This is a genomic window from Parabacteroides sp. AF17-3 (assembly GCF_003635445.1).
GTDB classification, from domain to species: domain Bacteria; phylum Bacteroidota; class Bacteroidia; order Bacteroidales; family Tannerellaceae; genus Parabacteroides; species Parabacteroides goldsteinii.
In genome coordinates this window covers 1-57,671 of the sequence record NZ_QTMM01000006.1, presented here as the reverse complement: position 1 = coordinate 57,671, position 57,671 = coordinate 1, and the positions used below count along the sequence as shown (strand labels likewise).

58 protein-coding genes (1 of these 58 running past the window's edge) are annotated in these 57,671 nt (G+C 46.5%); 37 read left to right on the top strand and 21 right to left on the bottom strand.

Going from position 1 to position 57,671, the window contains the following annotated elements; all coding sequences use genetic code 11:
* The 3 genes from DWW91_RS09365 to DWW91_RS09355 form a co-directional block, all read left to right on the top strand.
* Nucleotides 1-131 carry the 3' end of an RteC domain-containing protein gene (locus DWW91_RS09365; RefSeq protein WP_004304269.1) on the top strand. It extends 475 nt beyond the left edge of the window, so only the last 131 of its 606 coding nucleotides appear in the window; its start codon lies off the left edge, out of view; it ends in the stop codon at nt 129-131.
* Between the two features lie 300 nt (nt 132-431).
* Nucleotides 432-1,562 (top strand): ATP-binding protein, encoded by a 1,131-nt coding sequence (locus DWW91_RS09360; RefSeq protein ID WP_004291480.1) that lies wholly within the window; start codon nt 432-434, stop codon nt 1,560-1,562.
* A gap of 16 nt (nt 1,563-1,578) precedes the next feature.
* Entirely contained in the window at nt 1,579-4,833 is a 3,255-nt protein-coding gene (locus DWW91_RS09355) for a P-loop NTPase fold protein (RefSeq protein ID WP_004291481.1), read from the top strand.
* Between the two features lie 131 nt (nt 4,834-4,964).
* Here DWW91_RS09355 and mobC read toward each other — a convergent pair whose 3' ends face one another.
* From mobC to DWW91_RS28015, 4 genes are all read right to left on the bottom strand, one after another.
* Nucleotides 4,965-6,983 carry a conjugal transfer protein MobC gene (gene mobC / locus DWW91_RS09350; RefSeq protein ID WP_004291482.1) on the bottom strand — a complete coding sequence of 673 codons (2,019 nt, stop codon included), beginning with the start codon at nt 6,981-6,983 and terminating at the stop codon, nt 4,965-4,967.
* Nucleotides 6,984-7,013: 30 nt separating this feature from the next.
* On the bottom strand, nt 7,014-8,261 hold the full coding sequence (gene mobB, locus DWW91_RS09345; protein ID WP_004291483.1) for a conjugal transfer protein MobB: 1,248 nt from the start codon (nt 8,259-8,261) through the stop codon (nt 7,014-7,016).
* A complete protein-coding gene (mobA, locus tag DWW91_RS09340; RefSeq protein WP_004291488.1) occupies nt 8,240-8,668 on the bottom strand; it encodes a conjugal transfer protein MobA in 429 nt (142 codons plus the stop codon). Before mobA ends, mobB begins: the two co-directional genes overlap by 22 nt.
* 381 nt (nt 8,669-9,049) lie before the next feature.
* Nucleotides 9,050-9,214 (bottom strand): hypothetical protein, encoded by a 165-nt coding sequence (locus tag DWW91_RS28015; RefSeq protein ID WP_196029218.1) that lies wholly within the window; start codon nt 9,212-9,214, stop codon nt 9,050-9,052.
* On the opposite strand from DWW91_RS28015, the gene DWW91_RS09325 reads away from it, so the two are divergent.
* The 19 genes from DWW91_RS09325 to DWW91_RS28375 all read left to right on the top strand — a co-directional run bounded on the left by DWW91_RS09325 (nt 9,213) and on the right by DWW91_RS28375 (nt 23,418).
* Entirely contained in the window at nt 9,213-10,139 is a 927-nt protein-coding gene (locus tag DWW91_RS09325; RefSeq protein ID WP_005783105.1) for a ParA family protein, read from the top strand. The two genes, DWW91_RS28015 and DWW91_RS09325, sit on opposite strands and share 2 nt — an antisense overlap.
* Before the next feature lie 2 nt (nt 10,140-10,141).
* Nucleotides 10,142-10,582 (top strand): DUF3408 domain-containing protein, encoded by a 441-nt coding sequence (locus tag DWW91_RS09320; RefSeq protein WP_004291503.1) that lies wholly within the window; start codon nt 10,142-10,144, stop codon nt 10,580-10,582.
* A 2-nt stretch (nt 10,583-10,584) separates the two neighbouring features.
* The gene (locus DWW91_RS09315) at nt 10,585-10,938 is read left to right on the top strand and encodes a DUF3408 domain-containing protein (RefSeq protein ID WP_004291505.1); all 354 of its coding nucleotides are present in this window, start codon (nt 10,585-10,587) and stop codon (nt 10,936-10,938) included.
* 16 nt (nt 10,939-10,954) lie between these two features.
* Nucleotides 10,955-11,683: a hypothetical protein gene (locus DWW91_RS09310; protein ID WP_004304280.1), complete on the top strand. Its 729-nt coding sequence runs from the start codon at nt 10,955-10,957 to the stop codon at nt 11,681-11,683.
* Between the two features lie 201 nt (nt 11,684-11,884).
* Nucleotides 11,885-12,202, top strand: coding sequence for a DUF4134 domain-containing protein (locus tag DWW91_RS09305; RefSeq protein WP_002560983.1), 318 nt, complete (start codon nt 11,885-11,887; stop codon nt 12,200-12,202).
* Between the two features lie 10 nt (nt 12,203-12,212).
* Nucleotides 12,213-12,545: a DUF4133 domain-containing protein gene (locus DWW91_RS09300; protein ID WP_004291514.1), complete on the top strand. Its 333-nt coding sequence runs from the start codon at nt 12,213-12,215 to the stop codon at nt 12,543-12,545.
* Nucleotides 12,542-15,046 (top strand): TraG family conjugative transposon ATPase, encoded by a 2,505-nt coding sequence (locus DWW91_RS09295; RefSeq protein ID WP_004291515.1) that lies wholly within the window; start codon nt 12,542-12,544, stop codon nt 15,044-15,046. Before DWW91_RS09300 ends, DWW91_RS09295 begins: the two co-directional genes overlap by 4 nt.
* Nucleotides 15,047-15,086: 40 nt before the next feature.
* Nucleotides 15,087-15,467, top strand: coding sequence for a DUF3876 domain-containing protein (locus DWW91_RS09290; RefSeq protein ID WP_004291516.1), 381 nt, complete (start codon nt 15,087-15,089; stop codon nt 15,465-15,467).
* A 23-nt stretch (nt 15,468-15,490) separates the two neighbouring features.
* A complete protein-coding gene (locus DWW91_RS09285; RefSeq protein ID WP_004304283.1) occupies nt 15,491-16,120 on the top strand; it encodes a DUF4141 domain-containing protein in 630 nt (209 codons plus the stop codon).
* Between the two features lie 3 nt (nt 16,121-16,123).
* Nucleotides 16,124-17,128: a conjugative transposon protein TraJ gene (traJ, locus tag DWW91_RS09280; RefSeq protein ID WP_004291518.1), complete on the top strand. Its 1,005-nt coding sequence runs from the start codon at nt 16,124-16,126 to the stop codon at nt 17,126-17,128.
* Between the two features lie 31 nt (nt 17,129-17,159).
* Entirely contained in the window at nt 17,160-17,783 is a 624-nt protein-coding gene (gene traK / locus DWW91_RS09275; RefSeq protein ID WP_004291519.1) for a conjugative transposon protein TraK, read from the top strand.
* Between the two features lie 6 nt (nt 17,784-17,789).
* Nucleotides 17,790-18,098: a TraL conjugative transposon family protein gene (locus DWW91_RS27825; protein ID WP_004291520.1), complete on the top strand. Its 309-nt coding sequence runs from the start codon at nt 17,790-17,792 to the stop codon at nt 18,096-18,098.
* Nucleotides 18,079-19,431, top strand: coding sequence for a conjugative transposon protein TraM (traM, locus tag DWW91_RS09270; RefSeq protein ID WP_004291521.1), 1,353 nt, complete (start codon nt 18,079-18,081; stop codon nt 19,429-19,431). Before DWW91_RS27825 ends, traM begins: the two co-directional genes overlap by 20 nt.
* Nucleotides 19,432-19,465: 34 nt before the next feature.
* Nucleotides 19,466-20,452, top strand: coding sequence for a conjugative transposon protein TraN (gene traN, locus DWW91_RS09265; protein ID WP_004291522.1), 987 nt, complete (start codon nt 19,466-19,468; stop codon nt 20,450-20,452).
* Nucleotides 20,453-20,454: 2 nt separating this feature from the next.
* On the top strand, nt 20,455-21,030 hold the full coding sequence (locus DWW91_RS09260; RefSeq protein WP_004291523.1) for a conjugal transfer protein TraO: 576 nt from the start codon (nt 20,455-20,457) through the stop codon (nt 21,028-21,030).
* A gap of 7 nt (nt 21,031-21,037) precedes the next feature.
* Entirely contained in the window at nt 21,038-21,940 is a 903-nt protein-coding gene (locus DWW91_RS09255; protein ID WP_004291524.1) for a toprim domain-containing protein, read from the top strand.
* Nucleotides 21,937-22,440 (top strand): DUF3872 domain-containing protein, encoded by a 504-nt coding sequence (locus DWW91_RS09250; RefSeq protein WP_004291525.1) that lies wholly within the window; start codon nt 21,937-21,939, stop codon nt 22,438-22,440. Before DWW91_RS09255 ends, DWW91_RS09250 begins: the two co-directional genes overlap by 4 nt.
* Nucleotides 22,437-22,964 (top strand): hypothetical protein, encoded by a 528-nt coding sequence (locus DWW91_RS09245; RefSeq protein ID WP_004291526.1) that lies wholly within the window; start codon nt 22,437-22,439, stop codon nt 22,962-22,964. The genes DWW91_RS09250 and DWW91_RS09245 overlap by 4 nt, the downstream gene beginning before the upstream one ends.
* Before the next feature lie 64 nt (nt 22,965-23,028).
* Nucleotides 23,029-23,418, top strand: a complete 390-nt coding sequence (locus tag DWW91_RS28375; RefSeq protein WP_004291527.1) for a hypothetical protein — start codon at nt 23,029-23,031, stop codon at nt 23,416-23,418.
* A 33-nt stretch (nt 23,419-23,451) separates the two neighbouring features.
* Here DWW91_RS28375 and DWW91_RS09235 read toward each other — a convergent pair whose 3' ends face one another.
* From DWW91_RS09235 to DWW91_RS09190, 9 genes are all read right to left on the bottom strand, one after another.
* The gene (locus DWW91_RS09235; protein ID WP_004304290.1) at nt 23,452-23,760 is read right to left on the bottom strand and encodes a hypothetical protein; all 309 of its coding nucleotides are present in this window, start codon (nt 23,758-23,760) and stop codon (nt 23,452-23,454) included.
* Nucleotides 23,761-23,813: 53 nt separating this feature from the next.
* Nucleotides 23,814-24,116 carry a hypothetical protein gene (locus DWW91_RS09230; protein ID WP_005783104.1) on the bottom strand — a complete coding sequence of 101 codons (303 nt, stop codon included), beginning with the start codon at nt 24,114-24,116 and terminating at the stop codon, nt 23,814-23,816.
* Nucleotides 24,056-24,289 carry a DUF3873 domain-containing protein gene (locus DWW91_RS09225; protein ID WP_004304291.1) on the bottom strand — a complete coding sequence of 78 codons (234 nt, stop codon included), beginning with the start codon at nt 24,287-24,289 and terminating at the stop codon, nt 24,056-24,058. The genes DWW91_RS09230 and DWW91_RS09225 overlap by 61 nt, the downstream gene beginning before the upstream one ends.
* Nucleotides 24,290-24,308: 19 nt before the next feature.
* Nucleotides 24,309-24,566, bottom strand: coding sequence for a hypothetical protein (locus DWW91_RS09220; protein ID WP_004291531.1), 258 nt, complete (start codon nt 24,564-24,566; stop codon nt 24,309-24,311).
* A gap of 24 nt (nt 24,567-24,590) precedes the next feature.
* Nucleotides 24,591-25,922, bottom strand: coding sequence for a PcfJ domain-containing protein (locus DWW91_RS09215; protein WP_004291532.1), 1,332 nt, complete (start codon nt 25,920-25,922; stop codon nt 24,591-24,593).
* Entirely contained in the window at nt 25,919-26,335 is a 417-nt protein-coding gene (locus DWW91_RS09210; protein ID WP_004291533.1) for a PcfK-like family protein, read from the bottom strand. Before DWW91_RS09210 ends, DWW91_RS09215 begins: the two co-directional genes overlap by 4 nt.
* Nucleotides 26,336-26,348: 13 nt before the next feature.
* Nucleotides 26,349-26,570 (bottom strand): hypothetical protein, encoded by a 222-nt coding sequence (locus DWW91_RS09205; protein WP_004291534.1) that lies wholly within the window; start codon nt 26,568-26,570, stop codon nt 26,349-26,351.
* 11 nt (nt 26,571-26,581) lie between these two features.
* Nucleotides 26,582-26,797: a hypothetical protein gene (locus tag DWW91_RS09200; RefSeq protein ID WP_004291535.1), complete on the bottom strand. Its 216-nt coding sequence runs from the start codon at nt 26,795-26,797 to the stop codon at nt 26,582-26,584.
* 161 nt (nt 26,798-26,958) lie between these two features.
* Nucleotides 26,959-27,369: a hypothetical protein gene (locus tag DWW91_RS09190; protein ID WP_004291538.1), complete on the bottom strand. Its 411-nt coding sequence runs from the start codon at nt 27,367-27,369 to the stop codon at nt 26,959-26,961.
* 106 nt (nt 27,370-27,475) lie between these two features.
* On the opposite strand from DWW91_RS09190, the gene DWW91_RS28370 reads away from it, so the two are divergent.
* Together DWW91_RS28370 and nrfA are read left to right on the top strand one after the other, a co-directional pair.
* A complete protein-coding gene (locus DWW91_RS28370; RefSeq protein ID WP_007567577.1) occupies nt 27,476-27,688 on the top strand; it encodes a hypothetical protein in 213 nt (70 codons plus the stop codon).
* Nucleotides 27,689-27,961: 273 nt separating this feature from the next.
* Nucleotides 27,962-29,449, top strand: a complete 1,488-nt coding sequence (gene nrfA, locus DWW91_RS09180; RefSeq protein ID WP_122327547.1) for an ammonia-forming cytochrome c nitrite reductase — start codon at nt 27,962-27,964, stop codon at nt 29,447-29,449.
* Here the strand turns inward: nrfA and DWW91_RS09175 are convergent.
* Complete coding sequence (locus tag DWW91_RS09175; protein WP_122327546.1) at nt 29,421-31,703, bottom strand: sensor histidine kinase; 2,283 nt, start codon at nt 31,701-31,703, stop codon at nt 29,421-29,423. The genes nrfA and DWW91_RS09175 overlap by 29 nt on opposite strands.
* Before the next feature lie 280 nt (nt 31,704-31,983).
* Between DWW91_RS09175 and pheT the strand changes: the two genes are divergently transcribed.
* From pheT to DWW91_RS09160, 3 genes are all read left to right on the top strand, one after another.
* On the top strand, nt 31,984-34,446 hold the full coding sequence (pheT, locus tag DWW91_RS09170; protein ID WP_122327545.1) for a phenylalanine--tRNA ligase subunit beta: 2,463 nt from the start codon (nt 31,984-31,986) through the stop codon (nt 34,444-34,446).
* A 35-nt stretch (nt 34,447-34,481) separates the two neighbouring features.
* Entirely contained in the window at nt 34,482-35,213 is a 732-nt protein-coding gene (locus tag DWW91_RS09165; RefSeq protein WP_007652801.1) for a YebC/PmpR family DNA-binding transcriptional regulator, read from the top strand.
* A gap of 131 nt (nt 35,214-35,344) precedes the next feature.
* The gene (locus DWW91_RS09160) at nt 35,345-36,085 is read left to right on the top strand and encodes a hypothetical protein (protein ID WP_007652802.1); all 741 of its coding nucleotides are present in this window, start codon (nt 35,345-35,347) and stop codon (nt 36,083-36,085) included.
* Between the two features lie 299 nt (nt 36,086-36,384).
* Here the strand turns inward: DWW91_RS09160 and DWW91_RS09155 are convergent, their stop codons facing one another.
* Together DWW91_RS09155 and yaaA are read right to left on the bottom strand one after the other, a co-directional pair.
* Complete coding sequence (locus DWW91_RS09155; protein ID WP_007652808.1) at nt 36,385-37,431, bottom strand: 6-bladed beta-propeller; 1,047 nt, start codon at nt 37,429-37,431, stop codon at nt 36,385-36,387.
* Between the two features lie 80 nt (nt 37,432-37,511).
* On the bottom strand, nt 37,512-38,276 hold the full coding sequence (yaaA, locus tag DWW91_RS09150; protein WP_007652812.1) for a peroxide stress protein YaaA: 765 nt from the start codon (nt 38,274-38,276) through the stop codon (nt 37,512-37,514).
* A 156-nt stretch (nt 38,277-38,432) separates the two neighbouring features.
* Between yaaA and DWW91_RS09145 the strand changes: the two genes are divergently transcribed.
* The 10 genes from DWW91_RS09145 (at nt 38,433) to DWW91_RS09100 (ending at nt 49,455) form a co-directional block, all read left to right on the top strand.
* Nucleotides 38,433-39,791, top strand: coding sequence for a DUF4886 domain-containing protein (locus tag DWW91_RS09145; RefSeq protein WP_122327631.1), 1,359 nt, complete (start codon nt 38,433-38,435; stop codon nt 39,789-39,791).
* A gap of 30 nt (nt 39,792-39,821) precedes the next feature.
* Complete coding sequence (locus DWW91_RS09140; RefSeq protein ID WP_122327544.1) at nt 39,822-40,340, top strand: phospholipase D-like domain-containing protein; 519 nt, start codon at nt 39,822-39,824, stop codon at nt 40,338-40,340.
* A 30-nt stretch (nt 40,341-40,370) separates the two neighbouring features.
* Nucleotides 40,371-41,135: an ADP-ribosylglycohydrolase family protein gene (locus DWW91_RS09135; RefSeq protein WP_122327543.1), complete on the top strand. Its 765-nt coding sequence runs from the start codon at nt 40,371-40,373 to the stop codon at nt 41,133-41,135.
* 426 nt (nt 41,136-41,561) lie between these two features.
* Nucleotides 41,562-43,490 carry an endonuclease MutS2 gene (locus DWW91_RS09130; protein WP_370449571.1) on the top strand — a complete coding sequence of 643 codons (1,929 nt, stop codon included), beginning with the start codon at nt 41,562-41,564 and terminating at the stop codon, nt 43,488-43,490.
* A 263-nt stretch (nt 43,491-43,753) separates the two neighbouring features.
* Nucleotides 43,754-46,342, top strand: a complete 2,589-nt coding sequence (gene clpB, locus DWW91_RS09125) for an ATP-dependent chaperone ClpB (protein WP_122327541.1) — start codon at nt 43,754-43,756, stop codon at nt 46,340-46,342.
* 97 nt (nt 46,343-46,439) lie between these two features.
* Nucleotides 46,440-46,781, top strand: a complete 342-nt coding sequence (locus tag DWW91_RS09120; protein ID WP_007652827.1) for a DUF6565 domain-containing protein — start codon at nt 46,440-46,442, stop codon at nt 46,779-46,781.
* Nucleotides 46,782-46,855: 74 nt separating this feature from the next.
* A complete protein-coding gene (locus DWW91_RS09115; protein WP_007652830.1) occupies nt 46,856-47,182 on the top strand; it encodes a hypothetical protein in 327 nt (108 codons plus the stop codon).
* Between the two features lie 42 nt (nt 47,183-47,224).
* Nucleotides 47,225-47,905 carry an OmpA family protein gene (locus tag DWW91_RS09110; RefSeq protein ID WP_007652831.1) on the top strand — a complete coding sequence of 227 codons (681 nt, stop codon included), beginning with the start codon at nt 47,225-47,227 and terminating at the stop codon, nt 47,903-47,905.
* Nucleotides 47,906-48,129: 224 nt separating this feature from the next.
* On the top strand, nt 48,130-48,795 hold the full coding sequence (locus DWW91_RS09105; RefSeq protein ID WP_007652832.1) for a DUF4136 domain-containing protein: 666 nt from the start codon (nt 48,130-48,132) through the stop codon (nt 48,793-48,795).
* 30 nt (nt 48,796-48,825) lie between these two features.
* Entirely contained in the window at nt 48,826-49,455 is a 630-nt protein-coding gene (locus DWW91_RS09100; RefSeq protein WP_122327540.1) for an outer membrane beta-barrel protein, read from the top strand.
* A 76-nt stretch (nt 49,456-49,531) separates the two neighbouring features.
* Here DWW91_RS09100 and DWW91_RS09095 read toward each other — a convergent pair whose 3' ends face one another.
* The 5 genes from DWW91_RS09095 to DWW91_RS09075 are packed head-to-tail and all read right to left on the bottom strand — an operon-like array spanning nt 49,532 to nt 57,248.
* On the bottom strand, nt 49,532-51,793 hold the full coding sequence (locus DWW91_RS09095) for a Helicase associated domain protein (RefSeq protein WP_122327539.1): 2,262 nt from the start codon (nt 51,791-51,793) through the stop codon (nt 49,532-49,534).
* Nucleotides 51,794-51,818: 25 nt separating this feature from the next.
* On the bottom strand, nt 51,819-52,925 hold the full coding sequence (locus tag DWW91_RS09090) for a Wzz/FepE/Etk N-terminal domain-containing protein (protein ID WP_122327538.1): 1,107 nt from the start codon (nt 52,923-52,925) through the stop codon (nt 51,819-51,821).
* Between the two features lie 42 nt (nt 52,926-52,967).
* Nucleotides 52,968-55,364 carry an SLBB domain-containing protein gene (locus tag DWW91_RS09085; RefSeq protein WP_122327537.1) on the bottom strand — a complete coding sequence of 799 codons (2,397 nt, stop codon included), beginning with the start codon at nt 55,362-55,364 and terminating at the stop codon, nt 52,968-52,970.
* A 43-nt stretch (nt 55,365-55,407) separates the two neighbouring features.
* A complete protein-coding gene (locus tag DWW91_RS09080) occupies nt 55,408-55,797 on the bottom strand; it encodes a lipocalin-like domain-containing protein (RefSeq protein WP_122327536.1) in 390 nt (129 codons plus the stop codon).
* Entirely contained in the window at nt 55,785-57,248 is a 1,464-nt protein-coding gene (locus DWW91_RS09075; RefSeq protein ID WP_122327535.1) for a capsule assembly Wzi family protein, read from the bottom strand. Before DWW91_RS09075 ends, DWW91_RS09080 begins: the two co-directional genes overlap by 13 nt.
* Nucleotides 57,249-57,671 lie beyond the last annotated feature (423 nt).

The window sequence follows — 57,671 nt, the reverse complement described above, 5'->3', positions numbered from 1 at the left end:
ACTGCTACCGCTTCTACACTGATATCAAACGCCGGAAGAACGAAAGCCGCACCTATTTCATTGACAGGATGCAGGAAAAACTGAACGAGAGAATGTTGCGTGATGAGGAGTTGGAGCGGATGAGAAAATAAAAAAATATCCATTACATATGAGAAGACAGGAATACTCGTATCCTGTCTTTTTATTTTCATTTAATTATATATTAATTAGCACAATATATGTGAGTTTTTCATTCCTATAAGGACAAATTTCAGAAACGTATGTCTGGTAAATTATTGAGTCATCATAGTATGAACATATATCATTACTAAAAACAATGAAACAACTTCCATAAGATTGTGGTTGTAAAAATCGCCATTTAATAGCCCGTTTTTTTTGTAAAATTCGCCAATTAAAAAATATGATTATCTTTGCATTATATTTTATAAGGTATGGAAACAGTAAATAGAATACTTCAAGAGAAGATTACAGCACGAATCGCGCCCAATAAAGCAGTACTGATTTTTGGTGCTCGCCGTGTTGGTAAAACGGTAATGATGCGTAAAATTGTGGACAACTATTCAGGTAGGACGATGATGCTCAACGGCGAAGACTACGACACATTAGCACTATTGGAGAATCGCTCAATAGCCAATTATCGGCATTTATTGGATGGTATTGATTTGCTGGCTATTGATGAGGCACAGAACATACCACAAATCGGTAGTATTCTGAAGTTGATAGTTGATGAAATACCGGGAATAAGTGTCTTGGCAAGTGGTTCTTCGTCATTCGATTTGCTGAATAAGACTGGTGAACCGTTGGTCGGCCGCAGTACGCAATTTCTCCTTACACCATTCTCGCAACGGGAAATCGCACAGACGGAAACGGCACTTGAAACCCGCCAGAACCTCGAAGCGCGCTTGATTTACGGTTCCTATCCCGAAGTAGTAATGATGGAGAACTATGAACGTAAAACAGACTACCTACGTGATATTGTCGGTGCATACCTGCTTAAAGATATCTTAGCAATTGACGGCTTAAAAAATTCGAGCAAGATGCGCGATCTACTGCGATTGATAGCTTTTCAGTTGGGCAGCGAAGTTTCTTACGAAGAGTTAGGTAAACAACTCGGCATGAGCAAGACGACCGTTGAAAAATACCTCGACCTATTGGAAAAGGTCTTCGTTATCTATCGTCTGGGGGCTTATTCGCGTAACCTACGCAAGGAGGTTACAAAAGCTGGCAAGTGGTACTTCTACGACAACGGCATTCGCAATGCCATTATCGGGGCTTTCTCACCGCTGGCCATTCGGCAGGATGTCGGTGCGCTGTGGGAGAACTACATCATCGGAGAGCGGCGCAAAGCGAACTTCAATGAGGGACTGCACAGGGAGTTCTATTTCTGGCGCACCTACGACAAACAGGAAATCGACCTGATTGAGGAGAGTGCCGACAGTCTTACCGCCTTGGAGTTCAAGTGGGGAAATAAAATGCCGGCCGCACCGAAAGCCTTCCAAGAAGCCTATCCCTATGCCGAGTTTCATGTGGTAAATCGGGAGAATTATTTGGAGTTCGTATAATCAATAAATTACGTATATGGAAACAAAACTACAATCCAAACAGCAATATCCGCGGTTTATCCAAAATAAACCGTGTGGTATTGACAAATTCGATGGAGGTTCGCAAGAAAGGTTGGCAAAAACTATTGCTCGCCATTTTTGTCAGAATGATTCATTGGATGAGGAATGTACTTTACCTCGAATTATCGGCATCGAAGGTATTTGGGGATCTGGAAAATCCAACGTGGTTAAAATGTTGGAACGTGAATTATCAGACGACTATTACTTTTTTGAGTATGACGCATGGGGACATCAAGAGGACTTGCAACGCCGCTCTATATTGGAATTGCTTACAAGCAAACTTATTGATGATGGTATCCTATCTGGAAATGCAACAATAAAAGTCAAAGGTGGAGGTACGAAAACCGTATCATGGTCTGAAAAGCTGAAATATTTATTAGCCCGTAAAACGGAGACCGTAACCGAAAAATATCCCCTTATCAGTAATGGTATGGTTGCGGCATTTTTGGTTGCAGTTTTAACTCCGATATTTACATTTATTGCGTATGCAGTAAAACCTACACCCACAACATGGTGGTTTTCTTTATTGTCTATTATCATAGCTGCACTGCCAGTTCTTATTGCATTGTGCGTTTGGAAATGGGCATATAGCAAAGATCATAAATATGGATGGAGTTATATGTTAGCTATTTATCAAGATAAAGTCGAAAAGGACGTTTGCTATGAGACTTTGAGCGAAGACGAACCAACGGTTTACGAGTTCAAAACATGGATGCAAGACATTTCTGATTTTATCAAGGAAAAAGGACAACGTAAATTAGTCCTTGTTTTTGACAACATGGATCGTCTCCCCGCTGAAAAAGTAAAAGAATTATGGTCTTCTATCCATACGTTCTTCGCCGATAGCGGTTTTGAAAATGTTTGGGCTGTTATTCCTTTCGATGAAACACATTTAGCTTGTGCATTCGGAGATGAGACCGACGAACAAACGAAACAACTGACCAAGTATTTTATCAATAAAACTTTCCCTATTGTTTATCGTGTTGCTCCTCCTGTTATTACCGACTATCGAAGTATATTCAACAAACTGTTTGTTGAAGCATTTGGAGAAACAGAAAATGAAGCGAAAGAAACTATAAATCGGATATTCAGATTGGTAAATCCTAATGCCAATGTTAGGGAAATTATATCATATATCAATGAGATGGTCGCTCTTAAACAAGAGTGGTGTAACGAAATTTTGATGATAAACATAGCATTGTTCTGTTTGAAGAAGACGGATATTCTGGCAAATCCAGTAGAACAAATATTGTCCGGCGACTATCTGAATGGCATTCAAACAATAATTAACAATGATCTGCAAACACAACGCGAAATTGCAGCTTTGGTATATGGTGTCGATGTTGAAGATGCTCGACAAATTCCATTGAAAAAATATATTGAAGGCTGCATCAACGGAGAAGAAGACCACGACATAAATCAATATGCAGAGACTAATAAACAATTTGACACTGTATTAGAAGAAGTTATACAATGTATGGACAATGCGCTTATCGATAAGATTATACATTGTTTGCATAAATTAACTCGAAAGAGCGATGTTATTCTGCGTGTATGGCAAAGAATAGCACAATTGAAATTAAAAGAATCCATAGAGAAGCAGGTGTTCCCTGTCGAATACCAAGAACTGCTGTTGCATTTAGACACGGAAAGCCAAAACCATGTGATTGCTCAATTATATAAGAAGATAGTTCGGTTCAATGACTTCAATGGCGGCGACTATTTCAAAACGTTAGATGCAATAGACAGGTTTATTGCGCAAAATAAGTTGGCGTGCGATTTTACGTCATTGATTGAAGCAAAAACAGTCAAGCCAAATACATTTATCGATTATATTCAAGCTGCAAATGCAACAGATGCTGCCTATCGGGATAACGCGACAACTAAAGCATATAAATATTATCAAGTAGCAACAAATTCGGAGGCGCTCGATAATTATTTGGCAAACTTACTACCCGATAATTTCGACCATGCAGATATTGTAAAAACGTTAAAAGATAATTCTACCTATACGTTTCCAACGCTTTTGCAAGCGATCACGAATTGCATTGATGAACAGAATGTAAATAAAGATAATATAGGGGCTATATTTACAACCTATCGTTTATTGGCATCTGACGAAGAAAGACCTTTACCTGTAACGTTAGATTCAACCTACATAAATCAGTTGCATTCTGAATTAGAAACTGATGGCCGAAACATTAAAGAGTCTGGATATTACGATTTAGTCGCCATGCAATTGGCACATGGTCATTCCGTTTCCTTAATAGAGGGTGGAGATATAAAATATGTTGCAGAACTCATGGACTATTATGTGGATCATGGAGACTTATTAGTAAATAGTGTGGGATGGAATATACCGCTATTAAATGAAACACTACAATACATGGTAAATCATAAACTTGGCTATAAATTATTGCTCTCAGACATATTGCCCCAATTTGAAGATATTAAGAACAGAATAGGTGTAACGGATGAGGTATTTATCGAGCATTTAGCAGAGTGGAATACCGATTTGGATAAGTATATCACTAAGAACAATATTAAAGATGTAATTCCTGACGCATCTTTTTACGATTTGACCACTAAAATAAGCAATGTCCTGACCGATCATATCAATAAAATAGCGTTCGAAGCGTTGTCTGAAATAAGTGTTGATACATTATACGCCCAAAGAACAGCACATACATCATATTATTGGTTTGTCGCAATAAAACATTTACTGGCTAAAATCAAATCCTTGCCAGATAACTTGACTGAATTTGGCAAAAAGATTCTGATGGATATTGCTTCTGGAACTCAAAGTTTGAATCCTTTCCCTAATTGTTTCAAGAATATAGTTGAAAGATTGGATAAACGAAAAATTAAATCGACAGTTACCGATATAAGAAATGATTTCTGCATCGGTAAAAAGACTATCAATGCAATAAAGTTTCAATTTTTCGAAACATGGCTTAGATCGCATGGTAATTTGAAAAGTCAAGCTGGAGACGTTATTGATAAAATAGTGAAACCTGTAATTTCCGATGGGGCATGCCGTTCATTGATTCTGCAAAACAAAGATTTTTATATGGATTTAATAAATACAGCAGGGGATGATGCTTATGAATTGAAAAAGAGTCTCCGAAACCTCATACAAAAAGATTCAGATCCGCAATTGGTTAAATTTGTCAATTCGATAGATTCAGTACCTGAGGTTGAAACCGCGTAAGTATTTGTCTAACAAGTCCGAATTTTACGATTTTACCCGTCAGAACTGAAGTGCCCCCCAAAAAAATTGTATCCAACTTTTGGGGGTCACTTCAAACTTCGATAGGGATAATTTTCAATTTTGGGGACTTGTTAGACAGTCTCATTATCTGGTAGCAGTTTACACAGCACCGGATCGTTTTTGATACGCTCCAGTTCCTCCTGCACAATCTGCTTCACCTCTTCCTTGATGCGCCGGTAGTTCGCCTGCACCGTTTCCTTCATGCGGTCGTTGCCGTCCTCGTCCGTGAAGTTTGTAATGACGGGAATTTTCTTGTAGGCACTTTCTTCCCGTTTCACCTTTTCGGCATCCACCACAATCTCGCAATGAAAAATCTTCTGCTCGATACGCTCGTTGAAGTTGTCGGATACAGAACCGACAAACATTCCCTGCGTAAGCCCGGAAATCTTACTCGGTGGAATGAGCGCGTCCATCTGCGTGTTGATGGAGGTGGAAACATCCTGCCGGTTGATGGAGATGGACTGCCGTTTCTGCAACACCTTACCGAACCGCTCGGAGAGCGTCTTGGCTGTTTCCCCCACCACCTGACCGGAGAAAATATTGCCGACAGTGTTCATCACCACTTTCGCCTCTTTGTCCCCGTAGTCACGCACTAACTGGCTGAAATCCTGAAAGCCCAGACACACGGCAACCTTGTTGCTTCGGGCGGTAGCTATAAGATTGTCCAACCCTTTGAAGTATATTGTGGGCAACTCGTCGATGATGACCGATGACTTCAGCATCCCCTTCTTGTTGATGAGCTTCACGATACGGGAATTATACAGACCGAGTGCCGCACCGTAGATATTCTGACGGTCGGGATTGTTACCCACGCAGAGGATTTTCGGCTCTTCGGGATTGTTGATGTCCAGCGTAAACTCGCTGTCTGACATCACCCAGTAGAGCTGCGGTGAAATCATCCTCGAAAGCGGGATTTTTGCCGACGCTATCTGACCCATGAGCTGCTCCGCAGCCCCTCCAAGCCACGCATCCATGAACGGCGAAAGGTAGTTCTCCAGCTCCGGATAAGAGGTCAGTATCGGAAATATATCCTCGTAACGGCGGTTCAGAAACTCGATAGCATGGGGAAACGTGCAAAACTTCCCGTTCTGATAGATTTTGAGATACCAGATAATACTGGCAAACAGAATGATAGGTGACTCCACGAAGAAGTCGCCCTGCTTTTGCACCCACGTTTTATTGAGGTTGAGCATTATTGTGTAGGCACTCTCATAGGCATCCGTAATATCTTCCATAAAATCCGGGTGAATGGGATTGCACCGATGAGAGCGTCGCGGGTCGTCGAAGTTGATCACATAGAACTTCGGCTTTACCTTGTAGCCGTCCGGGTGGTTCAGCAAATGGTTGTAGGCAATAGTAGATAGGTCGGGATACTTGAAATCGTAGATGTATTGACTAAAGCCCTTTTCAATCTGTTGCTTGATAAAATTGTTTACCACGGCATAGGACTTGCCGCTGCCCGGCGTACCCAACACGATGGACGCACGGAAGGGATTAACTACATTGATCCAACCGTTGTTCCAGCGTTTCCTGTAATAGAAACGTGTCGGCAGATTGACCGAATACTCGCTTTCGATAAGCCTCGTTTCCTGCATGAAACTCTCGTTCTCGTTGTTGAAAACATCCTCCATCAAATTGTGTTTCAACAGGCGGCTCATCCACAGACCACCCATCAACAGGCAGACATAGCCCGTTCCAATGGTAAGGACATACAGTCCCGTCACCGCTTCAAGCGGCAGCGGCAGGGGCAGCAACCACCAGTTCAGGAAAAACAGCACGAACCCGACGGCAAATGCTGTCCAGATTCTCCCCCAAGTGATTTTCTCACCCTTGACACCCTTCGTACCCAGACAGGACAAGGCAAGCAAAAGGACGGAAAACAGCTTCGTGTAGAGAATGGAATGGAACAGCCCCGCCGTGCGGTCGAAGTTCAGAAGGATTTTGTCCACCACGCCGATGTTCACGCCCCACAGCCGGATGGCTTCGTAGCAGAACCAGTACACGTTCATGACCACTAAAATGATACTCACGGCACGCAGAAAATCCATGATTTTCGCCAATGCCCTCAAATCGTCTTCTTGTTGTGACATACATTGATTTTTTAATTGTTGATACTCTGATTACATACCCAAGCCCTTGCGTTTTTTCTTCTTTTTGCGCTTCATCGCCCGGATGAAAGCCTCTTCCTCGGCATCTACCGCCGGACCTTCGGGAGTGAGCAAGCCCATACCGCCCGATATATCTTCACTGTCGTAGGCGGTCTGCCCGTGTGCCTTGTCCGCAGCATCCACAGGGATGGATAGCGGTATCGGCGGTTGTCCGGCGTATGGCAGGGTGAAGTGTTCCTGCAAGGCATTCGCCGAAAGCTCCTTACCCATGCGCGAACCGTTCAGCACGCATCCCGTGCGGTGGTCGATGAAGGTAGCCCCATAGATGCGCCCTTCCTCTGTGTAGCGCAGTACGGTGTCGATGCCCTTCTCTTTGAGTTGGGATACAAATTTGTCCTTGTCATAAGTGCCTTGCAGCACGGAAAGGACGGTGCGTTTCGTCATGTCTGCCAGTTTCCTATCCTTGATTTCCGATTTGGAACGGACAAACTTCTTCTGTACGGCTTCATAGCCTGCGGACTTCCCGAAAAGCGAGGATTTGAACGGGTTGCCCACCTTGTTACCCTTGTCGTCCGTGACGGAATAGACCAGCCCGTGATACTCCCGTCCGCGCACGTTGCCCCTCGCTTCCTCCACCGTCATATTATATAAGGAAAGGAGCGCACGGTATTCGCCCATCGTCTGGAAACGGTACTGCCCATTCAGAGCCTTCACGGTGTTGCCTACCTGCTTCTTCACATCACCTGCCGATGCGGCCACCTTGCGCAACGGATTATCCAATCTCTGATTTTTACGTTCTGCCGGATGCAATCCGTACTTCTGTTCCAGTTCCCTGCGGATACGGTCGCTGCGGCGGTAGAGAAAATCCCGGTTGAGCCTTTTCCCGTTCTCGTCCACGTTGACCGTCACGATGTGCAGGTGGTGGCGGTCGATGTCCTCGTGCTTGAATACAAGATAAGGCTGGTTTCCGAAACCGAGTTTTTCCAGATACTCGCGGGCGATATTCTGCAACTCAATATCGGTCAGCACATCCTCCGGGTGCGGGTTGAGAGAGATATGCACCACCGGCTTCTCGATCTTCATCTGCGGTGGCAGGAAGGTGAGAAAACCCTCCATCGCCTTGCCTATGTCCACCGTTCCCGAACCGTCATTGTAGATGCGGTTGGTGGTGAGAAGCCGCCCCTGCGCCTCGTTAATCTTCTCCCCGTTGTAGGCAATCGCGCCGTACAACGAACTTCCTACACTGATTTTTGCGACCATTTTGCCTCCATTTCCCTTGAAAGTTCCACAATCCGGCGGCTCAGTTTCACGAGTTCGACGGTGTGTTGCTCTAATTTGTAGAGCAACGCCATCGCCTTTTTCTCTGAAAAATGCAGCCTCAGTTCCTTCACGACTTGGTTGTAATTCGTACCCACGGCACGGAATTGTGCATGAAAATCCGACAGTTTGGTGTAATAGTCCACCAACGTCTTGTCCACCTTCAGCACCTTGAACGGTTGCCCGAAGAAGTGCGCTTTGAGGAAAACAGACCGTGCATAGACACCCGATTTTCCGAACATGGCGAGGAAACGGTTGTGTTCCTCCTCGTTGAAACGGACGGTGTACCGGTACACCGCCGGATCAAGTTTGGGATTTCTCCCTGATTTGCTTTTCCTTTTCTCTTTCATATTACTTTGGATTTAGCGGATTGACGGCATAAGCCGCCGCTTCGGATTACAGCACCGCAGTTCTGAAAGGCTTCCCGACTTCGGAGGGAAAGCCCGCCCCCTGCAAGGGCAAGTGCTTTTCGTGGCTGCTCAAAATATTTTGAGCGGCTGAAAAGACATCTTGCTATGTTCAGGTGAACATAAAAATCCGTCAGGGGACGGATTGGGAAAATACCTTTCAGGACTCCGGGCCGCGCGTCATCGGCGAACCCTGCTGTCCGGGTGCAAAGTTACGCCCTTAAAGCGGTATCGGACAGATGCTTGACCCGGTCAATGACTGCTAACCGGCGCAACGTGCCGCCACTTGCCGGAGAAGTGATACAGGTTCCAAAATATACTTGTTTATTTGCAGCATGATTCAAGAAACGAACGATTTGAAGATATGATAAACGGAACATTCAAATACCCGGAAATCCGCTTCTTCGGATACTTGCCGAAACGGATACCCGAACCGTCGGAAACCCGGTTCTCCGACAATTCGGTGACGTATGGATTCAATGACTTCATGACGCAATGTCGTCAATCACCATTTGTCCGACGCACCGCTTCACCACAGAACCGGATACGCGACGACCCGCCTGCGTGTGTAGTCACGGAAGCGGATGGTGCGACAGCCAAATCCGTATGGAAACAGAAAAACAAATCATCAACAATTAAAATAAATGGAACTATGAGTAAGGAAATCTTCGTTGCATTCGCAACACAGAAAGGTGGCATCGGCAAATCCACTGTCACGGCACTTGCCGCCAGCTACCTGCACAACGTGAAAGGCTACAATGTCGCCGTCGTGGACTGCGACGACCCGCAGCACAGCATCCACGGGCTGCGCGAACACGAAATGGGGCTTATCGACAGCAGCACCTACTTCAAGGCTCTCGCTTGCGACCATTTCCGCCGGATCAAAAAGAACGCCTACACCATCGTCAAAAGCAATGCGGTGAACGCCCTCGACGATGCCGAGAGGATGATTGCCACTGAGGACGTGAAACCCGACGTGGTGTTCTTCGACATGCCCGGCACACTCCGAAGCAACGGCGTGATAAAGACGCTCTCGCAGATGGACTACATTTTCACTCCGCTGAGTGCCGACCGCTTTGTCGTGGAGAGTACCCTGAAATTCGTCACGATGTTCCGCGACAGGCTGATGACTACCGGACAGGCGAAAACAAAGGGGCTGCATCTGTTCTGGACGATGGTGGACGGCAGGGAGAGGAACGACTTGTACGGCATCTACGAGGAAGTGATAGCCGAAATGGGCTTTCCGGTACTTTCCACCCGCTTGCCCGACAGCAAGAAGTTCCGCCGTGACCTTTCGGAAGAGCGCAAGAGCGTTTTCCGCTCCACCATCTTCCCGATGGACACGGCACTGCTGAAAGGGAGTGGCATCCGGGAGTTTTCCGAAGAGATAAGCGACATCATCAGACCGCAGTGAGCATGGGCAGCAGGAAAGTGAACACGGAAGGCATCGACGAGGAACTGCTGTTAGCCTCCATCGGGCGGCGCACACAGGACGGGACACTGCGCCCCGCACAGGAAGTACCCGCAGCTGCACCGACCGAAGAGGACACCGCCGCACCGGAACCATCTCCTGTGCAACCCGTAACACGGGAAAAAGCGCAGAGGGAAAGTGGACGCCGGAAAAGGCAGGACGAGGACTACAACGAGCTATTCCTGCGCCGCAACGAGATAAAGACCCGCCAATGTGTCTATATCAGCCGTGACGTCCACGGCAAGATCCTCAGAATCGTGAACGACATCGCCGGAGGGGAAATCTCAGTAGGCGGATATGTGGATACCGTGCTGCGCCAGCATCTGGAACAGCACAAGGAGAGAATCAACGAACTGTACAAGAAACAACGTGAAGATCTGATTTGAAAATGGAAAAAGAAATGACACCGAATGAAAAAAGACCACAGCAAGACTGCGGAGGTATGTTTACCCAAGTGCAGGCGAGTGTGGAAATACTGTCGCCTGTCCCGGTAAGCGGCAAATGCAGTGAGAAGGACTATGAACGCCTGTTCATCCGCGACCCGGAAGTAAAGGCACGTGAGGGGAAGATGGCGTATGTGCGCCCGGAGTACCACGAGCGTATCATGCGTATCACCCGTGTAATCGGGCATGACCGGCTTACGCTGTCCGCTTACATCGACCATGTGCTGACGCACCACTTCAACCAGTGCGAAGATGCGATAAAGAGCCTTTATGCCCGAAATTACAATTCAGTATTCTAACCAAAAACGGAAGGATATGAATTACACAATCAGCATGACAGACATTCTGCTGGCGGTATCGGTCGGCTGCAACCTCTGGTTCCTGTTCCTGCTCCTTTACGAGCGCATCATGGACACGCGGATTGTCCGCTTCTTCAAGGGCATTGTCGGATTATGGCGGTCACTGGACGGGAATGAGGCTAAACGCATAGCGGCACACGAGGAAGTCCCTGCGGAAAAGGCGGACATCATCGGCAAGAGCCGTTTCAGGATGGCATCCACCCGGACAACCGCTGCCATACCGACGCAAGAAGCCGCCACTATTGAAAAAGGCATTGAGCTGTCGGAGGAAGAGGCTACTTTTGACGACGGAAAAACGGGAAACGCATCCCGCCCGGCACAAGTCCCGGAGGAAAAACTCGATGAGACCTTCACGAGCATACCGCCGGAGGAACTGGGATACGGGGACGACGAACCGGAAGAGGACGCCTCGGACACGCCACGGGCTTCGGGCAGCAGCTTTGACGAGATTGACGACGCCTGCAAGACCGCCAAAAACCCGGACGCGACACAGGCGGAACGTGAAAAGGCGGCTAAGGTGTTCACCGACATGGAGGGCACGGAGTTGTACGAGAAAATGATGGAAGGCTCTTCGGAGATAGGCATCCGCATCAAGGGGCTTATCGAGATTCGGCTGAAGAAATCTGAAAAGGAGTTCGTCGTGCCGGACAACATCGAGGAGTTCGACATTCGCAACTATGTATGACAACAATAAAAGAAATGAACATGAAAGAATGACATCAACCCACGCGGCGAGGAAACGCAAGGCGCATCCCCATCCGCAACGGACACGCCCACGTCCGTGGAAACAAACGGGCATCCACTAAAACCAAAGTAAAGAAACAAAGTATCAACCGCCCGACAAAGGACCATCCACCCTTTTGACGGCAAAAAACAAGAACAGTTTATGAACAAGAACATCTTGAAAAACAGAAAAGCAATCCTCTCCGCGGCACTTGTCATCGCCGCAACCGCCTCCGCTTTCGCGCAGGGAAACGGCATCGCGGGCATCAACGAAGCCACCTCTATGGTGAGTTCTTATTTCGACCCCGGAACTAAACTGATATACGCCATCGGTGCAGTCGTCGGGCTTATCGGGGGCGTAAAAGTGTACGGCAAGTTTTCATCGGGCGACCCCGACACCAGCAAGACAGCCGCCTCGTGGTTCGGCGCGTGCATCTTCCTGATTGTTGCCGCCACCATCCTGCGCTCATTCTTCCTTTAATAAATAATGTATGGCTGAATACCCAATCAACAAGGGTATCGGCCGTCCGGTAGAGTTCAAGGGCTTGAAGGCACAGTACCTCTTCATCTTCTGCGGAGGTCTGCTGGCTCTCTTCGTCCTGTTCGTCATCCTCTACATGGTCGGTATCGACCAGTGGATATGTATCGGCTTCGGCGCGGCATCGTCCTCCCTCCTTGTATGGCAGACCTTCGCGCTGAACGCCCGGTACGGTGAACACGGGCTGATGAAATTAGGAGCGGCACGGAGCCATCCCCGATACCTTATCAACCGGCGGCGGATAACCCGTCTGTTCAAACGACAACGAAAGGAAGAAAGACAATGAGGAATACATCGAAAATGACAACACTGGAAAACAGGTTCCCACTTTTAGCGGTGGAGCATGGCTGCATCATCTCAAAGGACGCCGACATCACGGTGGCTTTCGAGGTGGAACTACCGGAACTTTACACCGTGACGGGTGCGGAGTACGAGGCGATACACAGTTGCTGGTGCAAGGCTATCAAGGTGCTGCCGGACTACTCCGTCGTCCACAAACAGGACTGGTTCATCAAGGAACGCTACAAACCGGAGCTTCAGAAGGACGACATGAGCTTTTTAAGCCGCTCTTTCGAGCGTCACTTCAACGAGCGTCCGTACCTGAAACACACCTGCTACCTCTACCTGACCAAGACAACAAAGGAGCGTAACCGGATGCAGAGCAATTTCAGCACGCTGTGCCGGGGACATATCATCCCGAAGGAGCTGGACAGGGAAACCACGACCAAGTTCTTGGAAGCCTGCGAACAGTTCGAGCGCATCATGAACGACAGCGGGCTTGTCAGGCTGCGCCGCCTCTCCACCGATGAGATTGTGGGTACTGAGGGAAAGACGGGACTTATTGAACGCTACTTCTCGCTCATGCCGGAAGGTGACACCACCTTGCAGGACATCGAGCTTTCGGCAAGGGAGATGCGCATCGGCGACAACCGCCTGTGTCTGCACACCCTCTCCGACGCGGAAGACCTGCCGGGCAAGGTGGCTACCGACACCCGTTACGAGAAGCTCTCCACCGACCGGAGTGACTGCCGACTGTCATTCGCCTCCCCGGTGGGGCTTCTGCTCTCCTGCAACCATATCTACAACCAGTATGTGCTGATAGACAACAGTGAGGAAACCTTGCAGAAGTTCGAGAAGTCCGCCCGTAACATGCAGTCGCTATCTCGCTATTCAAGGAGCAACAGCATCAACCGCGAGTGGATAGACCAATACCTGAACGAAGCCCATTCCTACGGACTGACCTCGGTACGGGCACACTTCAACGTCATGGCGTGGAGCGACGATGCGGAGGAACTGAAGCATATCAAGAACGACGTGGGCAGCCAGTTGGCAAGCATGGAATGCGTGCCGCGCCACAACACCATCGACTGCCCGACACTCTACTGGGCGGCGATACCCGGCAATGCGGCGGACTTCCCGGCGGAAGAGAGTTTCCACACCTTCATCGAACAGGCGGTGTGCCTGTTCACAGAGGAAACCAACTACCGCAGCTCGCTCTCGCCCTTCGGCATCAAGATGGTGGACAGGCTCACGGGAAAACCGCTGCACCTTGACATCTCCGACCTGCCCATGAAGCGAGGTATCACGACCAACCGCAACAAGTTCGTGCTGGGTCCTTCGGGCAGCGGCAAGTCTTTCTTCATGAACCACCTCGTGCGCCAATATTATGAGCAAGGCGCACATGTGGTATTGGTGGACACGGGAAACTCCTATCAGGGCTTGTGCGGCATGATCCGACGCAAGACAGGCGGAGCGGACGGTGTGTATTTCACCTACACGGAAGATAAGCCCATCAGCTTCAACCCGTTCTACACCGACGATTACATCTTCGACGTGGAGAAGAAGGACAGCATCAAGACCCTGTTGCTGACGCTCTGGAAGTCGGAGGACGACAAGGTGACAAAGACGGAGAGCGGCGAGCTGGGCAGTGCCGTGAGTGCCTATATTGAGCGCATCCAATCCGACCGTAGCATCGTGCCGTCGTTCAACACCTTCTACGAGTATATGCGTGACGACTACCGCAAGGAACTGGCACAGCGTGACATCAAGGTGGAGAAGTCCGACTTCAACATCGACAACATGCTCACCACCATGCGGCAGTATTACCGGGGCGGGCGTTACGATTTCCTGCTCAACTCCACGGAGAACATCGACCTGCTCGGCAAGCGGTTCATCGTCTTCGAGATAGATTCGATTAAAGAAAACCGCGAACTGTTCCCCGTCGTGACCATCATCATCATGGAAGCCTTCATCAACAAGATGCGGCGGCTGAAAGGCGTGCGGAAACAGCTTATCGTGGAAGAGGCTTGGAAGGCCCTCTCATCGGCGAACATGGCTGAATATCTGCGCTATATGTATAAGACGGTCAGAAAATATTACGGCGAGGCAATCGTGGTGACGCAGGAGGTGGACGACATTATCAGTTCTCCGGTGGTCAAAGAGAGCATTATCAACAACTCGGATTGTAAAATCCTGCTTGACCAAAGGAAATATATGAACAAGTTCGACCAGATACAGGCGTTGCTCGGACTGACGGAAAAGGAGAAGTCGCAGATACTCTCCATCAACATGGCGAACAACCCTTCACGGCTCTACAAGGAGGTGTGGATAGGCTTGGGCGGCACGCAGTCGGCGGTCTATGCCACGGAGGTCAGCGCGGAAGAGTATCTGGCGTACACCACCGAGGAAACGGAAAAAGTGGAGGTTTACCGTCTGGCGGAGAAGCTGGGCGACGACATCGAAGCCGCCATCCGGCAGCTTGCCGAAAGGCGGAGAAACAAGGAATAACTAAAAAACAGAATGTATCAACCAAAAAAGAAAAACGCGTATGAATTTACCAAAAGTGAAAATGCTGCAAGTCAGCAAGTGCCTTATCGGATTGGCGGTCATGATGCTGCAATCCTGCGACGTGGCCGACAACCGCCGCGACATGCTGTGCGGGAACTGGGAGAGCGTGGAGGGAAAACCTGACGTGCTTATCTACAAGGAGGGCGAAGCCTACAAAGTGACGGTGTTCCGTCGTAGCGGTCTGCGCCGCAAGCTCAAGCCGGAAACCTATCTCTTGCAGGAGGAGAACGGCAACCTGTTCATGAACACCGGCTTCCGCATCGACGTGTCCTACAACGAGGCCACGGATGTGCTGACTTTCTCGCCAAACGGGGACTATGTGCGGGTGAAGCCGCAGCCGGGACATCCGACCGAAGAATAACAACCACTAAAATCCAAAGTAACATGAGAACAAGAATAACAATGATTATCTGCCTGTGCCTGCTTTTCGCGGGCAGGGCAAGCGCACAGTGGGTCGTAAGCGATCCGGGCAATCTAGCGCAGGGCATCATCAATGCCTCCAAAAACATCATCCATACCTCCAAGACCGCCACGAACATGGTGAGCAACTTTCAGGAGACGGTGAAAATCTATCAGCAGGGCAAGAAGTATTACGATGCCCTCAAATCGGTGAACAATCTGGTCAAGGACGCCCGCAAGGTGCAGCAGACCATCCTGATGGTGGGCGACATCACAGACATCTATGTGAACAGTTTCCAACGGATGCTCCGTGACGGGAATTTCAGACCCGAAGAGCTTTCCGCAATCGCTTTCGGCTACACGAAACTGCTGGAGGAAAGCAACGAAGTGTTGACGGAACTCAGGAACGTGGTGAACATCACCACGCTCTCCATGACCGACAAGGAGCGCATGGACGTGGTGGAACGCTGCCACTCGAAGATGAAGCGTTACCGCAACCTCGTGAGCTACTACACGAACAAGAACATCTCCGTGAGTTACCTGCGTGCGAAAAAGAAGAACGACCTCGACCGCATCATGGGGCTGTACGGGAACATGAACGAAAGATACTGGTAGCCTATGAAGTTCGACAACCTTCATCAGATTTTACGTTCACTTTATGAGCAGATGATGCCGCTGTGTGGGGACATGGCTGGTGTGGCGAAAGGCATCGCCGGGCTGGGTGCGCTGTTCTACGTCGCCTACCGGGTATGGCAGTCGCTGGCGAGAGCTGAACCGATAGACGTATTCCCGATGCTCCGTCCTTTTGCCATCGGTCTGTGCATCATGTTCTTCCCGACTGTGGTGCTGGGCACGATAAACAGCATCCTCTCACCCGTCGTACAGGGCACGGCAAAGATGCTGGAGGCGGAAACGCTGGACATGAACCGATACCGGGAGCAGAAGGACAAACTGGAATACGAGGCGATGGTACGCAACCCCGAAACCGCCTACCTCGTGTCCAACGAGGAATTTGACAAGCAACTGGAGGAACTCGGCTGGTCGCCCTCCGACATGGTGACGATGGCGGGAATGTATATCGACCGGGGAATGTACAACATGAAGAAGAGCATCCGCGACTTCTTCCGCGAGATACTCGAACTGCTGTTCCAAGCCGCCGCCCTCGTGATAGACACCGTCCGCACCTTCTTTCTCGTGGTGCTGGCGATTCTCGGTCCGATAGCCTTCGCCCTGTCGGTATGGGACGGTTTCCAAAACACGCTCACGCAGTGGATATGCCGCTATATACAGGTCTATCTGTGGCTACCGGTATCGGACATGTTCAGCACCATACTGGCGAAGATACAGGTTCTGATGCTGCAAAACGACATCGAGCGGATGCAGGCAGACCCGAACTTCTCGCTGGATTCGAGCGACGGGGTGTATATCGTATTCCTCTGCATCGGCATCATCGGCTACTTTACCATTCCCACCGTTGCGGGCTGGATTATCCAAGCCGGAGGCATGGGCGGTTACGGTCGCAACGTGAACCAGATGGCGGGACGAGCCGGAAGCATGGCGGGCAGCGTGGCGGGTGCAGCCGCAGGAAACGCAGTCGGACGTGTCGGCAAATTGCTGAAATAATCAATGTGCAATCATAAATTGGAAAATATAAATGGAATTCAAATCACTTAGAAACATCGAATCGTCGTTCAGGCAGATACGCCTGTTCGGTATCGTCTTCCTCTCGCTGTGCGCCGTGGTGACGGTGTGGAGCGTGTGGAACTCCTACCGTTTCGCAGAGAAGCAACGGGAGAAAATCTATGTGCTGGACAACGGCAAGAGCCTGATGCTCGCCTTGTCTCAGGATTTGTCGCAGAACCGCCCGGCGGAGGCACGGGAACATGTGCGCCGTTTCCACGAGATGTTCTTCACGCTATCACCTGAAAAAAGCGCGATTGAACACAACGTGAAACGTGCCTTGCTGCTGGCGGACAAGAGCGTGTACCACTATTATTCGGACTTCGCGGAGAAGGGGTACTACAACCGCATCATCGCCGGGAACATCAACCAAGTGCTGAAGGTGGACAGCGTGGTGTGCGACTTCAACGCCTATCCCTACCGTGCCGTGACCTACGCCACACAGAAAATCATCCGGCAGAGCAACGTCACCGAGCGCAGCCTCGTGACCACCTGCCGCCTGCTGAACGCATCGCGGTCGGATGACAACCCGAACGGTTTTACCATCGAGGGTTTCACCATCATTGAGAACAAGGATTTACAGACTATCAAACGGTAACAGGACATGAAAAGTATCAGAAAATCAATGTGGGGCATGTATTGGAAACTCCACGACAAACGGAAACGCTTGGCGGCAAGTCTCAAAGGGTATCTGGACGGCTTGCCGCCGGAAACACGCCGCCGCATCGTGCTGGGGATGTTCGCCGCCTTCGCGGTGCTTGCCCTTTACACCTTCGGCAGAGCCGTCTATGACATCGGCAGGAACGACGGCTCACATATGGAAACGGGACACGCCGGACGGGTGGAACTGCCGACCCCGGCGGAAACAGGCAATCACTTAACACCTTATTTATATGGAACAGACAAAGAATGAACCGACGAAAGAGAACAAAGCTGCTCCCGAAACGGGGAAACCGAAAAAGGAGCGCGAACCGCTGACAGAGGCGCAACGGCTGAAACGGCAGAAGATGATCGTGCTGCCCGCTATGGTGTTGGTGTTCATCGGGGCGATGTGGCTGATATTCGCCCCGTCCTCCGGCAAGGAGCAACCGCCGGGAACGGACGGATACAACACCGAGATGCCCGACGCTGACAAGGCGAACCGGCAGATTATCGGCGACAAGCTGAAAGCCTACGAGCATGGGGAGATGGAAGAGCGTCAGGAGAGCCGCAACCGTGCCATCGGGCAGCTGGGCGACATGTTCGACCGCGAGATAGCGGGAACGGAGAACGGAGTGGACTTCGACCTCGCCAATCCGGGCGGCAAGGAAGAAAGGGCAAAGCCAGCCACGCCGCAGACCATCCAGTCCTCCGCAGCCGCCTACCGTGACCTGAACGCCACGCTCGGAAACTTCTACGACCAGCCGAAAAACGACAATGCGGAGATGGACGAATTGTTGGAGCGCATCGCATCGCTGGAGTCGGAACTGGAAAGCGAGAGGGGCAAGGCTTCCTCTATGGACGAGCAGGTGGCTCTTATGGAGAAGTCCTACGAGCTGGCGGCAAAGTACATGGGCGGTCAGAACGGAGGACAGCCATCGGCGGAACAGAGGGCAGAGCCAACTACCGTGCAGAAAGGGAAGAAGAACAAGGCAATGCCTATCAGACAGGTGGAGCATCAAGTAGTTTCTTCACTCTCACAGCCTATGAGTAACGCGGAGTTTGTCGCCGCCTTATCGCAGGAACGCAACCGGGGTTTCAACACGGCTGTCGGCACGGCGGAGGTATTGGACAGGAACACCATACCGGCGTGCGTGCATGGGGCGCAGAGCGTGACGGACGGGCAGACGGTAAGGCTGCGCCTGCTGGAGCCTATGGCGGTGGCAGGCAGGACAATACCCCGGGGTGCGGTGGTGGTCGGCACGGGCAAGATACAGGGTGAGCGGCTCGACATCGAGATTACCTCGCTGGAATACGACGGCACGATTATCCCCGTGGAGCTTGCGGTCTATGACACGGACGGACAGCCCGGCATCTTCATCCCGAACTCGATGGAGATGAACGCCGTCCGGGAGGTCGCCGCCAACATGGGCGGCTCGCTGGGAAGCAGCATCAACATCTCCACCAATGCCGGGGCGCAGCTCGCCTCCGACTTGGGCAAGGGGCTGATACAAGGCACGAGCCAGTACATCGCCAAAAAGATGCGAACCGTCAAGGTGCATCTGAAAGCCGGGTACAGGGTCATGCTTTACCAAGAAAAATATTGAAAACAATAAAAATTACCACTAAAATCCAAAAGTAATGAGAAAAGTAATCATCATGTTTGCCCTCGCTATGGGCATCATAACTGCCAACGCGCAGGAGAATGTAACCGTTGAAACGACCAACGGAAGTGAACAACCGACCTTGACGAAGGAGGTCTATCCGCAGAAGGAGGCGGACGGCGACCTATATCACGGGCTGTCACGCAAGCTGACCTTCGACCGCATGATACCGCCGCACGGTCTGGAAGTGACCTACGACAAGACCGTCCACGTCATTTTTCCGGCGGAGGTGCGCTATGTCGATTTAGGCTCGCCCGACCTGATTGCCGGGAAAGCCGACGGAGCGGAGAACATCATCCGTGTGAAGGCTACCGTAAGGAATTTTCCCAACGAAACGAATATGTCCGTCATCACGGAGGACGGCAGTTTCTACACCTTCAACGTGAAGTACGCCGCCGAACCGCTGTTGCTCAACGTGGAGATGTGCGACTTCATCCATGACGGCAGCACGGTGAACCGCCCGAACAACGCGCAGGAAATCTATCTGAAAGAGCTGGGCAGCGAAAGCCCGATGCTGGTGCGCCTTATCATGAAGTCCATCCACAAACAGAACAAGCGCGAGGTGAAGCATATCGGCTGCAAGCGTTTCGGCATCCAATACCTGTTGAAAGGCATCTACACGCACAACGGCTTGCTTTATTTCCACACGGAGATAAAGAACCAGAGCAACGTGCCTTTCGATGTGGACTACATCACTTGGAAAATCGTGGACAAGAAGGTTGCGAAGCGTACTGCCGTGCAGGAGCAGATTATTCTGCCGCTCCGCGCGCAGAACTACGCCACCCTCGTGCCGGGCAAAAAGAGCGAGCGCACGGTCTTCACGATGGCGAAGTTCACCATCCCCGATGACAAGTGCCTCGTGGTGGAATTGAACGAGAAGAACGGCGGCCGTCACCAGTCCTTCGTGATTGAGAACGAGGATTTGGTACGCGCGGGTACCATCAACGAACTTCAAGTACGCTGACCATGAGAAAGTACATCGCAATAATCATCGCGTCGCTTGCCCTTTTTACAGGGCAGGCGCACGCCCAGCGGTGTCTGCCGAAGATGCAGGGCATCGAGGTGAGGGCGGACATGGCGGACGGCTTCAATCTCGGCGGCAAGGACGGCGGGTACAGCTTCGGGGCGGCTCTCTCCACCTACACGAAGAAGGGGAACAAGTGGGTGTTCGGTGGCGAATACCTGTTGAAGAACAATCCCTACAAGGACACCAAGATACCCGTGGCGCAGTTCACGGCGGAGGGCGGCTATTACTTCAAGATACTGTCGGACGCCCGAAAGATTGTTTTCGTCTATGCCGGGGCTTCGGCTCTCGCCGGATATGAGGCGGTAAATTGGGGGAAGAAGGTGCTGCATGACGGCTCCACGCTGCACGACCGGGACGCCTTCATCTACGGCGGTGCGCTGACGCTCGATGTGGAGTGTTACGTGGCAGACCGTATCGCCCTGCTTGCCAACCTGCGGGAGCGTTGCCTTTGGGGTGGCGACACACGGAAGTTCCACACGCAGTTCGGGGTCGGTATCAAGTTCATCATCAACTGACACGGGCATGGAAAGGACGGAAATAGATGCTGTCAGAAGGATGCCGCTTGCGGATTTTCTCGCACGGCTGGGGCATGAGCCTGTCAGAAGGAGCGGTAACGAGCTGTGGTATCTTGCCCCGTACAGGGGCGAGCGCACATCCTCTTTCCGTGTGAACGTGGCGAAACAGCTCTGGTACGACTTCGGTTTGGGCAAGGGCGGCGACATCTTCACGCTTGCCGGGGAGTTTCTGCAAAGCGATGACTTCATGAAGCAAGCGAAGTTCATAGCGGAAGCCGCCAATATGACGGTTGCCGGATGGGAAAAGCCCGTCTATCTCTCGAAGCCGACCGAATCCGTTTTTGAGGATGTGGAGGTCGCTCCGCTGCTCCGCTCACTGCTGACGGAGTATTTAGAGGAACGGGGCATCCCTTACGCCATCGCATCCCGTCACTGCTGCCGCTTGAACTACGGTGTGCGTGGGAAACGGTATTTTGCCGTTGGCTTTCCGAACATGGCAGGTGGCTATGAAGTCAGAAGCCGATATTTCAAGGGTTGCATACCTCCGAAGTCTGTATCACTGGTAAAGGCGAATGACATCCCGGCTGACGAGTGCCTCGTGTTCGAGGGCTTCATGGACTTTCTCTCTGCCGTGACGCTTGGTGTAACCGGTAACGCTGACTGTCTTGTGCTGAACTCAGTCGCCAACGTGGAGAAGGCGGCGGGATTGCTGGACGGATACGGGCGCATCGGCTGCTTCCTCGACCGTGACGAAGCCGGACGGCGGACGCTTGCCGCACTTACCATGCGATACGGGGAACGTGTCACCGACCGTTCCTCCCTCTATGACGGTTGCAAGGACTTGAACGAGTACCTGCAACTGACAACGAAAAAACAGAAAAACAACCATCTAAAAATCGAAGAACAATGAACATACTGAACAACAGAAACAAGAGAACATCAATATTCAAGGCAGTGGCGTTATGCCTGATAGCCGCCATGTCATTCACCCTCGTGTCATGTGACGATGACATGGACATCCAGCAGTCCTATCCCTTCACGGTGGAGGTCATGCCCGTGCCGAACAAGGTAGTAAAGGGGCAGACAGTGGAAATCCGCTGTGAACTGAAAAAGGAGGGCGACTTTTCGGGTACGCTCTATACCATCCGCTATTTCCAGTTCGAGGGGGAAGGCTCGCTCAAAATGGATAACGGCATCACCTTCCTGCCTAACGACCGCTACCTGCTGGAGAACGAAAAATTCCGCCTGTACTACACGGCGGCGGGTGATGAGGCGCATAATTTCATCGTGGTGGTGGAGGATAACTTTAGCAACTCCTACGAACTGGAATTTGACTTCAACAACAGGAATGTAAAGGACGACGATCTTACCATCGTTCCCATCGGCAACTTCAGCCCCTTGTTGAAATGATGCGTGTATTCATGACAATGCTCTGTTCACTTCTGACGGTCTGTTCTGTGTCCGCGCAGATCAGCCGCCAAGAGGGAACGGACGGGCAGGCGGCAATCTACCGACTGCCGCTTATGGAACGTGCTTTTTTATGCTGCCGCTACTTTGAAGGCTGGCACTCAGAAAAACACTACCCATACGTCGGTTGGGGTCACAAACTTTTGCCAAACGAGAAGTATTCGGCACGAACCATGACAAAACGGGATGCGGATGAACTTTTGCGGAAAGACCTGCGCAAATTTGTCGCCATGTTCCGTAAATTCGGGGTTGATTCGATTTTGCTTGGCACGTTAGCTTACAATGTGGGACCGGCGAAGCTGTTAGGCAGCAAAACAATCCCCAAAAGCACCTTAATCAAGAAGCTGGAAGCTGGTGACAGGAACATCTACCGTGAGTATATAGCCTTCTGCAACTACAAAGGAAAACGCCACGCCATGCTGCTCAAACGGAGAAAGGCGGAGTTTGCGCTGTTGTATATCCCATAAAAGGACTGACAAAACTGGCAAAAGACGTGCCATATTTAACTTGGCACGTCTTTTGCTCTATCACTTGATAGATTATCGTAGGATTTTCTCGTTAATTGACATCGTTGAGCCATTTTTGCCTATCGGTTTCCAAATAACACTTCAAGTTGTAAGTGTTGTGAGAGCAATACAAAACATAGTTATTAACCATAAAAAGTATAGCGAAATTATGAAGAAAGTATTTAGGAAAATTCAGAAAGGAACAACAAAAATGATTGAACGTATCAAATCGTTGGGGGAAATGGAGACGAAGCAGAAATGTGTAGTTCAACGGTTCGAGATTATCATTCCCCTCCACCAAAAAATAACGACCCAATATATAGCCTCCGCAAGTTTTACTTGCGGATTTTTTAGTTATCGCAGATTGGACAAAGGTTTCTTTGCTACTTTCTTTGTCCGCCATCATGCTCACTGAAAGAAAGTAGGGCGGCTCTCGCCGCCCCGCCACTCAAAAGCGTGTGTAAAGTCCCGTCACCATCGTGAACATTTCCTCCAGCATATCAAAATAGATACCCTCGTGTACGGCAATGTCCTTTGTCTTGCACTCAAAGGTCTTTTTGCTGAACGTCCTGCGGTAGAAGCGCATATTGTAGAGGTCTGCCCCTTCGTCATAGATGATGTCAAGGCGGTTGGCACTTGTTTTGTTCCTTGCAAGGCTCATCCGTAAGCCGTTGCCCATATCTATGAAATCACGGCTACCTGTCATGGCGGTGAAGCGTTTTCCGCCTATCTGCTGTAATATCGTCTTGGCTATCATATCTTTTGTTTTTAGGGTTTTAAGTATTGGCGGTGCGGACACCGCCATCCCGTTCAAAATTCTCGCATTTCGGAAATGGGGGTCTGCCGTTGTAGCCACTCTTTCACACATTCCATATTGTACTCGCTCGTGATGACTGCCGTATGGCTGTCGGTGGCGGTGAAACGTGTGCTTTCGTAATCATCTATCCACCCCTTGAGGGTGTCCGTTCCCCACGCTCCGGTATCGTCAAAGATACCGTCCAATGCCGTGATAGGTTCGCTGAACTTGACTATCAGCGTTTGATAGGTCGTGTTCATAGTCTGTCCTCCTTTCCCTTCTTTGCGTTCAGCCACTTGTCCCGTGCGGCTCGGCACTCGTCCAACGTGGGTTTGACACAAGAGAACAATTCTCTGTCTATGGGGTGGCGGTAGTCGTACTGCACAAGTGTCCGCCTGCGTCTTCCGATACCCGATTGGAAACGCTCGTATTTCTCCGTACCTGCTTCCGCGCAGGTGCTTACTCCGTTGATGGTCATTCGTGTTGTCATAATGTTGCTTTTTAGATGGTTAAAAATGTACTGACAGAACTCTGTTCTTCATCACCATTTCGGGGTTGCTTGTGTAGCGTTGGTGCAGGTAGAAATGGTGTGAGCCGAAGCCGTAAAGGAAAAACTTGTCAAGTTCGTGCTTCTCGGCAAACTCCTTTACGCTCTTTCTCAATTCCCCCTCACTCGTTGTGAGAGTGAGGAGGTTCACAAATTCAAGGAACATCGTGGGGATTGCATCATCCCACACACAAATCATACTTTCAATTCTTACTTCCATATCAATGTTGTTTTAGGGGTTATGCTATGCCGCTTTCATCCGCTCACGGATAAGGTTGGCGTTCTTGTTCACAAGGTCTATGATGCGCTCGTGATATTCGGTGTCCTGGTTGTGCTTGCCGTGGCACTGCACCACTTCGAGGGTTCGCAAGTCCACCTCTACGGTTTCAATAATCTCATCGCCAATCCTTGCCGATAGTATGAGGGTGTCGGCTTTCTTGTAGTATCCACTGCCAAACACGCAGATGCCCTGCGTCTTGCCCTCGTTGTAATACTCGTCTATGCTTTCAAGCACCTTGACGATTATTTCCTCGTCCGTGATTACCAAGCCGAAGAATTTGGATTTGTTGGCGATGAAATCCTCCGCATCTTTCTTTCGTTGGAGTTGTCGCTGTTGCTCACGCTCACGCCTTTCAATCTCCCAACGGCGTTGCTCTGCGGCTCTTTCCTTCTCGTGTATGGCTTCAATTTTTCGGGTTGCGTTGTCGTGTGCCGCCATGAAATCTTCGGGACAGATGTTCTTCGGGTTACGGAGGTCTTGACCGAGTTTTTTGAGCATACGCAGATAGTCGCACCACATTGAGAGGTTGTCTATCTGATACTTGTGACGCTTGGCAATCAGATATGATGCCCAACATTCATCGGCAGTACGGGTATTGAAAAGAAAGTGTTTCATGACCTCAATCTCACCGCCTTTCATAAGGGTTTCAATTCTTGGGTCTGAAAGCAAGGCTTTGAAAAGACGCACGGGGGAGATGCCGTGGAAATCGCCCTTGAAGCCGTTACGTCTGAGTTGGGGCAATATCCTCATCTTTGGATATGCACAGCTTCTTGCCACCACATCATCGTATAGGCTGTTGTGCGGTCTTACCTCCATATCGCTGCCTAATGCCCACACATCGCAATAGCAGAAAAGGAAGCCACGGAGCAACGCCATGTCCGTAACCTTGCCGTCGGGTGAAATCCAACGCTGCACGACCTCGTGGCAGTAGAAACGCATCGGTTCGCCTTTCCTGCTCTCGCATCTGACCTGCGCCACGCGGATTACCTGATACCCTTTGCAGGTGGTTATCACGCTGAAATTCTGCGTTTCCTTGTAGATGCGTCTGCGTGTGTCCTGCACTTTGAGTTCGGCATGGCATTTGGGGCAGGTGCAGCCTTCAAGGGTGTCGCATAGTCCGCTGTCGCTGTGCCACTCGTGACCGCAGTCGGAACAGGTGATGTTCCCTTTCTTGGTGCGGTAGCCGATATGCTCAACGCAGTGGCGGTATGCCCAATCTATTTGTGTCGCTGATATGGGGCGAAGGTTGGCGGAAAGTCTTGCCACCTCTTTCTGTATCTTGGTCTTCGGTTTCATAAGCCTAAATCAAATAATGAGGGTTGGGGTTGGTTTTCTTTTCTCGCTGACGGTCTGTGGCGGTTCTGCAACTTGCGGAGTTCCTCCTCTTGGTATTTGCGGACAGCGTTCTGACGTGCCTCCGCCTTTTCCTCTGCCGTGAGTTTCACAACGTGGTTCACAACCACTTGGCAGTCCATCGGTTTGCCCACCTCTATCTCGTTTTCCTCATAGTAGTGGATGGCTTGCCCGAATATCTCTCCGTCCGTGAAACCGTTGCAACCGCTTTTCTGCACATAGTTCAGAATGTGGGTCACGCACTCGTCCATGTTCTTGGCAGGGTTGCGGTACTTCTTTGCAAATAGCGCATCTTCCTCCGCACGCTGTTCCAAGTACATATATATCGTTCTCTTGAAATGGTCTGTTCCTTTCATATCGCTGTCATTTTTAGATTATCTGTTTCAGTATCTCTCTCCAATAGGTCGGCTCTACCTCGCTGAGAAGGAAGTCCATGAAATCCCTCCGTGCGTCCTTGTTCAGTTCGTGGTACAATCTTCGGAAAGTTTCAAAATTGCCGTTGATGTACGTTTCCACCATATACACGAAGATGTTGTCCACCTCGTAATATCTGCACTGCTGCGCTGCCGTCTTGCTGTTTCTTTTTGCCATGTCGGTAAGGGTTAAAGGGTGAATAACCAAAGGATGAAGCCAAAGAAGGCAATGGTGGAAAGGATAGCCACGATTACACCTATCGCCACTCGGAACACTCCGTTTACAATCTCTCTGATGATGCCCCAAAGGATGCCGAACACCCCGAAGGCGGTGCGCATCATCAAGCCGCATATCGCCAACCCGATGTGTTGCGCCATTTGTCTGAAATTTGCCGTTGCCGTCATATCTTCGCTGTTTTTGATTTTTTTGTTTTTAATGCGGATTCAAGAGCTGAGGGAGTTGAGTTTCAAACTATCTTATCTGCCTCTCGTTTATCCGACATTTTTTTTATGCGTCTTTCTGTCGCATCGGTCGTTTTCGTTTCGGGTGCTTGAAAAGGTAGGGATTAGGGAATGCAAGGTTTTTCGGTCAAAATACTACCCGCAGGGCTGGAGATTTTTACCGAAAACAGGAGGCTTGACCTTGCTTTCCCGTCCAATCCCGGAATTACCTTTGCGCCCAGAACGAAAATGACTGACTGATGCGGCTTACTGAAAGGCGCAAAATGGAGGTAAACGAAAACAGAGGCAGATTGTGTAGAAAAAAACTTCAGGGGAAAATCCGTAAAAAAAAGAATCACCAAAAGGAAAAAGACATCACCGGAAGCGTGAAAAGGGCAAACCACAACAAAGGAAGTATGATTGTTTCCGATCCGACGGAACTTGTTCAGCCGGGTGGCAACAATCATTCTTCCCGGTTTGTCCGGCTGTGTGTGGGCGCCTGTTTCATTCATGGGGCAGGCTGACACACTCTGCATTCACTTTCCGCTTCCGGCAAAAGAGACAGCGAAAAAAGAAAAATCATTTGAAAACCCGTAAAAGCACCTCTTGGCATAGGCGCAAAAGAAAGGGGCATTGCTTCATCTGTCTAAACATCGTTTAGGCGTGAGGCAATGCCCTTTTCTCCAGCTATGCGGTAGTCGGCACACGTTTGTTCCAAACTCGTTTTGGGCAATGGTGTGCCGACGGACAATACCGCTTTTACGGAAAATTCTTATGAATGAGGGGATAAAAAACGGGAGTTTATATCAAAATCTCGAATTAAATAGCTACTTTTGCATACGAAGAGTTCTTTGAAGGTTACGCAACGCGCAGAAGGATAATGCAGTAGATAACTAACTAAATCGTAACCTATTACTATCAAGAGCAATTAACCTACGCTCATTTCCAATAAATTACACTCTTTTCGTAACTTCATTTTGCAAAAATACAGCTTTATTTTATAGTTATCAAAATTCTCTTGGTCCATAATATCTTTTTACTACATTTGTAATCTAAATCAAACAGCTCAAAAATCAAAGCTTATTAAAGCTATTTGCATATGGATTTTATATAAGCAAATTATATCTGATGAAAAAAACACTAGGTGTAGGGTATTTAAAAGTGTTGCTGCTCGCAACTGTTATAGCCATTTTAATCGTGACTACAGGATATTCTTATGTAAATAGGGGAGAAATCATATTTATCGATGAAGTGGAAAACGGAGGAACGGAAGATCTTCTTCAAACCAATGAACTGGATTTATCGAATTCCTACGAATATAAGAGCTGGAAAAATACGGCGGATACGACTTTCAAAAGTTTGTATAACGGCAATCAGGCCGAAGACATTCTGGCTATGCGGCCCGAAATGGTAATCTTGTGGGCGGGTTATGGTTTTTCAAAAAGTTATTTGTCTCCGAGAGGACATATGTATGCTATTGAAGATCTTTATCATAGTTTGCGTACCGGAGCTCCGCGAAAAGCGAATGAGGGTCCTCAGCCCGCTTCCTGTTGGGCCTGTAAAAGCCTGGATGTTCCACGGCTGATAGACGAAGTGGGTTCGGATGGGTTCTATAAAAAGAAATGGTACGACTGGGGATCGGAAGTGGTCAATCCTGTCGGTTGCGGCGATTGTCATGATCCGGAGAGTATGGATTTGCGTGTTCCGCGTCAGTTCCTGATCGACGCTCTGAAACGGGAAGGCGATCCCATTGAAGATGCTTCTGACCGGAGGATGCGTTCGCTTGTTTGTGCTCAGTGCCATGCGGAGTATTATTTAAAAGGGGAGAATAAAGAGGTTGTTCTTCCCTGGGATTCCGGGTATACTGTCGAAGCTATTGAGAACTACTACGATAAAATAGGTTTTTCCGATTATGTCAATAAACTGAGTAGAACTCCCATGTTGAAAGCCCAGCATCCGGATTTTGAACTGGCTCAGATGGGGATCCATGCCCGCCGGGGCGTTTCCTGCGGTGAGTGCCATATGCCGTATGTCGAGGAAGAGCTCCGGTCATATAATAATCATCATATCCAAAGTCCGTTGGCGATGATCGAAAAAACATGCCAGACCTGTCATCATGAAAGTGCGGAAGTGCTTCGTCAGGACGTATATACCCGGCAGAACAAAGCCATGGAACTGCGTAATAAATTGGAAAAAGAGTTGGTAAAAGCACATATCGAAGCTAAGTTTGCCTGGGATAGAGGTGCGTCGGATAACCAGATGGAGCCCGTGCTCAAACTGCTTCGCCAGGCCCAGTGGCGTTGGGATTTTGCTATCGCTTCCCATGGCGCTGCCTTCCATGCTCCCCAGGAAGTACAACGTATTTTAGGCGATGGCCTGTATAAAACGATGCAAGCACGCTTGGTCATAAAAGACGTACTGAATAAACACGGTTATAATCAAGAAGTACCCATGCCCGATATCTCAACCAAGGAGAAGGCGCAGAAATATATAGGTCTGGATATGAAATCAGAACTGGCTGCCAAAGATGAATTTCTGAAAACCGTTATACCGGAATGGACTAAAGAGGCAAAAGCCAATAAGCGTTTTATTGAGGAGTATAGGGTAGCGAGATAGTAAACTTGCTGCCTTTCCCTTCTTCCGAATCCAACAGGATGGTTCCTTTAAACGTTTTTATAATGCTCAGGCTGATTGCCAGTCCGAGACCGGTTCCTTTGGCAAACTCATCCAGTTTCTGGAAACGTTCGAATACCTGCTTTATCTTATCTTTGGGAATACCTTTTCCCGTATCTTCGACCGACAGAAGGATATGTTCGGTGTCGTATTCGTATTTGACTTTGATATATCCGTGAGTGGTAAATTTTGTCGCATTGTTAATGAAATTAGTAACTACCTGGGTCAGTCTGAAACGGTCTGTGTTGATAATGGCCGGAATCTCCGGAACTTCTTTGAGCAATTCTACTCCCTGAGGCATCAGTACGCGATGTGTATTGAAGATATCTTCCACCAATTGATTCAGATCGCAGTCTGCATAGGTAAAGGATATTTGTCCGGACTCGATGCGCGACAGGTCCAGAATGTCGCTGATCAGTTTGAGAAGCAAGTCGTTATTCGTGTTTATCAGGCCGATAAACTCATTTTTTTCATCCTGCTCCAGTTCCATATCCGAACTCAGCAGTTGGGAGAAGCCGACGATGGCGTTGAGCGGTGTACGTATCTCATGGCTCATATTGGCCAGGAAGGCCGATTTCATCTTATCGGATTCTTCCGCCTTTTTCAGGGCCTTGGTCAGATTGATTTCTGTTTCCTTGATTTGCTGAATATTAAGGCAGAGGCCGTTTACTTCGACGGAATAATCATTGCCGGCAGTCTTTATGTTGGTGTTCTGGGCATACCGGAATTCCCACCACTGATGACCTTGTCCGTTAAAATCATATCTTCTTCTGGTTATCTGACGGGAGGGGAAACCATGATCCAGCTTATATCTGTTTAATTGAAAATCAGCCTGTTCGTCCTGGTGGATAGCCTTGCTGAAACGTTCCGCACTGATGGGTTCTTCTGGCATATTCAGATAATGATAAAACTCTTTGTCAAAATAGAAGGTTCCGTTTTTATACCGGAATGTGAAAATGTTACCGCTCTCCAAAGCGAAAGAGAGAAATTCCTTCTCATGTTTCAGATTTTCCTGCACCTCTTTTTTATGGGCAGCCTCTCTCTTATACAACATTCGCTGGTAAATGATAATAATTATCAATATAATTCCCAGCAAAACTGCTATACATATAATATAGAACTGGTAACGGATATAAAAGGGGATATTTACGATCTCGCTGTCTATCGGCAGTTTGTTGAGACTGATCCCCCATTGGTCGAGTATTTTATAATCGAATATGTACTTTTTGCCTGCCTCCGTAATTTGTGGAAAGTTACTTACCGGAGCCCCGTTCAGTATATCGGCAATACGGTTGGCGGCCAGGGTTGTTTGTTCTTGCTGTGTCGTGACATATCCTCCGATTACACCATAATTATAACCGACCATTTCGTTGAGGACCGAAAAACCGGGGAAAGAACTGAAACGTCCCAAAGAGAGGGTCAGATAATCTCTTTTGATTGCCAGATAGGCCTTGTTATAATAGTTCTCGCCTAACCCTTTGATCAACGAACGGGTCGATTTTCCGTTGATCGTGCTTATGTACATGGCGTCCGGTATTATTTTTTTGTTTTTGGAGATGGAGGTACCGCGTTTTCCGGATAAGCGTATTTTGTCCGGGGAGAAAATATTGTTTGTTTTGCAGATATCTTTGATCTGTTCATCCATGTCTGCCAGGATGATTTTGTCTGCATAGATATCGTCGGTAACCCGCACAACAATACATTTTCCTATGAGTTGTTCTATCAGTTCTATATTGGTTCTGTAATCCGGTTTGTCACGGAAGCCTGTTATGTTGGACTGTTTTTGAATGAATGGCATGTTCGGGTAGTTCGCTCCGGTAAAGACGATCGGAGTCGTTTTAACGGAAGGATGGTCGCAGGTCAGTAAGGCATTCAGGGCCGGATCGTCACAGGTCAGGATGATATCCGGATTCCAGGATGATAACCTGTTCAGTTCCTCATATATAGTCAGTTTTTGTTTTTTCTCCGTTTTCTTGGTTCCGTCCAGATAAAGGGTATGGACCTCTGCATGTATGTCTCTTTTCCGTAATTGTTCGGCAAAGATATTTTTCATGTTCTTATATGCAGGGAGGCCGGCTTCGTAAGACTGGATGATTAATATGTGTTTATGAGGCGTTGTCTGGTTGCATGAGCTATTTAGAATAAAAAATAGGACAAGTATGAGTATATATTGCACTGATAGAATCCTGTTAGACATTACATTATGAATGATTAAGTAAATATTTTATCCCTAGTGTGTTTGTATTTTTTGATATTCAGTAAGAATTACGCCTCTAAATTAGGCTGAATTTTTATATTGGACAAAGATTTGGAAATGAAATAACCGTTGATTAATAAGATTTTTTGGCTTGTGGTAAGAATAAAGTCCGTACACTCGTTGAATAATTATTCTATTATTTGTACTTTTGCCAGTCAAATTGCCGCAAGCGGGGAATCTCGCAGACGCATAGAAACTTGATTGAATAAATTTTAGAACAATGAATATATCTTACAACTGGCTGAAAGAGTATCTTGATTTCGACTTGCAGCCCGAAGAAGTATCAGCAGCACTAACCTCTATCGGTTTGGAAACCGGGGGAGTAGAAGAAGTTCAAACGATCAAAGGTGGACTGGAAGGACTGGTTATCGGCGAAGTTTTGACTTGTGTGGAACACCCGAATTCTGACCACTTGCATATCACGACGGTGAATGTCGGTGGGGAAGAACCTTTGCAAATCGTTTGCGGTGCGCCCAATGTCGCAGCAGGCCAGAAAGTGGTTGTCGCTGTGAACGGTACGAAACTCTATGACGGTGACGAAGTCTTTACCATTAAAAGATCAAAAATCCGTGGCGTTGAGTCGAACGGTATGATCTGTGCGGAAGATGAGATCGGTATCGGAACAGACCATGCCGGCATTATCGTGCTTCCGGCTGATGCGGTTGTAGGAACTCCTGCCAAGGAATATTATAATGTAAAGAGCGACTATGTGCTGGAAGTGGATATCACTCCGAACCGTGTGGACGGAACTTCCCATTTCGGTGTTGCCCGCGACCTGGCTGCTTACCTGAAACAGAACGGTAAGCCGACGGAACTGAAACGTCCGTCTGTCGACGCTTTCAAGATCGACGATGAAACTCCGGCTATCGAAGTGATCGTTGAAAATACGGAAGCATGTCCCCGTTACTCCGGTGTTACTATCAAGGGCGTAACAGTGAAAGAAAGTCCGGAATGGTTGAAAAACCGTCTGAATATAATCGGTTTGCGTCCTATCAATAACGTAGTGGACGTAACCAACTATGTATTGCATGAAATGGGACAGCCTCTGCATTCGTTCGATGCAGGCAAGGTGACAGGCGATAAAGTGATCGTGAAGACGATGCCGGAAGGTACCAGGTTCGTCACCCTGGATGGTGTTGAACGTACGTTGACCGATCGTGACCTGATGATCTGCAATACGGAAGAAGCCATGTGTATCGGTGGTGTGTTCGGCGGCCTGGATTCAGGTGTGACGGAGCAGACTACAGATGTATTCCTTGAATCGGCTTGTTTCCATCCGACATGGATCCGTAAGACAGCCCGTCGTTTCGGTTTGAATACTGATGCTTCTTTCCGCTTCGAACGCGGTCTGGATGCGAACAATACAATCTATGTATTGAAACGTGCCGCTCTGTTGATCCAGGAAGTAGCCGGTGGTAAGATTACCGGATCTATTCAGGATGTTTATCCGAATCCGGTACAGCCTTATACCGTGGAACTGACTTACAACAAGATCAACAGTCTGATCGGTAAGGACATTCCGGTAGAGACGGTTAAGAGTATTTTGGCTAGCCTGGAGATGGAAATCGTTTCGGAAACAACCGAAGGTCTGACCATCCATGTGCCGGTTTACCGTATCGACGTACAGCGTGATGTCGATGTAATTGAAGATATCCTCCGTATCTACGGATATAATAATATAGAGTTCAGCGACAGCGTAAAATCAAACCTGAGCTACAAGACAGCTACCGATCGTAGTTATGATCTGCAGAACCTGATCTCTGAACAGCTTTGCGGTTCAGGTTTCAATGAGATCATGAACAATTCGCTGACACGTTCCGCTTATTACGATGAACTGACTACTTATCCGGTTTCTCATTGCGTTATGCTGATGAACCCGCTGAGTGCAGACCTGAACGGTATGCGTCAGACATTGTTGTTCGGCGGTCTGGAAAGCATCGAACATAATGTGAAACGTAAAAACGGCAATATCCGTTTCTTTGAATTCGGCAACTGCTACGATTATAATGTAGAGAAGAAGCGTGAAGACGCTACACTGGCCGAATTCTCGGAAGACTATCGCCTGGGATTATGGGTTTGCGGCGACCGTGTGGAAAACAGTTGGGCGCATGCAGATGAAAAGGCTACCGTGTATGAACTGAAAGCCTATGTGGAAAATATCCTTATCCGTCTGGGCGTGAATCTGAAGAAGGTTGTCTTCGGAAACCTGAGCAATGATATGTATTCAACAGGCGTAAGTATTACAACAACTTCGGGCCGCGAACTGGGTACGTTCGGTATCGTAAACCGTAAGATCTGCAAGGCTATGGATATTGATTTCGAGGTATATTATGCTGAGTTGTCCTGGACATTGCTGATGAAGGAGACAAAGAAGAATAAGGTGACATTCTCCGAGATCTCTAAATTCCCGGCAGTAAAACGTGACCTGGCTTTGTTGCTGGACAAGTCCGTTCAGTTTGCTGAGATCGAAAAGATCGCCGAAGAAAGCGAACGCAAACTGTTGAAGGAGGTTTCCCTGTTCGACGTTTACGAAGGCAAGAACCTGCCGGCCGGAAAGAAATCGTATGCTGTAAGTTTCTACCTGCAAGATGAAACGAAGACATTGAACGACAAACAGATCGACGCGATCATGCAGAAGATTCGCAAGAATCTGGAAAGCAAACTGGGTGCATCATTGAGATAAGACAAAAGTTTATAATAATATAATACAGATATAATATGGGAAGAGCGTTTGAGTTCCGTAAAGCAAGAAAATTTAAACGTTGGGGTAATATGGCCCGCGTATTCACAAAACTGGGTAAGGAAATCACTATTGCTGCGAAAGCAGGCGGTCCTGATCCGGAGAATAACCCCCATTTGCGTGCTTTGATGCAGAATGCAAAGAAGGAGAATATGCCGAAAGAAAATGTGGAACGTGCCATTAAGCGTGCTGTAGAAAAAGATTTCTCCGGCTATAAGGAGATGACTTATGAAGGTTACGGTCCGTTCGGTATTGCTATCTTCGTGGAAACAGCGACCGATAATACAACCCGTACGGTTGCCAATGTGCGCAGTTATTTCAATAAACATGGCGGCTCACTGGGTACAAGCGGCAGCCTTGAATTCCTGTTCGATCATAAATGTGTATTCCATATCAACAAGAAAGATGGTATTTCGTTGGAAGACCTGGAACTGGAACTGATCGATTATGGAGTGGATGAAGTAGACGAAGACGAAGAAGAAGTTGTTATCTACGGTGAATTTGCTCAGAACTCCGCTATCCAGAAATATTTGGAAGAGAACGGTTACGAAATCACAAGCAGCGAGTTTGTTCGTATCCCGAACGATCTGAAAGAAGTGACAGCCGAACAGCGTGAAACATTGGATAAGCTGATTGAAAAGCTGGAAGAAGATGACGATGTACAGAATGTATTCCATAATATGAAGGAAGACGAAAGCGGAGAAGAATAACATTCGCTTTGACCTTATAAGAAAAAAGAAGTGGTATCGGATTAATTTCGGTACCACTTCTTTTTTTATGTAAGTTATATTTATTTCATTACTTTTGCAGCCGCTAGTATTAATAATAACTCTATTGGATTATGAAAAGGGTAATTTTTATGTGTGCACTCATAGCTATGAGTGTAATTTCTTCTTATGTCTCCGCTCAGAAAGAGCTGGGGATTTTTAATTCTCTCTCAGTTGGTGTAAGTGCCGGAACAACAGGTATTGGCGTTGATGTAGCGACTCCGGTCACTCCCCATTTTGTCATCCGTGGAGGTGTTTCGTTTATGCCGGGTATTAAAATCAGCACAGATGTGGATGTGGAACTGAATGATCCCGATCTGGGAAGCTATCCGAGTACGCTTGACCTTAAAGGTAGTATGAGCCGTGCTTCCGGAGAATTATTGGTGAACTACTATCCGTTCCTGAGTTCTTCTTTCTTTGTGACGGCCGGTGCTTATTTCGGCGGTTCCAAGTTAGTGAAGATCACTGGCCACAGCGATGAGTTGAAGGAATATGTGAACGAAGGTGGAAAGGCTGGTATTGTTATCGGTGATCAGACAATTCCGGTAGACAAGGATGGTAATATCGCCGGCGGTCTTAAAGCAGCCGGATTCCGTCCTTATTTGGGAGTAGGTTTCGGACGTGCAGTTCCTAAAAAGCGTATCGGCGTACAGTTTGAATTAGGTGTTCAGTTCCACGGAACTCCCAAAGTGTATACGGACGCCGGAATCCTGGGTAGTACTTCAACCGACGGAGACGACAGTTTCACAAAAATCATAGATAAACTGACTGTTTATCCGGTTATGAAACTGCGCTTTTGCGGCAGATTGTTCTGATAAAGAGGGGGGTAATTGTAGTAGAATAATTTCATTCTTAGGAAATAATGAGCCAATGTGGTAATATGCCAATGTGCCAATTTAGGAAAAATTGAACTATCTGTTTATAGTGACGGGAGTAACTAATTCCCCTCTTGAGAGGGGATAAGGGGTGTGTTAAAGCTAGTTATAGGGCTAAACAATAACACACCCCCTTCCCCCTCTCAAGAGGGGAGCCAGGTACAACCGATCAATAATCGGATAGCTCAAACCTGACAATATTTGAAATATCTATTTTGCTATAATTACCTTATCCTTCATTATGCCTTCATCCTAACAATGAACAGCACCGGATTATCTTCTTCCGTGCGATCCGGGAATGCTTTCTTTACTTCTTCTCCTGAACGGCAATAACAGAAAGAATTGTTATAAATATCCAGTGATTTCAGGTCGGGAACCCTTCCCGTATGGTAGAAATTATCTTCGAAGCCTCCTGTTACATTATAGGCATAGTCTTCCCGGCGATCGTAACAGAACGTATAATTCTTATCCGTATCAGTTGCGTCCGAGTAAGTGGAAACCAAATAACGTCCGGCTATGCAGAGGGGTAGGATTGAAGAATATTCCTCATGTATATTCAGTTTGTTCCGTCTGATCAGGTAAAGCGTATCTGCCAGCAACTCGTCCGGCTGGGTGGAAGGCGAATAGGCGTAGACATTCCCGTTGGTAACGGACAGTTCGGTAGAAAAGCAGGCACCCAGATAGAACCGTCCCAGGTCGGCAGCCGTCAGTTTGCGGGCATCCTGCAGGTTGAATGTCGTATCGAACTTATAAAGCCACTGGTTGACACATTGTTTGCCGGTCCCCTCTTCGGAGGGCGACAACGATTGTGCCGTCATCCATATATGGCGGTTATGGTACATCAGGCGGGTAGGGGTATTCAACGGATTGATTCCGGCAAGGCTTTTCCTTTCCAGCAACGTCCCGTCGTAATCATAATAATAAACGTTTTCCCGGTCGTCCATGACGATTAGTTGCTTTTCGAGCGGATCGATGACGTAATCGGTAACCAGGAAATGCTTATTACTGGTGATCCGGCTAAGGAATTTGCCGGAGCAGTCGAAATGAAAAAGCTGGCCGTTGCTTACCAGGAACAATTCATTCCTGTCGCGCTTGATCTGTGTGGCATGTTTCAGCCGGCAGTCGGATGTTGTTTCCAGCGGAATGGCGATCACTTCGTCGGCAACGTCTGAGAGGGAGCCTTCGGTGGTGCTTTTCACCGGCATATCTTCGCTTATAATCTTGTAACCTTCGTTTATGTAGATTATTCCAACGAGCAAAAGTAATAGCAAACAGGTCTTTTTCATTTCATCATTCATTTAAAAAGGAACATACATATAACGCTTTTATCTCCGGATTATTGAACGAAGCGGCAATTTCTTTTCATTTAGCTTTGCAGGAAAACCCAGTTGTCCCCGTTCGACAGACTCTCGTCGTAGGTAAATCCTTCCCAAGAGAAGTTTTTGAGAGCTTCCGGATCAGTGATCCTGTTTTTCAGTATATACCGTGTCATCTGTCCGCGGGCCATCTTCATGTAGATCACGATAGTCTGCGCTTTTCCGTCTTTCCATACCTTGAACTCCGGTGTGATGATGCGGACGGTGCTCCCGACTTTCTTCCAGTCGTATGCCCCCTGTATTTCCTGGCTGGCAAGGTTTATCAGGATGTTATCGCTCTTTTTTACTTCGTCGATCAGCAGTTCTGTCTGACGCGGACGCCAATAGTTATACATATTTCCTTCTCCCAACTCCGGCAGCTTCACCTCATATTCCATTCGGTAAGGCTTGATCAGGTCGAGCGGACGAAGCAGCCCGTAGCAGATGGAGGCAATCCTCAGATGGTCGTTTGCATACAGGAAATCATCTTCCGTGAAATCTTTGGGGTTGATATTCTTGAAAACCACTCCGGTATAAGCCAGTAATGCCTGTAAGGAGTGTACCTCTGCGGTATGGAATTCCTGAAACCGGTTGTAATTCTCCAATGCCAGTTTGGGATTCAGTTTCAGAATCTTTTTCAGGTCGTCGGTAGAGAACTGTGCCATATTCAGGGCTATCTCATTCGCTTCCTGTGCGAAACGGGGCATCGTCCCGGCAGGAGCTTTTATTTTGGATGTACCGGTCATTGTTTTGGCCGAGGTCAATATAATCAGCATACTAATTTATTTATCTGTTTCAGCAGGTAAAAGTAACAATAACAAATACAACTTGGTGCTGTTGTTAAATCTTTATGCGTTTAATTTTTTTATTTATTCAGAAATCCGTTAAATCAAGTTATATTATATATTTGCCTGCATAAAATGAATGTTGGTATGAGGATACATGTTTTGTTCGTTTGCTTGTTTTTCCTTTTGAATATTTCATGTGCGGAAAAAGAGGAAGGCGATGATTGGGTTGGAGTCTCCCAGGAGCTGTTATTTCAGGCTTTGCAAAATGATTTGTCCATTCGGGAAATTAAGCAAACGTCCGGTTCCTTCGAGATTGTGTTCAGCGATAATAGTGTCATCTCTTTTCCCGGCGGAAAGAAAGTCTTTTATACAACTATCGGAAACAATAATAATTGGTTGATCAATGGAGTCAATACCGATATAAAGGCCCTATCGAACATACCAAATTCCGAATCAAACCTTCAGTCTATAGATGTCGATGGCAGAGGAAATTGGTCGATAAACGAAAAAAGTACGACTATACAGGCCGGTATGCCTTTGGATATGCCTGACATCCCTGTCCTTAAAAATATAATAGAGTCAAGGCATTTCTTCTATTTTTATTATTCTGACAGAACGATCCTCCGGTTTATGAGGCAGAATAGTAATAATCATTTGTCTGATAAGAAGCAACATCTTCCTGCCCGTCCTGCCTCGTTGAAAATATTATGTATTGGAAATAGTTTTACGGAAGATGCGACAAGTGGGCTGCCCAGGATTATTAAATCAGTCGGTTTGAGTCATATTTGTATCGGTCACCTCATTGCGGGAGGAGCTTCTCTAAGAAAGTTTTATGAAGGTTATATGGAGAATTCTCCCATCGGTATATATCAAGTTACAAATGATCAAATGGAGTGGACGACTATATCGGATAATTTTACATTGAAGCAAGCATTACAATATGCTGATTGGAATATCATAACCTTTCAACAAGTTTCTTATGATGCGGGAAGGTATCAGACTTATCAGCCTGTTTTTTCCAGTTTGATCGATATTGCAAAAAATGAATGCCGTAAATCCAAACCTGTTATTGCCTGGCAAATGCCCTGGGCATATGGAACCGGATGTCAGGAAGAATATTTTGGCAAGTACGGATATAATCAACAGAAGATGTACAAAGCCATCACCAATGCGACGAAAGTAATGATGAACCAATCTGAGGTGGACATACTGGTACCCGTCGGTACCGCAATCCAGAACTTAAGAAATACGAGCCTGAACAATTCTCCGTTGGATATAACGAGAGATTATCGTCATCTTGATTATGGTATAGGCCGGTATACTGCCTCTTGCACGCTGTTTCAAGCATTAATAGCTTCTGTTTACAAGGTCGAACTTTCTGATACTCCTTTCCTTGATGCGTATGGAGATGTCCCTGTTACGGAAAAGAATTTTAGAATATGCCAACAGGCAGCTATAAATGCCTGTAATACACCTTTTACCGTAACGCCACCAACCGATTAAGTGCGGCCAATATCAGAGAAGTTACTATTTATGCTACAGTACATCAAAAACGAACAACATTATACCTTCTTTATCGAAGCTATCCGGCAAGCCAGGCGGACGATCTGGATCGGGACGGCCGATATTAAGGACCTTTATATTAAGGAAGGAAAGAATGCCGTTCCTCTGTTGAAACTACTGGAACAAAAGGTAAAGGAAGGTGTGGAGGTCCGTCTGATCCATGCCAAAGAACCGGGACAGAACTTTCGGGACGACTTCGATAAATATCCTTTGCTTTGGAGCCGGATGGAACGTGTATTGTGTCCGCGTGTCCATTTCAAGCTGTTGATATTCGATTTGAAGCAGGCCTATATTGGGTCGGCAAACTTAACGGGAGCCGCTTTGGGCATGAAAGGGAAAGATAACCGTAACTTTGAAGCAGGAATATTTACTTCGGTGGAAGAACTGGTGAAAGAAGCTGTCGGCCAATTTGACTGTTTGTGGATGGGGATTCCCTGTAAGACCTGTAAACGGAAAAAGTTTTGTTCGGATAGGATTGTTAGTGAATAATAAATTGAAACTTTGTAAAAGTATAGAATTATGACAGGTGCAATAGCTGGAGACATCATTGGCTCCGTTTATGAGTTTGATAATATAAAGACAACGGACTTCCCGCTGTTTACGGACGAAAGCGATTATACCGACGATACAATCATGACAGTGGCCGTTGCGGACTGGTTGCTGAATGGGGGAGACCTGGTGAAGGTTATGCAGCGGTATTCAGCTGAATATCCTTGTCCGATGGGCGGTTATGGTGGCCGTTTCAGTTACTGGCTTATGGAAGAGAATCCGTTACCTTATAATAGTTGGGGAAATGGTTCGGCGATGCGGGTAAGTGCTGTCGGATGGAAATTCGATTCATTGGAAAAGACATTGGAAGTGGCTAAGGAAACGGCTATTGTCTCTCATAATCACCCCGAAGGGATAAAAGGAGCACAAGCCACTGCTGCCGCTATTTACCTGGCACGAAGCGGAAAGAGCAAACAGGAGATCAAGCAATATATAGAAACCGCCTTTTCTTACGACCTGGACCGTACCTGCAATGACATTCGTCCGGACTATTCTTTTGATGTTAGTTGCCAGGGAACCGTTCCCGAAGCGATCATAGCCTTTCTGGATAGTTCGGATTTCGAGCATGCCATCCGCCTGGCTGTTTCGCTGGGTGGCGATAGCGATACGCTGGCTTGCATAACAGGAGGGATTGCAGAGGCTTATTATGGAATGCCGGAAGATATAAAACAACAGGTTTACAATAAATTACCGAATGAATTCCTAAAAGTGGTAAGTGAATTTAGAAATAAATAATCATTAGATATTAAAGAAAGGTAGAAACTTTACTCCATTTTTCATCATAATAGCATAATAGATAATGCGTTCAAACTGGAAATGTCTGAGCGCAAAGGTCTTAAAAAAATGACTCAAAGACAGAAAGCCTCTTGTAAATCTAAAAAAACAAACTATCTTTGCGGTACGAACAGAGTAAATAAAACAATATAATAACCTTTTTATGTTTAGTGCATCGGTATAAATCCGTATTTCGAGTTCACATCTCCGGTCTTTGAGATGTCATTATACTAACGGTCAGCTTCGCATATTTGCGAGAGGCGGATCAATCGTTTTGTTGGTATTCTGTCGGAATATGGATAATCTCATTTTCTAAATAAACTATTTTATAAACAGATATTGGTCTATAAATTTGATGGACGGCCAATGTTATATAGTAATGAGAACATGATTTACCCGAATAATTTTGAACAAAGAATAGGTATAGATACAATTCGCCAGTTTGTTACAGAAAAATGTTTAAGTACTCTGGGAGAAGAAAAGGTCGCAGCGATGGACTTTTCGACAGACTATGCCACCATTGCCAGATGGTTGGAGCAGACAGGGGAGTTTTTACAAATCTTGCGTAATAAAGAAGATTTCCCGGTCGATTTCTTTTTGGATGTCCGCGATACCCTGCAACGGATAGGAGAGGATATAACAGCATGGCTTTCGGAAGAAGAAATAGCCGGGCTGATGAATTCTCTTCAGACTATCAGCAATATAGTAGCCTTTCTGCATAATGCCAGGACGGATACCGGAAGAATGAAGTATCCCTCATTGACATTTATGGCCGGTCAGATAACCGTTTTCCCCTTGTTGATTGATAAAGCCAATTCCATATTGGATAAATCCTGCCAGGTGAAAGATAATGCTTCGCGCCGGCTTGCGGATATACGCAGGGACAAGGTCGAAGCGGCAAAAGCCATTACCCGTCATATGCAGATAGCGATACGGGAGGCGCAGGCGGCAGGACTTATCGGCAGGGATGCACAACCCAGTCTGCGTGAAGGCCATATGTTGATTCCGGTCAATGCAGCCAATAAACGAAAGATCAAAGGTGTGGTACATGCCGATTCAGGCAGTGGTAAAACGGTATTTATCGAACCGGAAGCAGTGGCAGCAGCCAGTAGCCGTCTTCGTGAATTGGAGAACGATGAACGCCGTGAGGTTGCAAGGATACTGATCGAATTTACAAATCTGGTACGTCCGCATCTTGCTGATCTGATGCGCTCTTATCTCTTTATGGGCGAAATGGACTTTATCCGTGCCAAGGCTTCATTTGCCCTGCGTATCAATGGCATTAAGCCGGTCTTTGAAAATGAACAACAGGTGGAATGGATACAGGCTGTGCATCCGCTGCTGAATATACAGTTGCGTCAACAGAATAAGGAAGCGTTCCCTTTGGATATCAGGTTGAACAGGAAGGACAGGTTACTGATCGTTTCCGGAGCAAACGCAGGTGGTAAGTCCCTCTGTCTGAAAACGGTTGCCTTGCTGCAATATATGTTGCAATGCGGACTGCTTATCCCTGTGGATGAAAGTTCCCGGACAGGTATATTCGATCATATCTTTGTCGATATAGGAGACGGGCAGAGCATAGAAAACAGTCTTAGTACCTATACTTCGCATCTGACCAATATGAAGTTTTTTGTAGAAAACTGTGATAATAAAACGCTTATCCTGATAGATGAATTCGGTAGTGGGACGGAACCACAAATCGGAGGTGCTATCGCTGAAACCATACTCGACCGGTTTAACCGGAAGCGTAGCTTCGGGGTAATAACAACTCATTTCCAGAACCTGAAGCATTTTGCCTATGAGACCGACGGGGTTGTGAACGGAGCCATGCTTTACGATGCTGAACGCATGCAGCCGTTATACCGACTTTCCATCGGCAGTCCGGGAAGTTCGTTTGCTGTTGAAGTAGCCCGCAGGATCGGTCTTCCGGAAGATATTATTGTTGATTCGTCTGCTAAAATGGGTGAGGATTTTATCAATATGGATAACTTTCTGCAATCTATCGCACGGGATAAATTGTATTGGGAAGATAAGCGGAAAGAGATAACAGCCATTGAACGTAAAGCGATTGAAGGTAGGGCGATAGAGGCTGCCGGGTCTCTTGAATCATCAAAAGGAAAAGCAGAAAACCCTGTCGGAAAGCAATCCCTCGAAAATGCCGTTATCGAAAAAGGAGATAGCGTGAAACTGGACGGCCAACCGACAGTCGGCGTTATCTTGGAGTTACAGGGAAAACAGGCCATCGTTGCATTCGGCATGATGAGAAGCACTGTTGCCCTGAAACGGTTAACGCTGGTAAGTAAAAAGAGAAAATAAAAACTCTTTATTCTCGGGGTGTGATTTCTCAGATCCAGTTTTCGGAACGAATATAACACTATCCGGCAAACCTTTTTTGCTTTCTTGTTGTTTTCTCTCCGAAAGTCCGCAATGTGTCGTTACTTCCGACTGAACGACAGGGTGTCTTTCTCTGATTTTTATATAGATATGACAAAATGTCTTGTTTTTATTCTGGTATTTCTTTTGTAGATATATCAGTGGAATTTGAAAAGAATAAAGATAACAAGAAAATAATATAGCATATGAATTTAAACAATTTTACAATTAAATCACAGGAAGCTGTTCAGCAGGCCGTTCAGTTGGTTCAGAAGAACAACCAGCAAGTGATTGAGCCTGTTCATTTGCTTAAGGCTGTCATTATGACGGGCGAGAGCGTAACGAACTTCCTTTTCCAGAAACTGGGTGTGAATATCCAGAATCTGAACATGGTGCTGGATCGTCAGATAGAATCCTATCCGAAAGTATCCGGCGGTGAACCTTATCTGTCAAGCGAATCGAATGCTGTTTTGCAGAAAGCAATCGACTATTCCGGCAAGATGGGCGACCAGTATGTTTCCCTGGAACATATCATCCTCGCTTTATTCACCGTAAAGAGTACTGCTTCACAGATCTTGAAAGATGCAGGCGTGACGGAAAATGAACTGAAAAAAGCGATCGAAGAATTGCGTAAAGGTAATAAGGTAACCAGTCAGTCCGCAGAAGATACATACGACTCATTGAGCAAATACGCTATCAACCTGAACGAACGTGCCCGTAGCGGCAAGCTCGACCCGGTGATTGGTCGTGACGATGAAATCCGTCGTGTATTGCAGATTCTGAGCCGTCGTACAAAGAACAACCCGATCCTGATCGGTGAGCCGGGTGTGGGTAAGACCGCTATCGCCGAAGGTTTGGCACATCGTATTATACGTGGCGACGTTCCGGAGAATTTGAAATCGAAACAGATTTTTTCTTTGGATATGGGAGCTTTGATTGCCGGTGCCAAATATAAAGGTGAATTTGAGGAACGTCTGAAGTCGGTTGTTAATGAAGTAACCAAATCGGAAGGTGAGATTATCCTCTTTATTGATGAAATACATACATTGGTAGGGGCCGGAAAGGGCGACGGTGCTATGGATGCCGCCAATATCCTGAAGCCGGCACTGGCACGTGGCGAATTGCGTTCCATTGGTGCGACTACCCTGGATGAGTATCAAAAATATTTTGAAAAGGATAAAGCCCTGGAGCGTCGTTTTCAGGTGGTCATGGTCGAAGAGCCGGATGAACTGGATACCATTTCTATCCTGCGTGGTTTGAAGGAGAAATACGAAAACCACCATAAGGTTCGTATCAAAGACGATGCGATCATTTCAGCCGTACAGCTTTCAAGCCGTTATATCACCGACCGTTTCTTGCCGGATAAGGCAATCGACTTGATGGATGAGGCTGCCGCCCGTCTGCGTTTGCAAGTAGATTCCGTACCGGAATCATTGGACGAAGTAACCCGTCGTATCAAACAGTTGGAAATCGAACGCGAAGCGATCAAACGTGAGAACGACAAAGGCAAGCTGGAGCAGTTGAACAAGGAAATCGCCAACCTCAAAGAAGAAGAGAGAAAACAGAAAGCTCAATGGGAAAGCGAAAAAGAATTGATCAACAAGATTCAGCAGAACAAGATAGACATCGAGAACCTGAAATTCGAAGCCGACAAAGCTGAACGCGAAGGCGACTACGGTAAAGTGGCCGAAATCCGTTACGGCAAAGTAAAAGCCAAAGAAGAAGAGATCAAGGAAGTACAGGCCAAATTGCATACGATGCAGGGTGCTGCTGCCATGATCAAGGAGGAAGTCGACAGCGAAGATATTGCCGATGTAGTATCCCGTTGGACAGGTATCCCTGTTAATAAGATGTTGCAGAGCGAAAGGGACAAACTGCTTCGTTTGGAAGACGAACTGCATACCCGTGTGATCGGTCAGGATGAGGCAATCAGTGCGATAGCCGATGCCGTACGTCGTAGCCGTGCCGGATTGCAGGACCCGAAACGTCCGATTGGTTCCTTTATCTTCCTCGGTACGACAGGTGTCGGTAAGACAGAACTGGCCAAAGCGTTGGCTGAATATCTGTTTGACGATGAAAATATGATGACGCGTATCGATATGAGCGAATATCAGGAAAAATTTAGTGCGACTCGTTTGATCGGTGCACCTCCGGGATATGTCGGTTACGATGAAGGTGGTCAGTTGACGGAAGCTATCCGTCGTAAGCCATACTCCGTTGTCCTCTTCGACGAGATCGAAAAGGCGCATCCGGATGTATTCAATATTCTCTTGCAGGTATTGGATGACGGGCGTCTGACGGACAATAAGGGCCGTGTCGTAAACTTCAAGAACACCATCATCATCATGACCAGCAATATGGGTTCATCGCTGATTCGTGAAAGTTTCGAGAAGATTACGCCCGACAACCGTGAAAAGGTGATCGATGAAACCCGTATCCAGGTGCTGGAACTGTTGAAGAAGAACATCCGTCCGGAATTCCTGAACCGTATCGACGAGATCATCATGTTCACTCCGTTGAACGAGGAAGAGATCCGTAAGATTGTCACTTTACAGTTGAACAGTGTGAAAAAGATGCTGGCAAACAACGGTATCGCTTTGAACTTTACCGATGCCGCTCTCGACTTTATCTCGGATGCCGGTTATGATTCCCAGTTCGGTGCCCGTCCTGTAAAACGTGCCATCCAGAAGTATGTCCTCAACGAACTGTCGAAGGAAATTCTGGGCATGAAGATCGACAAGAACCGTCCGATCACGATCGATCGCGAAGGGGAGGGGTTGGTCTTTAAGAATTGAAAATTAAAAATTGAAAATTGATTAAGACTCGGGTTTGTTGTAAATCCGGGTCTTTTTTTGTTTACATTTGCAACATTAATCTAAAAAGGAAAAGAATATGAAAAGGTTTTTAATGATGATGGTTGCTGTGATGGCTCTCTTTACATTAAGCGGTTGCGGGGAATCTAAAGAATCGTATGTAAAGGACTTCACGAAGTTCGTAGAAAAAGTACAGGCTGGTGCCGATAAGTATTCTAAGGCAGATTGGGAAGAAGTGGAAAAGAAATATATCGAATTTGCCGAAACAAAATATGATAAGTATAGTTCCGAACTTTCTACAGATGAAATGATCGGTATCACAAAGTTGAAAGCCACTTATCTGACAATCCAGACAAAGCATGGCATCATCGATAACATATTGAAGGAAGGAAATAATGCTTTGGACGATTTGATCAAATAGCATATAATTCTTTTTAAATCTCAATTAAAGCAATATCTTTGCATAAGTATGTAACCAATTAAACTGAAAAAGTTATGAGCGACAAAGACGATTTGATTTACGATGAAGACGAATCTGTAAAATTTATTCAGAACTATCTTCCCCAGGAATTGAAAGGCAAATTCAGCAATGACGATATCAATTATATTGTAGACCTGATCTACGATTTCTACGAATCACGCGGTTATCTGAACGATGATGCTGACGATGATGCCGACATTGAAATAGATGAGGATGAATTGATTGAATATGTAGTAAAGAATGCGCAGAAGGATGGTGTTGGCAAATTCGATCCCGAGGCAATAGGCTTTATTGTGCAGGGCGAACTTGAATATTGCGATTCTATCAACATGTTCGATTGATAAACTGTTATATTCATATAAAGTTTATAAAAGAGCAAAAAGATGAAACATTTAAAACTATTATCAGTACTGCTATGTATGGCAGTAGTATTTACGAGTTGCGGAACATGGACAAATACCGGTAAAGGAACAGCCATTGGAGTAGGTGGTGGTGCAGCCGCCGGTGCAGGTATTGGTGCATTGGCCGGTAATACAGCATTAGGAGCAGTTATCGGTGCTGCTGTCGGTGGTACGGCCGGTGCTTTGATTGGTAAAAAGATGGATAAACAGAAGAAGGAGCTGGAAGCAACTCTTCCTCCCGAAACAACCGTTGAGACCATTAATAATGGTGAAGCTTTGAAAGTTACTTTCGATTCTGGTATCCTGTTTGCGACTAATTCAAGTACATTGAGCGATGCTTCGCGCAGTGCATTGCGTAAACTGGCTGTCAGCCTGAACGAAAATCCGGATACCGACATCAAGATCGTTGGTTATACCGATAACACCGGTAAGGTGGACTACAACCAGACTTTGTCGGAAAAACGAGCTAAAAGCGTATACGACTATATGATGGTCGACCAGGGTGTAAGCGGTCGCCGCATGGAATATGAAGGCAAAGGCGTTCACGATCCTGTTGCCAGCAACGACACTCCGGAAGGACGTGCACTGAACCGCCGTGTGGAAATCCTGATCCTTGCCAACGAAAAGATGATACAGGATGCTCAACAGGGGACATTGAAATAAATATTTATTTTAAAAGATAATCGAAAGGCCTGGAATAGCGTAAGTTATTCCGGGCCTTTTCTCGTTTTAACTATCGTTTACGAGCGTTTTGAAGTCTTACAACAAGTTAATTAACACAGTCAAAATAACATCGAAGAGAACCTTTTTTAATTTATTGTTGTTTCATGAGTAACTTATATATAAGCACAAATAATAGTATAAACTGTTTTAAACGTTAAAATGAGATGAAAAAGATTATTCCTTTTTTCTTGTTGATCCTTTTACTGGCATCTTGTCAGAAAGATCCGGATATGTCAAAGCTGGATAATGATTTCGTGGTGTACACAAATCATGATAGTAAGACCGATTTCAAGTCTTTCACCACATTCTACATTCCTGATAGTGTACTGGTAATTGGCAACAGCGAGAAGCCTCAGTACTGGACAGCAACTGAAGCAGACGATATCACTTCCACAATTATCAGTAACATGGAAAGCCGTGGTTACACTCGCACAATGGACAAAGAAACAGCAGATCTGGGTTTGCAGGTTTCTTTTGTTGAAAATGTAAATTATTTTACAAACTGGTATGACAACAATTATTGGTGGTGGGGTTACCCAGGTTATTGGGCACCTAATTACTGGAGACCGGGATGGGGACCGACATGGGGTTATGACTGGCACGACTGGTATTATCCGTACCCTGTTGTTTACAGCTACAGTGTAGGTTCACTGCTTGCTGAAATGGTCGACCTGAAATCTCCGACACCAAAGACTGCTGATGCAAAGTTACCGGTTATCTGGACTTCATATATGGCAGGTTTATTGTCCGGTTCAAATAAGATCGATACTCAGCTATCCATCCGTGCAATTGATCAGGCATTTGTTCAATCACCATATATCAGGAAATAATTAAACGCGAATCAGTAAAATTTGAGTCTTATGAAAAAGATAAATAAATCAATAAAATTAGTCGCTTTACTTATCGCCTGTTTAGCGATTCCTTCACTGGCTGGCGCCCAGGTTGTAAACAATATGTATTTCAATATCGACTGGGATATCAACTCTCCGTTCGGTAATGACTTTGCCGACAAGACAAGCGGTTGGGGTGCTCATGGTGAAGCCGGTTATTATGTGGTTCCTAATTTTGCAATAGGTGCATTTATTTCTTATCACACGAACAATAAATATATTGACCGTCAGACACTCAACGTAAGCGAAACATCTGCTATCACTTCTGATCAGCAACATTCTTTATTCCAGTTGCCTTTTGGTGCTGCATTCCGTTATAGCTTTACCCGCGAAGGACAGTTTGAACCTTATGTTTCAGCTAAATTAGGTGCAGAATACAGTGAAATGTCGACTTATATGAATGTAATGAAAGTGTACGACCGTCAATGGGGATTCTATGTAGCTCCTGAAGTTGGTATGAATATTTTCTTTACTCCTGAAAAGAAATTCGGTTTGCACGTAGCTGCTTACTATAATTATGCAACAAACAAAAGTAAAGTCCTGACTTATTCCATGGACGGAATAAACAACTGGGGAGTGCGCTTCGGTGTTGCGTTCTAAAATAGAAGTTTGTTCTTTTAAGTGTTTTATGTAGTTTATTAGAAAGCGGGAGGCTGCAGCGGCGGTTTCCCGTTTTTTATTTTAAATTCCAGGGGAATGCGATCTTATCCAGAAGATTTTTACGGGTAGGAGGGAGTTCACCTTTTTTTAAGGCTCTGCGCTGTACGAAACACCAACTGCCGAGTTTGTTCTCACGGGCGGTTGGCCAGCGGTTGTTTTCTGAGAAGAATTGTTGTAGTTTTTCATAGTTTTCCATCCAGACATCATCGATAGTCCAGATAAAACCTTCGGCATCCATCCGGGCGATGCGTTCAGCCGAAAGTAAACCTTGTTTCCGGTTCTTGCGCTGGGTGTTACACCAGCTGCCGGCTTTTCCTTCATTGCTTTTGGGCCAGCGTTTATGTTTCTTGTAATAAATAAGTATCTGCTGCCAGTTCTCCGCCCAGAGCGAATCCAGATCCTGTTCCCACCAGAACCCGATCGAATCGAGCAACCGGATTCTTTCATTGGAAAGGAGACCTTTCTTTCGTGCTTGGCGTTGGGTATTGCACCAGGTATTCAGTTTGTTTTCGCCGCGTTTGGGACAACGGTGTTCTACAGCCATAAATGCTTTCAGTTCTTCAAAGCAGTTCATCCAGCGGCTGTCCTGTACCTCCCATTCGAAACCGATCCGGTCTAACTGCGAGATATAATCTTCCGACAACGTCCCTTTCTTCCGGGCAATCCGCTGGGTGTTGCACCAGTTTCCCAGTTTTCCTTCGGCAGCCTGCGGCCAGCGTCCTTCACGTTCCTTATATTCGATCAGTCGTTCATACATCACCGGCCACGCATCCAACTCCGCCAGCATATCATCCACACGGGCACGGATATCAGACAGGAATCCTGTTACCTCAAATTCCATAAAGCCTTTAAAGCTCTTTGGGGCACGGATTGCCGGATGATAAGCCAACTCCCTTGACATAGCTTCATAAACAGAACGGCCCGAAAGGTTATTGACGAAGTCTAGTACCACCGGATGACGGTCCGAACCGGCTTTCAGGCAACGACCCAACTGTTGCAAGGCAACCACATACGATTCTGTACGTCGCAGGAACATGGCTGCATCCACTCCTTCCACATGCAATCCTTCGATCAGCATATTTATAGAGAAAAGTACATGTAGTTTTCCCGTTTCCCTACGGAAACGACGCAACGTCTTTTCATTCTCCCGGTTACTCAGCCCGTTATGAATCTCGAATGTTTCCGTTTCAAAGCCTGCCTGTCCGAGCCAGTTCGATACTTCGGGAATCATATGCTGAAGGTCCTCTTTGTCTTTACAGAAGACAAGCATTTTCTTTACCTCTTTTGGCAAATAACGCCGGATCAGTTCCGATGCACTCAACGAACCGCGAAAGTCCAGTCGGGCAAAGTTTATCTTATCCTGAATACGCTTACGCCTTTCAGATGTACAGTCGCTCCTGTTCAGCATACGCTGTACCTTATCCAGCTGGTTATTCAGATCGAATACGCTCTGCACCAGAACAGGAACAGGCAGTATCTTATAATACCAGGCCATAGACAAAGACAATTCATGGAACAGGTTTCCCTTGAAATAGACCTCTACCGTATCGAGCATTTCTTCTGGACGTATCGGGGTGGCCGACATTCCCAGTACACGCGCCTCCGGATTGTTATCTATTACTTCCTGTACAGCCTGTCCCCATACCTCCGCTCCGAAATGATGGAACTCATCAATAATGATATGATCCGCTTTGAGTTCACCGACTGTACCGCGATTCAGGACTAATGCCTGGAAAGTCCGGTAGGCGACATGTGGCATTGTCCTGCCGATTGCTTTTTTGATCTCGGCAATGATCGTAACGTTGGGAGCGATAACCACTATATCATCTTCCGAATGATTGACAATATAGCGGGCAATCAGGTAGGATTTCCCTGTACCGGTAGCCTGTACAACGGCTCCGATCCTGTTTGTTTTGAATCCTTCCTCGATGGCCCGGTAAGCCGCTTCATTATGTGAAAACAGTTCAATATGCTTTCCCGTTTCCAAGCTTTTGAGATAGCTTTCATCCGAAACAGTCAGTCCATGCAGTTCAAAGGAAAGTGCCTCCGGCAGATAACCGCCATGAGCCAGAATACGGAACTGGTTGCAGCCGGACATTTCCCCGATACGCTGCATTTCAGTATACAACCTGTCTACTTCCGGCAAGCCGACAGGTTCCTTATTCCATACCTCTTTCACAATGAAAGTAACGGAGTCCTCCCTGAAGCCTACCAGCAGACAGCCGGATTCTTCAGTGACAAAATAATGATAAGAATGATAAAGATCGCAGAGTGACATTCAGAAAATATGTCAATACTAGAAATCATTCAATATCTAAAACCTCAGTTTCCTCTTTGGGTTTGAAAAGGTCTTTGATAAACAGATAACCGATTCCTCCGAATATGGCAAGGAATACAAACCCAATCAGGATCAGCGGCTTCTTGGGAGAGGCAGCTTTTAAAGGGACAGTGGCAGGTTGTATTATTGTATACACCGGTGTCTGCTCTTGTACCCGGAGTTTATCCTGTTCCAACTTCTGGGCCAATGTATTGTAAACATTGAAGGTCAATGTCATTTCATTCTTTAAACGTTCCTGTTCCGTGCGGTAGCTGGCAGAGATGATATTCTTGTTGGCATCCTCAAAAGTCGCATAAGCACGTTGTGCCTTATAATAGGATTCCCTGGCTTCACTGAATACTTTCTCTGTGAATTCAAGGTCTTGCTTTACCTTCTGGGTACGGTAATTTGTGATGTATCCCTGAAGTTTTTCCAAAACAATTTGAGTGATATTCGCCGAGATTAACGGGTCTTGCATCTGAACGGATACAGTGATTACCGATGTCTTTTTATCCACAGAGGCAGAAATGCGTTGTTGTAACGCATTTATAACATCAGCCTGTTCCTTTGTCAACCTGAAAGAAGTCAATTCTCCACTACTTACCGGTTCTTCTTTTGAGAACAAATCTTTCACAACACCCAACAACTTGAACGGAGCCTGTACCACATAACTCCACCACGCACTTTTCTGGTGATCATCCATATAATCATATAAGGATGCAGAATAATCACCTTTCTCATTTGTCACCTGTACGGGGAATAACTCCAGTAAAAAAGGAATGCTACTGACTACATCCGGATACAGGTCCGGGGAGATGGCGTCCGCTCCTGAAGTACTGTTCAGGTTAATCCCTGCCATAGCAGCCAGTCCGCCCAAGTTTCCCATCTTTTTAGATGGGTCGGAAGTTTCGGGTGCCAGTTTTACGGTTGTACTATATTCTTTCGGTATGCTGAAAGCTACGACAAGACCGACAACAACTGCAATTCCGCAACATTTAAAAATAAATTTACGTTCCCCCCACAACCGCTTAGCCAATTCTATTAAATCGATCTCCTGTGCATTATCTATGTCAGGAGTGTTCATTTGAATCATATCCACCTTGTTAATTGAAAATTAAAGATTGAAAATTGAAAATTATTTCATTGTATTAATAATAGAGGTGACCATGGCTGCCATCGAAGTGGTTGAACTGGCTATGCTCAGAACTTCCGCCAGGCTGGTTTTACGATCGCGTTGCGTCTTAGTCGGAACGACGATTTCGCATCCCGGTTCTACCTTTGGATATCGTTTGAAGAAGATAAAGCTTTTCTTTGTCGTTGCCACCTTTCCGTTCATATAGATTACGATCGGATATTTACGGGCAATATCATTGTATCCACCGGCTTGTGAAAGACAATTTCCGACAGACATTCCTTCGGTATAAGTCACACTGTTCGGATAGGTTACGGCTCCGTTTATCTTAACTGTACTTTGTAATTGTGGAATATAAAGCTCATCCCCGTCACGCAATACCACATCGTGGGCACTTCCCGGATTAGCCAATGCTTTTTCCAAATCGATACCGACTGAATAATTTTTGATATTTTCCAGTGATAAAGCCACCGAGTCACGGCTCTGTTTATTGGAACTCAGTTGCAGCAGAGTTTCCAGGCGGCGCATCTCATCTTCTGTCAACTGGCGTTTCAGGCTTGCTCCTTTTACATAGGCATCAGGGGTTATCCCTCCGGCTTTGGCTATGATATTACTCAAACGGGAATTCTTTTCTGCCAGTACATAATCACCGGAGAAAGTAATTTCACCATCAACCTTTACCACTTGCTGTTCCTGATATCCCGGTGAAAAACGCACATACACCTCATCGAAAGGTTCAAGGGTAAAGACTGAATTACTGTTTTTTCCATCAACGGATATCAGTCCTAAATTGTCATTCAACTCAAAGTTGAACACTTCGGCTGTACGATTACTGTTTTCGTAAGTTTTTGTATCCTTAATTCTTCTGGCTACTTCCACATTGACCGTTGCTGCCGATTCCTTCAAACCTCCGGCCATCATAATGGCATCTTCAACCGTCAGATTGTTTCGGTAGGGCAGGACTGTATCTACATAATTCACTGCTCCGCTTACTTTGATCGTATAAGGCTCGCGAAGATCAAACAGGGATGGAATGTTTAATATGTCTTCCGGTTTGAGTTCTATATCCGGAGATGTACCATTCAGGATTCCACGGATATCTACGGCTATCACTGTTGTTGTGAAATCCGGATTCAAACGGGTAATCTGGGCACGGCCGGTAAACTCATCACCTTTCAGGCCGGCTGCCTGGTTGATCAATCCTTTTACGGTATGTACAGTTCCATTCAACTCATATTCTCCCGGACGCCAGACTGCACCCGTCACTATCAGACGGTTTTCATAAAAAGGAATTACAGAGTCTACCAACAAAGAATCGCCATCCATCATTGCAAAGGTCGGATATTTATCTTCCGTAACAGTCGCTATTTGATAACGGCTATCGGCTTTTCGTTTGATACGGACATCTTTCTTATAAGCATCTCCGGTAAAACCTCCGGCCATGTTCAACAGTTGCTGTAAAGTTTCCCCTTTTTTCATTTCGAAAATGCGGTTACGTTTTACTTTTCCACGAACCACAGCCAACTGATCGTAAGGTGAAACGATCACCATATCATTCTCTTCCAAACGGATATTCGTATTGTATTTGCCATTCAGGAGATAATCATATACATCTAATTTTGCAACTTCCTTACTGTTGCGGTATACTTTGATTCCGCGAAGCGAACCGATCTCATTCACTCCACCTGCCGCATACAAAGCATTAAACAGAGTGGCAAAAGAGGGTAGGGTATAGGTTCCCGGAGCAACGACTTCACCTACAATATTGACTTTGATGCTGCGTATCTGACTTAGACTGACAGATACAAATGTATTGGCTCCATCGGTATTTCCCGATAGGGTAGACATGATCCGTCCCAATTCCTGTCGGATACGGTTTTCGGCAGTTTCGATAGTCAGTCCGCTGACAGATACCGGGCCTAGATTAGGGATAAGAATTGTTCCTTCGGGAGAAACTTTCAGTTTCAGATTCAATTCCGAATCTCCCCAGACATTGATCAGCAATTCATCTCCGGCTGACAGGATATAGTTTTTAGGAGTCGGAATATTCAGATCCGGTTCAAAAGACAGATTCTTATTAGAAAATATCTCTCGTCCGAAAACAGTTTCTTTCAAATCGTTTTCCGGTAGATTCCTTTTGCGTTGTTCTTCCGGAGAGATACTATCCTCGCCCGGAGTAGTAGCAATAACCCGGTCAGAAATTACTGCATCGGAGGCCCTGGAAGTTGTTTGGCCTGCGCCTGATTGTCCCATTCTCTTAGCAATTTCCTGCTGTATCTGATCATCTGTCATTCCCGCAGCTTTTGCCTTATCAATCAAATCCTGGGGAACCTGTGCCGCCAATGGTACTGCCAGCCATAGCAATCCCCCCAATAATACATTTCTGATTATGATATTCATATTGTTATTTGTTTTTATTATTTCGATTTAGGAGAGAGTAGTATCAAAACTTTCTGAATTCCAACCGCGCATAATCTGATTGTAAAACCAGATGTTTCGATGTTAATTCTTTGACACCGAAACGTTGTTCCGTCCCGTTCATGCCAAATGGTAATAAGTTTTCAACTGTACTGATCGGCATGACTACAAATAGTGAATCTCCGGTATATTCCATATTTCCAGTTTGACTGGTTCCTCCGACTTGCATCAGGTTGATTGTATGCAAAGCCACACTGTAGTAAGCTCGCTCCGGTGTTTCTTCTTCTCCGGAAGTATATTCTATTTTCATTATTTGCCAACGCCCATCCAGGTCACCGTTGATAGGTGTTTTTCCGCAAGCACTAACTATCAGTACCAGCAGCACAGCTATTGTATATCTTTTCATCGTATCCATCCTGTTTTTCTGATTGTTAACATACCACCGGCACTTTTACCTAACATAGCTCCCCTGTCTATCCCTAGTGAAGCAGTAAAATCCCAACCTTTCAATTGATGGGGAGTATATTTTAACTCTGCTAGAGCATTGCCATTTTTTTTGATTTCATAAAAAGGTAACGCATAGGTCCCCCAATTGCGGGTAACAGATAAAAGGATACGGTATTGCAGATCGGCACAAGGGTTACCCATTATTCCAAAATGATGTCCCTGCATCCGATTGCTTTTAAAAACAATATCTCCGTCGTTATTATAGATGGGAGACATGACAAGAGGGTTTCCGATTCCCATTCCCCAATGTTGCCATCCGCTATAGATATAGTGGTTATAATAATTATCTGCTCCGCTTATCTGTTCCGGTATTTCCGGTGTATGATCCCAATAAACGGGACTAGTCTGATCTTTTGTTGAAATATATTCGTAAACGAAACTGCTAACGACAGGATTTTTGGGAAATGTTATTTCTATTCCCGCCAGGCAATCTTTCCATCCATATTCCCCGAACATCTGTGAATGATCTTCAAAATAATGTTCGTAATAAGGGCGAATTGTCCAATTTTGTGGAGCATACCAGGTTAACGAAAAATTCCAGCTACCTAAATGGTTTCCGTAAACATTTGTTTGTTCCCCTGTTGGAGTTTCACTGCCACCTCCGCTCGGAATAAACACTTTAAAGAAATCCTTTATTCCATTCGGCATATCAATCTTTTGGTCTCCAATAAATGCATTTCCTCCGAATTGGGCTGCCATTTCCAAGCCTCCTTCCAAAATCAGTGGAAATTTCTCACGATTACCGATCTTCACATACAAATCTTTGGAATGATAGAGTACATGTTCCGTATATTTATTCCCCGGAGCCACGAAATCCTTCTGCCAACCATCGTCCGTAAATATACCATAAGCGATATGGCCTTTGAAAGCCAGCCATCCTTTTGTTCCCGGTACAACGGTATATTCCGGAATGCCGATACGAACCTGCGGGATTGGACGAGCATTACCCGAAAATGTCAATCCCCCGCTACTTAAAAGCGGATTATTGAATTCACTGTGTCTTTCTTTACTACCTATACTAACTCCCAGACAACGATATTTCAGATCCGCATACAATTGTTGCACCACAAAAGTCGATGTAAAATTATAGGCCACAGCTAGATCTGCCCCGAAAGCATATGAGAAACGTTTATCGTTTTCCAACTCCCGGAAGATTCCGGCACGCAGATATCCGTTATTCTTCTCAATGGACGAAAGTCCTTGTTTATTTGCTGTCAGCCAGAAAGGAGTATGTTCCCCTCCGCTAAAACTGATTCCAGTCTCTGCCTGATAACTCAGTCCTTTCGTGATCTGAGCGTAAGAGTTCAAGGGGAGCAATAAAATACTTCCCCAAATGATTAATTTAGATATAAGTTTCATTTCTGAAAAATTTGAATCAATGATAGTGATGAGATTTGCCTGTAATTGGTTCAGGATGATCCTAAGAACATTCAGGAATGCACTTCCAAAAATATCGGACGTATTCTTCTCATTTTCAGTACAATAATCTTTTATACCCTATACAAATTAAGTTTGAAATTGATATCAAGATGAAAATGAATTTGCTTCGTGTCTATACCTCTCTGATAATGAGCCTATTAATAGAAGACTTTTCAAGTCGCCCGGGAATGTCCTGAAATTCCTCTTTTAATATAGAATATAAATATTTATAACTAAATAAGGGCCTGCGGCCATTTTTTTTTCAGATTTCAAAGATTAACAACATCCGGTATCATTCACTTTCACCCTGCAAAGGTAGAGGGTATGCACCGGACGGCAATTACTAAAATCGCAGCAAAAACA

Excerpts from the sequence above, each read along its gene's own strand:
- DWW91_RS09360 (WP_004291480.1), top strand. The coding sequence starts at position 432 with ATGGAAACAGTAAATAGAATACTTCAAGAGAAGATTACAGCACGAATC.
- DWW91_RS09355 (WP_004291481.1), top strand. The coding sequence starts at position 1,579 with ATGGAAACAAAACTACAATCCAAACAGCAATATCCGCGGTTTATCCAA.
- mobC (WP_004291482.1), bottom strand. The coding sequence starts at position 6,983 with ATGTCACAACAAGAAGACGATTTGAGGGCATTGGCGAAAATCATGGAT.
- mobB (WP_004291483.1), bottom strand. The coding sequence starts at position 8,261 with ATGGTCGCAAAAATCAGTGTAGGAAGTTCGTTGTACGGCGCGATTGCC.
- mobA (WP_004291488.1), bottom strand. The coding sequence starts at position 8,668 with ATGAAAGAGAAAAGGAAAAGCAAATCAGGGAGAAATCCCAAACTTGAT.
- DWW91_RS09325 (WP_005783105.1), top strand. The coding sequence starts at position 9,213 with ATGACGCAATGTCGTCAATCACCATTTGTCCGACGCACCGCTTCACCA.
- DWW91_RS28015 (WP_196029218.1), bottom strand. The coding sequence starts at position 9,214 with ATGAAGTCATTGAATCCATACGTCACCGAATTGTCGGAGAACCGGGTT.
- DWW91_RS09320 (WP_004291503.1), top strand. The coding sequence starts at position 10,142 with ATGGGCAGCAGGAAAGTGAACACGGAAGGCATCGACGAGGAACTGCTG.
- DWW91_RS09315 (WP_004291505.1), top strand. The coding sequence starts at position 10,585 with ATGGAAAAAGAAATGACACCGAATGAAAAAAGACCACAGCAAGACTGC.
- DWW91_RS09310 (WP_004304280.1), top strand. The coding sequence starts at position 10,955 with ATGAATTACACAATCAGCATGACAGACATTCTGCTGGCGGTATCGGTC.
- DWW91_RS09305 (WP_002560983.1), top strand. The coding sequence starts at position 11,885 with ATGAACAAGAACATCTTGAAAAACAGAAAAGCAATCCTCTCCGCGGCA.
- DWW91_RS09300 (WP_004291514.1), top strand. The coding sequence starts at position 12,213 with ATGGCTGAATACCCAATCAACAAGGGTATCGGCCGTCCGGTAGAGTTC.
- DWW91_RS09295 (WP_004291515.1), top strand. The coding sequence starts at position 12,542 with ATGAGGAATACATCGAAAATGACAACACTGGAAAACAGGTTCCCACTT.
- DWW91_RS09290 (WP_004291516.1), top strand. The coding sequence starts at position 15,087 with ATGAATTTACCAAAAGTGAAAATGCTGCAAGTCAGCAAGTGCCTTATC.
- DWW91_RS09285 (WP_004304283.1), top strand. The coding sequence starts at position 15,491 with ATGAGAACAAGAATAACAATGATTATCTGCCTGTGCCTGCTTTTCGCG.
- traJ (WP_004291518.1), top strand. The coding sequence starts at position 16,124 with ATGAAGTTCGACAACCTTCATCAGATTTTACGTTCACTTTATGAGCAG.
- traK (WP_004291519.1), top strand. The coding sequence starts at position 17,160 with ATGGAATTCAAATCACTTAGAAACATCGAATCGTCGTTCAGGCAGATA.
- DWW91_RS27825 (WP_004291520.1), top strand. The coding sequence starts at position 17,790 with ATGAAAAGTATCAGAAAATCAATGTGGGGCATGTATTGGAAACTCCAC.
- traM (WP_004291521.1), top strand. The coding sequence starts at position 18,079 with ATGGAACAGACAAAGAATGAACCGACGAAAGAGAACAAAGCTGCTCCC.
- traN (WP_004291522.1), top strand. The coding sequence starts at position 19,466 with ATGAGAAAAGTAATCATCATGTTTGCCCTCGCTATGGGCATCATAACT.
- DWW91_RS09260 (WP_004291523.1), top strand. The coding sequence starts at position 20,455 with ATGAGAAAGTACATCGCAATAATCATCGCGTCGCTTGCCCTTTTTACA.
- DWW91_RS09255 (WP_004291524.1), top strand. The coding sequence starts at position 21,038 with ATGGAAAGGACGGAAATAGATGCTGTCAGAAGGATGCCGCTTGCGGAT.
- DWW91_RS09250 (WP_004291525.1), top strand. The coding sequence starts at position 21,937 with ATGAACATACTGAACAACAGAAACAAGAGAACATCAATATTCAAGGCA.
- DWW91_RS09245 (WP_004291526.1), top strand. The coding sequence starts at position 22,437 with ATGATGCGTGTATTCATGACAATGCTCTGTTCACTTCTGACGGTCTGT.
- DWW91_RS09235 (WP_004304290.1), bottom strand. The coding sequence starts at position 23,760 with ATGATAGCCAAGACGATATTACAGCAGATAGGCGGAAAACGCTTCACC.
- DWW91_RS09225 (WP_004304291.1), bottom strand. The coding sequence starts at position 24,289 with ATGACAACACGAATGACCATCAACGGAGTAAGCACCTGCGCGGAAGCA.
- DWW91_RS09220 (WP_004291531.1), bottom strand. The coding sequence starts at position 24,566 with ATGGAAGTAAGAATTGAAAGTATGATTTGTGTGTGGGATGATGCAATC.
- DWW91_RS09215 (WP_004291532.1), bottom strand. The coding sequence starts at position 25,922 with ATGAAACCGAAGACCAAGATACAGAAAGAGGTGGCAAGACTTTCCGCC.
- DWW91_RS09210 (WP_004291533.1), bottom strand. The coding sequence starts at position 26,335 with ATGAAAGGAACAGACCATTTCAAGAGAACGATATATATGTACTTGGAA.
- DWW91_RS09205 (WP_004291534.1), bottom strand. The coding sequence starts at position 26,570 with ATGGCAAAAAGAAACAGCAAGACGGCAGCGCAGCAGTGCAGATATTAC.
- DWW91_RS09200 (WP_004291535.1), bottom strand. The coding sequence starts at position 26,797 with ATGACGGCAACGGCAAATTTCAGACAAATGGCGCAACACATCGGGTTG.
- DWW91_RS09190 (WP_004291538.1), bottom strand. The coding sequence starts at position 27,369 with ATGCAGAGTGTGTCAGCCTGCCCCATGAATGAAACAGGCGCCCACACA.
- nrfA (WP_122327547.1), top strand. The coding sequence starts at position 27,962 with ATGAAAAAAACACTAGGTGTAGGGTATTTAAAAGTGTTGCTGCTCGCA.
- DWW91_RS09175 (WP_122327546.1), bottom strand. The coding sequence starts at position 31,703 with ATGTCTAACAGGATTCTATCAGTGCAATATATACTCATACTTGTCCTA.
- pheT (WP_122327545.1), top strand. The coding sequence starts at position 31,984 with ATGAATATATCTTACAACTGGCTGAAAGAGTATCTTGATTTCGACTTG.
- DWW91_RS09165 (WP_007652801.1), top strand. The coding sequence starts at position 34,482 with ATGGGAAGAGCGTTTGAGTTCCGTAAAGCAAGAAAATTTAAACGTTGG.
- DWW91_RS09160 (WP_007652802.1), top strand. The coding sequence starts at position 35,345 with ATGAAAAGGGTAATTTTTATGTGTGCACTCATAGCTATGAGTGTAATT.
- DWW91_RS09155 (WP_007652808.1), bottom strand. The coding sequence starts at position 37,431 with ATGAAAAAGACCTGTTTGCTATTACTTTTGCTCGTTGGAATAATCTAC.
- yaaA (WP_007652812.1), bottom strand. The coding sequence starts at position 38,276 with ATGCTGATTATATTGACCTCGGCCAAAACAATGACCGGTACATCCAAA.
- DWW91_RS09145 (WP_122327631.1), top strand. The coding sequence starts at position 38,433 with ATGAGGATACATGTTTTGTTCGTTTGCTTGTTTTTCCTTTTGAATATT.
- DWW91_RS09140 (WP_122327544.1), top strand. The coding sequence starts at position 39,822 with ATGCTACAGTACATCAAAAACGAACAACATTATACCTTCTTTATCGAA.
- DWW91_RS09135 (WP_122327543.1), top strand. The coding sequence starts at position 40,371 with ATGACAGGTGCAATAGCTGGAGACATCATTGGCTCCGTTTATGAGTTT.
- DWW91_RS09130 (WP_370449571.1), top strand. The coding sequence starts at position 41,562 with ATGATTTACCCGAATAATTTTGAACAAAGAATAGGTATAGATACAATT.
- clpB (WP_122327541.1), top strand. The coding sequence starts at position 43,754 with ATGAATTTAAACAATTTTACAATTAAATCACAGGAAGCTGTTCAGCAG.
- DWW91_RS09120 (WP_007652827.1), top strand. The coding sequence starts at position 46,440 with ATGAAAAGGTTTTTAATGATGATGGTTGCTGTGATGGCTCTCTTTACA.
- DWW91_RS09115 (WP_007652830.1), top strand. The coding sequence starts at position 46,856 with ATGAGCGACAAAGACGATTTGATTTACGATGAAGACGAATCTGTAAAA.
- DWW91_RS09110 (WP_007652831.1), top strand. The coding sequence starts at position 47,225 with ATGAAACATTTAAAACTATTATCAGTACTGCTATGTATGGCAGTAGTA.
- DWW91_RS09105 (WP_007652832.1), top strand. The coding sequence starts at position 48,130 with ATGAAAAAGATTATTCCTTTTTTCTTGTTGATCCTTTTACTGGCATCT.
- DWW91_RS09100 (WP_122327540.1), top strand. The coding sequence starts at position 48,826 with ATGAAAAAGATAAATAAATCAATAAAATTAGTCGCTTTACTTATCGCC.
- DWW91_RS09095 (WP_122327539.1), bottom strand. The coding sequence starts at position 51,793 with ATGTCACTCTGCGATCTTTATCATTCTTATCATTATTTTGTCACTGAA.
- DWW91_RS09090 (WP_122327538.1), bottom strand. The coding sequence starts at position 52,925 with ATGATTCAAATGAACACTCCTGACATAGATAATGCACAGGAGATCGAT.
- DWW91_RS09085 (WP_122327537.1), bottom strand. The coding sequence starts at position 55,364 with ATGAATATCATAATCAGAAATGTATTATTGGGGGGATTGCTATGGCTG.
- DWW91_RS09080 (WP_122327536.1), bottom strand. The coding sequence starts at position 55,797 with ATGGATACGATGAAAAGATATACAATAGCTGTGCTGCTGGTACTGATA.
- DWW91_RS09075 (WP_122327535.1), bottom strand. The coding sequence starts at position 57,248 with ATGAAACTTATATCTAAATTAATCATTTGGGGAAGTATTTTATTGCTC.